This window comes from Mycobacterium angelicum, assembly GCF_002086155.1.
GTDB lineage: Bacteria > Actinomycetota > Actinomycetes > Mycobacteriales > Mycobacteriaceae > Mycobacterium > Mycobacterium angelicum.
Genome location: NZ_MVHE01000009.1, coordinates 1 through 55982 on the forward strand (window position 1 = coordinate 1; position 55982 = coordinate 55982).

Consider the following 55982-nt stretch of genomic DNA (forward strand, 5'->3'; position numbering starts at 1 on the left):
AGCAAGTATCAGAGCAGAGTTGACCTCCGGCGGCAACACTGAAAAGTTCATCGCTACAACCTCTCTCAGGCGGCATCAAGCCAGAATCAGAACTCACGACAACCGGCCACTGGCCCCGACCCGGAATTGGTTGTCTTCTTTGAAGTCGTAGCGGACAAGCTACGTCCAGACCCGAAGCCAATCACGCCAATTATCGCGGAAAGGCCAAACCGTTATCTAACTGTAATAATTTTCAAAGACGATTGCTAATTCTCTTTACACGCGCCAAGTGGAGTCTCCGCTCCGCGCACAATGTCAAGATCAGTCTCACCGTGATCGGATCGAAGTTCGCTCCTGCCAACGGGTTTGGCGGGACTGCCGTACCGGCAGTTACTGTCTCTGCTAAATGAACATTGCGAGTAAATAATGCTTTTCGCACAAGCGTCGGCCGGGTCAAGAAAATTGACATGACACTGAGTAATTGACAAGTAAATCGACAAATGACAGTAAGCCCGGAGCGGCAGAACGGCGGCGGCATCACCGCAACCCCGAAATGAGGTGAGCGAAAACTCGATCTCGGCCCCGGCCGATGTGAACCCGGCCAACCCGTTTTCACATCCGAAAAAGGGGTATGAGAACCGGTACCTGAGACAACAGTGGCTCGAGATAATGATGGAGAGTGGGGACTCGATGAGATCTGAAGCCAGGACAGCGTTCGCGGTTTTCGGCGGCGGCGCCATGCTTGTCATGGCAGTCGCCTGCGGCGGCGGCGGTAACAAGGCGCCCAGCAGCACCACCTCCCCGACAACCACCACGCCGACGACGACAAGTGCGCCGTCCGGGTCACCGGGCCCGTCGGAAACCGCACCTGGAGGTCCCTCCGGTACTGGCGGTCCTGGCGGTGGCGGCGGCACCGTTCCGGGTGGTCCCAGCGGTGGCGGCGGTCCCAACGGCGGGGGCGGCAGCGTGCCGGGTGGTCCCACGGGTGGTGGCGGACCCGGCGGTGGCGGCGGCACGATCCCCGGAGTCGGTGGCGGTGGCGGCGGACCGGGCGGTGGCGGCGGGTGCGTCGGCAACGTCTGCGGCGGCTACCCGTGATCGAGCATCGTTTCTGAGCAATTCAGCCGATGGGGCCACCTGCTGGCCCCATCGGCTTTTGGTCTCCCGCGGGCTAAGGTTCGGTCAAGCCGATCGCAAGGGAGCCCCCAATGGCCAAGCTCAGATTCGGATATTTCATCGCCCCATTCCATCGCGCCGGCACCAATCCCACCCTGGCCCTGCAGCGCGACCTGGAGTTCGTCGAACATCTCGACGCCCTCGGCTTCGATGAGGTGTGGCTAGGCGAACACCACTCAGCGGGCAGCGAGATCATCAGCTCGCCAGAGGTTTTCATCGCAGCAGCCGCCGAGCGGGCCAAGCGGATCCGGTTCGGCACCGGAGTCATCTCACTCTCGTACCACAACCCGCTGTGGGTCGCCGACCGCTTGATGTTGCTCGATCACCTCACCCATGGCCGCATCATCGGGGGAGTGGGGCCGGGATCACTGCCCACCGATTCGGCGATGATCGGGCTCAACCCCACCGACACTCGCGAACTGCTGGAGACCAATCTGGATATTCTCGCGCGCCTGCTGGCCGGCGAGACCGTGACCGCCAAGACCGCCACGCACCAGCTCGTCGACGCCCAGCTGCAGTTGGCACCGTACTCCGACGGCGGAATCCCACTGGCGGTAGCCGCGGTCGCGTCGCCGACCGGGGCGCGGCTGGCCGGCCGGCACGGTATCGGCCTGTTGTCCATCGGGGCGACCCTGACCGTCGAAGGCTTCAACGCGCTTGCCTACCACTGGGGCATCGTCGAAGAGCGCGCAGCGGCCTTCGGCACCCGGGTCGACCGCAAGAACTGGAGCCTGGTGGGGCCGTTCCATATCGCCGAAACCGACGAGCAGGCGCGCGAAGACGTCAAATTCGGCATCGAACCCTGGTTCCGCTACTTCCAGAAGGTGGCAGCTTTTCCCCAGATGACCATGCCCGGAGAGCAGCTCGACGAGATGATCGACATCATCAACGCGAACGGCGCCGGAGTCATCGGGTCCCCGGAGCGGGCGCGAGCCCAGGTGCAGCGGCTCTGGGATCAGTCGGGCGGATTCGGCTGCATGCTGCAGATGGGACACGAGTGGGCCAATCCGGCGGCTACCAGGCGATCGGCCGAGTTGTTCGCCGCGGAGGTGATCCCGCATTTTCAGGGTCAGGCTCAACCGACGCTCGATGCCGCAGCGCGGGCCAGCGCAGCGCGCGACGACCTGGCACAGACTCATCTGCAGGCCATCGAGCACATGACCAAGAAGTATCAGGACGAGGTCGGCTCGAATTAGCTCGAACGGACGCTAGCGCGCGGTACCGGCTTCACGCTCGGCCGCCTTCACCAGGCGCCCGGCGAACAGCTTGACCGCACCGCCCAATGCCGCCCGCATCACCGGGCCGGTGCCGGCAACCCCTTCGATGAACGAGCCGCTCCAGCGGATGTCGGTACCGCCGGAGGCATTTGGCGTCAGGACCACCTCGCCGGTGTAGTCCTTGGCCGGGGTCGACGGCGCGACCAGCTTGTAGACGTGACGGCGATCCTGTTCGTACTCGACGGTCTGTTCCTGAACGAACACCGGCCACATCCCGAGCTTGCGGATGGCCCCGACGCCGCCCGGTGCGGGATCGCCCTGTTGCACCCAACTCGACTGCGCGACAATCGGTTTCGCCCATTCCGACCAGCGTGCACCGTCAGTTGCGAGCCGGAACACCGTCGCGGCCGGCGCGGTGCTGGTCTTGTTGATCTCGAACGTGAACTTCCGACCTGACATGCCTGACTCCCGGTGTGACAGCTGACCTGGCCCGCTGTGATGCCATATTGCGTTGCCGCGTACCCTACCGCGACGCAAAACCATCGCCGATCGGGCATCGTCAAGGGCATACTCACGATGTGCCGAACGCCGAGACCCTCACAGTTCCTCCCGCGCCCACTCAATCCGACGTCGCCGCGGCGCTGCGCCTGATGAAGCCGCTGCGCAGGCTGATCAAGCCCAAGGTCTACGGCATCGACAACGTGCCGACCGAACGTGCGTTGCTAGTGGGCAACCACAACACCCTCGGCCTGGTCGATGCGCCGTTGCTCGCCGCCGAGCTGTGGGAACGGGGGAGAATGGTCCGTTCCCTGGGCGACCACGCGCATTTCAAGGTGCCGGGGTGGCGAGAAGCGCTGACGCAGATGGGCGTCGTCGAGGGCACCAGGGAGATCGCCTCGGAGTTGATGCGGCGTGGCGAACTGGTCATGGTGTTCCCCGGCGGCGGCCGGGAGGTGAACAAGCGCAAAAACGAGCAATACAAGCTGGTGTGGAAGAACCGACTTGGGTTCGCACGCTTGGCAATTCAGCACGGGTACCCGATTGTGCCGTTCGCCTCGGTGGGGGCCGAACACGGCATCGACATTCTGTTCGACAACCAGTCCCTGGTGATGGCGCCCATGCAATTTCTCACCGAGAAGCTGCTGGGCACGCCTGACGGTCCACCGCTCGTGCGCGGCGTCGGGCTGACTCCGCTGCCGCGCCCGGAACGGCAGTACTACTGGTTCGGCGAGCCGATCGACACCAGTGAGTTCCACGGGCAGGAAGCCGACGACAACGCCGCACGCAAGGTGCGCGAGCGTACTGCCGCAGCGATCGAGGAGGGCATCGCCCTGATGCTGGCCGAACGTGAGGCCGATCCGAATCGTTCGGTGGTCGGGCGGCTGCTGCGCAGCGATGCCTGAGGTTCGAACCCAGCGGCGGCGCGTCGGCGGACCCCTTGGGCATTTCGCGGTGGCGCTGCTTGTCGCCGCGTGCGGCGGTAGCCCACACCCGACACCAGCGGCCGGATCCACCACCGCCACCACCACGGAAACCTCTGCCTTCAAGGCCCACAGCAGTCAGGCCGTCTTGGACGATGCGGCGAAAAACGACGAACCGGGTTGCTCGGCGGCGGTGGGAATCGAGGGCAAAATCGCCTGGACCGGGACGCGTGGCATCGCCGACCTGAGAACCGGGGCCAAGATCACCACGGACACCGTGTTCGACATCGCTTCGGTGTCAAAGCAATTCACCGCCACCGCGATCCTGCTGCTGGCCGAAGCGGGAAAGCTGACCCTCGACGATCCGCTCTCCCAATATGTGCCGGACATGCCGGCGTGGGCGACGCAAGTCAGCTTGGCGCAGTTGATGCATCACACCAGCGGCATTCCCGACTACGTCGGGCTGCTCCAGGAGCAGGGGTACAGCTACGGCGATCGCACTACCGAGGCCCAGGCTCTGCAAGCGCTGGCCGGCGCACCGGAGTTGGTGTTCAAGCCGGGCAGCCGGTACGAGTACTCCAACTCCAACTATCTGCTGCTCGGCGAGATCGTCCACCGCGTCGCCGTGCAGCCGCTTCCGGACTACCTCAGCGCAGAGATCTTCAAGCCGCTCGGTCTGGTTATGGTGCTGGACCCGGTGACGCGATTGCCCGGCAAGGCGTTGTCGTACACCAAGACCGACGGCGAGTACCGGTTGGCCGACTCGGCCTGGGAGCAGATCGGCGACGGCGGCATCCAGACCACGCCCAGCCAGCTGGTCCGCTGGGGCGACAACTACCGAACCGGCAAAGTGGGCGGCCCGAAACTGCTCGATGCGCAACTCGCCGGAGCGGTGGAAACCGAACCTGGCGGCGGCGACCGCTACGGCGCAGGGATCTTCGCACTGGCCAACGGCATGCTCGACCATGACGGCGCCTGGGCCGGGTTCGTCACCGCATTCCGCGTCAGCAGCGACCGGCGTACTTCGGTGGCGATCAGCTGCAACGCCGACAAACAGGATCCCGAAGCCATGGCCGAGGCGCTGGGCCGCCTCTGGATGTAACTAGCCGGGTTGGCCGTTCGCGCCCGTGCCGCCCGGGTTGCCAGACGCTCCCGGTGTCCCGTTGGTGGTCGAACCCGTGCCGAGCGCACCGCCGGAACCAAGCGCACCGCCGGTCGCGCCAATCCCTCCTGCGCCGCCGGCGCCCGCGCTGCCGTTGGTGCCGGCCTGACCGAACAGAATTCCTCCCGGACGCCCGAGCCCGCCGGTAGTGCTGCCGCCGCCGTTGCCGCCGCTGCCCCCGGTGCCACCGTCGCCGCCGGCGCCGCCGTTGCCACCAGTGCCGCTACCACCGACCGCGGCGTTACCTTGACCGGCGGCACCACCGTTACCAGCCGCACCGCCAATACCGCCGGCGCCGCCGGCGCCGCCGACACCGGCATTACCGCCGTTGCCTCCATTGCCGGCCAGCAACCCACTGGCGCCGGCGTCGCCGCCGGCACCGCCGTTGCCACCGGTGCCGCCGCTGCCGCCGGTGCCACCGTCGCCGCCGGCACCGCCAAAGCCGCCGGCGGCCTGTTCAGTCGTATCGTTTATGCCCTCACCACCGATGCCGCCACCGCCGCCGGTTCCGCCGACGGCGCCGGTGCCCCCAGCGCCGCCGGTTCCCCCCGCACCGCCGGCGCCACCATCGCCAATCAGCAGCCCGCCATGTCCACCAGTGCCGCCCGCACCCCCGGTGCCGCCATGACCACCAGCAGCGCCGGTGCCACCGCTTCCGCCGGCCCCACCGGGGCCCGCGGAAGCCAGCGACCCCGTATTGGTGGTGGCCCCTCCGCCAGTACCGCCGCCACCACCTGCGCCGCCGGACGCACTGCCGACATTCCCGTTGCCGCCCGCGCCTGCCATAGCGGTGCCGTTGCTGCTGCTGGCCAAACCGCCGTTCCCCCCGGCGCCGCCGTGGCCACCGAAACCGCCGGCGCCGCCATTGCCGCCGAAGGCGTTTACTGGGGTCGGGTCCGGCGTCTGCGCGATCGCGAGTCCGCCGGGCCCGCCCGTTCCGCCGGTGGCACCAAGCCCACCATCGGCGCCATCACCGCCATTAGTGCCGGTGGCATTGGATCCGCTGGTTACATCGAGGACGCCGTTGGAGCCGGTTGCTGCGGTGCCGGTCACTGTCGCGTTCACACCGTCTGCCCCCGCCACGCCGGTACCACCCTGTCCGCCCATTCCGCCGTTGCCGAACCACATGGCGTTGCCGCCGTTGCCGCCACGTCCGGCAATGCCGCCGTTGATGCCGGCCAAACCGGCACCACCCGGCCCCCCGGCGCCACCGTTTCCGCTCAGCCACCCTCCCGAGCCGCCATTGCCGCCGGCCGCACCGGCGCCACCGGCGCCACCCATCCCGCCGCTGCCCAGCAGTCCCGCACTGCCGCCGTTACCACCGACCTGGCCGGGCCCGCCGTTGCCGCCGTTGCCACCGTTGCCGTAGAGCAATCCGCCGGCGCCGCCATCCTGTCCGGGCCCACCGTTGGCGCCGTTTCCGATCAATGGGCGTCCCAACAGCGCCTGAGCGGGTGCGTTGATGAGGGTCAACGCCTCTTGCTGCACACTTTGCGCGATCGCCACGTTGGCCGACTCCGCGACGGCGTACGAGCCCGCTGCGCCGCCCAGTGCCCTGACGAATTGCTCGTGAAACGCAATCACCTGCGCACTCAGCGCCTGATAGCTCAGGGCGTGCCCACCGAACACGGCCGCTATGGCCGCCGACACCTCGTCGGCAGCCGCCGCTGCCAGGTTTGCGGTCGGGGTCGCGGCGGCACTGCTTGCCAAACCGATCGTCGTCCCGACTCCGGCCAAATCCCTTGCGGTAACGACCATTAACTCGGGCACCACATCGACAAACGACATCAGCTGTCCCTTCGCCTGGAGCGGACCGGCTCTCGCGGTGTTCGTCGCTGAGGAATCGTATCGCTGACGCGACGACAGCCGGCCAATTCCCGCCGAACCGTGAATTGGATCGTGGGAAACCGGGATTCCCATGCGCGGGTCGTCGACGGTGCTGCAATCATGCACGGTATGGCTGAACCGTCTCTCCTCACCGCCGACAATGGCCTGCCCTCCGGAGTCCAGGGTGCCTGCGATTCACGCTTCCTCAATGTCATTCGCGCGTTCGCCGGGTTGTACCCGGGCCGCAAGTTCGGCGGCGGCGCGCTCTCGGTCTACTTCGAGGGCCGGCCGGTCGTCGACGTGTGGACCGGCTGGTCGGATCGCAAGGGCGAGGTGGCATGGACCGCCGACACCGGCGCGATGGTGTTCTCGGCGACCAAAGGGCTGGCGGCCACCATCATTCATCTGCTGGTCGACCGGGGATTGCTGGCCTACGACGCGCCCGTCGCCGAATACTGGCCGAAGTTCGCGGCCAACGGCAAGTCCGAGATCACCGTCAGCGATGTGTTGCGGCATCGGGCCGGGCTGTCACACCTCAAGGGCGTCGGCAAGGACGAGGTCATGGACCACCTCCTGATGGAGGAGCGGCTTGCCGCTGCGCCGCTGGACCGCACGCACGGAAAAATGGCCTATCACGCCATTACCTACGGATGGCTGCTCTCAGGTCTGGCCCGTGCGGTGACCGGTAAGGGGATGCGCGAATTGTTCCGCGAAGAGCTGGCCCGCCCGCTCAATACCGACGGTCTGCATCTGGGCCGGCCACCGGCGCACTCACCGACCGTAGCGGCGCAGACGCTGGTTCCCCAAGCCAAGATTCCGACTCCGCTGCTCGATTTCATCGCGCCGAAAGTCGCGGGCCTGTCGTTCTCCGGGCTGCTGGGCTCGATTTACTTCCCGGGCATGATGTCGATGTTGCAGGGCGACATGCCTTTCCTGGACGGTGAGCTGCCGGCGGTCAACGGCGTGGTGACCGCGCGTGCGCTCGCCAAGACGTATGCGGTGCTGGCCAATGACGGCATGATCGACGGAACCCGGCTGCTCTCGTCTGAGGCGGTGGCCGGCATGAAGGGCAAGGCCGAGCTGTGGCCGGATCTAAATCTCGGTCTTCCGTTCACCTACCACCAGGGCTACCAATCATCCCCGGTGCCAGGGTTTTTGGAGGGATACGGCCACATCGGCTTGGGTGGAACGGTCGGATGGGCAGATCCGGAGTCCGGCGCCTCGTTCGGCTACGTGCACAACCGGCTGTTGACGCTGCTGTTGTTCGACGTTGGTTCGTTTGCGGGCTTGGCTCCGTTGCTCAGCGGCGCCGTATCGGCCATACGCGATGACGAGCCGCTAGAAGTTCCGGACTTCGGTGCTCCGTTCTTCGAACCCGACGAACCCGATGAGCAGGAGCCCGCGTCCTAGGCTTCAAAACGTTGCTCGCGCCAGAAACCTTTTGAGCGCAGCCGCATCGCCGTCGACGTTCACTAAATCGATGCTGCGACGGCCCCACAGCAGCAGCAGCAGGTCGGATGCGGTCGCGCTCACGCGGACGTCGGCGCTGGTGCCCGCCGACGCGGACTCGCACGCTCCGCCTCCGGCGCGAACTGTCCAGCCCGCGTCGATGTCGTTGGCGCGCAACGAAATTGTCTGCACGGGGCCGTCCAGATCGTTGGACATACCCGGCAGCACATCGTCGAGGAACTCCGCGACGCCGTCTGCGGCCAAGGTCTTCTCGACGGGCACGTCGGCCCCACCCGCCGTCTCGGCATCCCAACGGTGCACCGCGGTCTCATGGGCAACGCGGCGCAGGATGAAGCCGACGTCCTTGCGGCGTCCCCAGGTCCACGCGGGCGTGCCGGGGTCCATCCGGCCCAGGGTGTCCAGAGTGTCCTGCAAGCCGTCACGAAACCACTGCACAACGTCCTCGTCGGCGGGCCGAGTGGGCTCTTGATACGTATCGGGTCCGGCGACGGCTCCGGCGGCAGCCTGCCTCCAGAAGGTGTGCGCATTGCCCACATGCCACACCAGATCGGCGACATTCCACCCGGGACAGCTGGGAACCGCTCGGGCCAGCCCGGCTAGTTGAGCCACAGCAGCGATCCGATTGCCCTCGCGTTGTAGCGCAGCGATGTAGTCGGCCGATTTCATCGCGAGTGATCGTACTGCTGACGGGATCGCCGATGGCGCCGAGCGTGCACTGGGCGCGAAGAACCGGCGGCGGATTTCGCAGGGAGTGCACATTCGGCGAGCACGAACCCGTTCCCGACGAGAGCGCTTGAATACACTGCGCGTATGAATTCCGGTTCGCGGCAGGACTCCGTGGCGCCAAAAGGCCTGCTAGAGATCGAGGATTGCCTGGGCGTCGACGGCGGCATCGCCTTGCCGGCGGGGACCACACTGATCTCACTCATCGAGCGCAACGTCGCAAACGTCGGCGATCTGGTGGCCTATCGATACCTGGACTACGCGCGCTCTGAGGGGCATGCCCACGAGGTGACCTGGGCGCAACTCGGCGTCCGACTGGAAGCCATCGGCGCGCAGGTGCAGCAGTACGCGGACCCCGGCGACCGCGTCGCAGTCCTGGCGCCCCAGGGCATCGACTATGTAGCCGGCTTCTACGCGGCGATCAAGGCAGGCACCATCGCCGTGCCGCTGTTCGCCCCCGAATTGCCGGGCCACGCCGAGCGTCTCGAGACGGCGCTTCGCGATTCGCAGCCCACGGTCGTGCTGACGACGACGACGGCCAACGCCGCGGTCGAGGGATTTCTGGCCAGCCTCCCGCAGGTGCAGCGGCCCCGCGTCATCCTCATCGATCAGATACCCGATTCAGCTGGGGACCAGTTCACTTACGTGGACCTGGACATGGACGCCGTTTCCCATCTGCAGTACACCTCGGGTGCCACGCGGCCGCCGGCCGGCGTGGAGATCACCCACCGAGCGGTCGGCACCAACCTGGTGCAGATGATCCTGTCGATCGACCTACTGAACCGAAACACCCACGGGGTCAGCTGGCTGCCGCTTTATCACGACATGGGGCTGTCCATGATCGGCTTTCCGGCGGTCTACGGCGGGCACTCCACCCTGATGTCGCCCACCGCGTTTGTGCGCCGGCCGCAACGATGGATCCAGGCGTTGTCAGCCGGGTCACGGACCGGGCGCGTGGTCACCGCCGCACCGAACTTCGCCTACGAGTGGGCCGCGCAGCGCGGACTGCCCACCGACGGCGAAGACATCGACCTGCGCAACGTCGTGCTGATCATCGGTTCCGAACCGGTCAGCATCGACGCGGTGACGACATTCAACAAAGCCTTCGCGCCCTACGGATTACCGCGCACCGCGTTCAAGCCCTCCTACGGCATCGCCGAAGCAACCCTGATGATCGCCACCATCGATCACAACGCCGAGCCGACGGTTGCCTACTTCGACCGCGAGCAACTGGCGGTCAACAAGGCGGTACGAGTCGCGCCTGATGCCCCTAACGCGATGGTGCAAGTGTCGTGCGGTCAGGTCGCGCGCAGCCTGTGGGGAGTGATCGTGAACCCCGATACCGGCACCGAACTGCCCGATGGCGACGTCGGCGAAGTCTGGCTGCAGGGCGACAACGTGGGCCGGGGGTATTGGGCGCGGCCCGAAGAGACCCGCCGGACATTCGGCGCCAAACTGCAATCGCAGCTGAGCGAAGGCAGCCACGCCGACGGTTCGGTGATCGCGGGCAATTGGCTGCGAACCGGCGACCTCGGCGTATACCTCGACGGTGAGCTGTATGTCACCGGCCGCATCGCCGATCTGGTGACCATCGATGGGCGCAACCACTATCCGCAGGACCTCGAGGCCACCGCGACCGAAGCGTCGCCGATGGTGCGCCGTGGATACGTCACGGCATTCACGGTTCCTGCTGATTTACCTGACCCGCAAGATGACCAGCAATTGGTGATCATCGCCGAACGCGCCGCGGGCACCAGCCGCGCAGATCCGCAGCCGGCAATCGAGGCGATCCGAACGGCCGTGTCGCACCGGCACGGATTAACGGTCGCCGACGTCCGCTTTTTGCCCGCCGGCGCAATTCCGCGCACCACCAGCGGCAAGCTGGCGCGCCGGGCCTGCCGCGCGCAATACCTCAGTGGTGTATTGGGCGCGCATTAGTGACGGCTCACGGTCCCCAAATCAGCAGATCTTCCATTCCGTTATTCATTGCCACAATGGTCGGCGACGGGCCGGTGACATCGAAGTAGATTTTGCCGCTGGCTTGCGCACCCCGGGGGATCGTGGCTCCGCTAATGGTGTTGGGACCAGAAGCCATCCAGAGGACGCGGTAGTTGACGCCGTCGGCGGTGCGGGCGTTGAACTGCGAGATAGCCGGGGTGACAGGGCCCGAGATCGCGTTGACGGTGGCGGTCGCTTCCCACAGCTGGCCGGCCACTGGATAACCGGGAATGGTGTCGGTGCTGGATTTGAGGTCACTGACCTTCCAGCCGAGAACGACTTGGCCAACCGAGTCCGTCATTGTCAGCTCACTGCCGAGTTTGCCGGTGATCGGATAGGCGGCCGAACTAATCGGTGCATTGGTGAGCGCAATCGTCGTCATGCCCACGATCGCTACTGCGGTCTTTATCATCGTGGTGATCTTCATTGGTCCTCCACTGCTCGATTTGGGCGACCCCGTCATTCGGAACCACCCGGCGCGATACACACTTTAATCCGCAAATGTCGAGCGATTCCAGAAGTTCAGTGCTAAGCAGCTGTAATTGCGCGAGCAGATCACAATCCAAAGGAGGCACGGTGGTCGACCTACCGGGTGCAGAGAAACCGTTCGGCGGCGTCATCAATCCATCGGCCGCTGATTCCACCCCGGTCACGCCGGCGATCACCTACCCACCCGCCGACGCGCCGAACGTCGTCGTCGTACTGCTCGATGACGTCGGCTTCGGCGCCTCATCGACATTCGGCGGGCCCGTCCCGACACCGGCGCTGGATCGGATCGCAGCTAACGGCCTGCGTTACAACCAGTTTCACACGACCGCCTTGTGCTCGCCGACACGCGCGGCACTGCTGACCGGCCGCAATCATCACAGTGCGCACATGGGCACCATTTGCGAAATCGCCTACGGATTCCCCGGCTACGACAGCGTGATCCCACAAAGCACCGCTACGGTGGCGCAAGTTCTGCGGATGAACGGTTACAACACGGCGCTGTTCGGCAAGGCCCACCTCACCCCGACCTGGGAGATCGGCCCCGCCGGCCCGTTCGACCGCTGGCCGACCGGCCTCGGCTTCGAACGCTTCTACGGCTTCCTGGGCGGTGATACCTCCCAGTACGAACCGGCACTCTACGACCAGACCACACCGGTTGAGCCGTATGTCGGGCGCGACGACTACCACCTCAGCGAGGACCTTGCCGATAAAGCGATCGAATGGATCCGGCTGCAGCAGACGTCGGCGCCGGACAAACCGTTCTTCGTCTACTTCGCTCCCGGCGCGACACATAGTCCGCACCAGGTGTGGCCGGAGTGGTCGGACCGGTTTTCCGGCCACTTCGACGACGGCTGGGATGCCCTGCGGGACAGGATATTTGCCCGTCAGGTCGAGCTGGGCATCGTTCCGCCCGGAACGCGGTTGACGCCGCGGCCCGACCAGATTCCCGGGTGGGCGGACTACGACGATCGGTACAAGCCGGTGGCCCGGCGCCTGATGGAGGTATACGCCGGCTTCCTGGCCCACACCGATGCTCAGATCGACCGGGTCGTCCAGGCCATAGACGAGTTAGGGCAATGGGACAACACGCTATTCATCTACGTGTGCGGCGACAACGGCGCCTCGGCAGAGGGAACGCTACACGGTGCGTGGAGCTGCCCGGCGTTTCAAAACGGGCTGCCTGAAGACCCGGAATGGCTGCTGGCTCATATGGCCGACTTCGGCACTGCGCGATGCGAAAACCACTACAACGTCGGGTGGGCGTGGGCGCTGGATGCACCGTTTCAGTGGATGAAGCAGGTGGCGTCCCATTTCGGGGGAACCCGTAACGGACTGGCGATCTCGTGGCCCCGGGGAATCAGCGCAGCAGGGGAGCAGCGCAGCCAGTTCCATCACGTCATCGACATCGTGCCCACCATCCTCGATGCCGCCGGAATCGAGATGCCGCAGCGGGTCAACGGAATCGAACAAAAACCGATCGAGGGCGTCAGCATGCGGTACTCGTTCGACTCCGCGGCCGCCGATAGCCGCCGGACCACCCAATACTTCGAGATCTTCGGCAATCGCGCTGTGTACCAAGAAGGTTGGATAGCGTCCTGCTTCCATGGCCGACTGCCCTGGGTGCGTACCGGGAGCCACCCGTTCGGCGACACCGAGCGCTGGGAGCTGTATCACATTGGCGACGACTTCAGCCAGGGTGTCGACCTCGCCGAGCAATACCCCGACAAACTCGCCGAACTCAAGGCCGTCTTCGACGCCGAAGCACGCAAGTATGACGTCTACCCGCTCAGCGACGCGACGCTGGCCCGTGCGTTGCCCGCCAATCGCCCGAATCTGCTCGGCGACCGCACCTCGGCGACCTATTACGCCGATCATGTGCGCATCCCGGAGCCCGCGACGCTGGCCTACACCAGCACGTCATTCGACTTGCGGGCACAGCTACAGATACCGCAAGGCGGTGCCCGGGGAGTGGTGATCTGCATCGGCGGGTCGATGGCCGGTTGGACGTTGTACGTGCAAGACGGCATCCCCGCCTTCACCTACAACTATCTCGGACATGAACTCACCACGGTGGCCGCGGCCGATCCGCTGCCGGAAGGCGCAGTCGCCCTTGGCCTTTCGTTTGACTATGACGGTGGCGGCCTCGGCAAGGGCGCATCGGTGACGCTGCGTGTCAACGGGTCCGAGGTGGCGACCGGCCACATCGAGCGCACGGTTCCGTTCCGGTTCTCGATGAGCGGCGAAACCCTGGACGTCGGAGTCGATACCGGATCGCCGGTCGCGCCGTATGGCCAGGGTTTCGCATTCACCGGCCGCATCGACCGCATCGACGCGACCGTCCAGCCGCGCGCCGCCGATCTGGCCGCAGCGATCGCCGAGGCCGAGATGCGCTCGGCCCTCGGCTCGCAATAGGAGATCGCCATGTGGAGCAGTCTTATCCCGCTGATCCTCGGCGGCGCGCTGGAACCGATCGAGATCGCGATCACGATCATGTTGCTGGGCACGCCATCTCGGGTCCGTGCGGCCGGCGCGTGGATCAGCGGACACGTGGGAACCCGGCTGCTGCAGGGCCTCGTTTTCGGCACCATCCTGCACTGGGGAGCCCGCACCGCCGGCAACGATCGCTCCCACCACTGGATCATGTCGACCGTCCTGCTGGTGGTCGCCCTGCTGTTTCTCGTCACGGCGGCGCGCGAGCTGTTGAGCGACGACGATCCCAATTCGCCGCCGCCCAAGTGGATGACGATGCTGATGTCGGCGACACCAACCAAGGCGTTGTTCATCGGCGCCGGCGTGGTCACGGTTTCGGTAAAGTCCTGGGTCTTCACGCTGGCCGCGATCAGCGTGATCGGTAACGCCGGGCTGGATCGAGTCGCCAACATCGCCTCCTACATCGCCTTCGTATTGTTGGCCACGAGCGTGAACCTGCTCATCATCGGCCTGGCGGCCTTCTTCCCCGATCAGTCGCGGTCCCTGCTGGACCGGATCCTGCGCTGGCTGCGGGAAAAGAACCGGCCGATCATGGTCGTCGTGGGGCTGGTATTCGGGATCTGGTTCGGGTTCAAAGCCCTGCACGGCTTCGGGATCATCTAGACCGCGAGCCTGTGCAGGTTGCCGTCAATTCCGGCCGATCGTGGCATTGTCGCCAATTCCCTGGCGAGCCGCCGGCGCTTACTTTCAGAACCTGCGAATTGTTTCGTCTTATCCCGTCTCGCCGGAGGGCGAATTGACAACGATGAGGCGCTTGCTCAGCAACGTCCGCTACCACGTTCCGGAGCACTCATTTCCGCGACGAGGACAAGAAGGCCGGCGGATGGCGGGCCGGTGATGTGTACTGCGTTGTCCGGCGTAATCCGCGTTGGGGATGAAATCGACGCGGGCAATAAGCCGCGTGCCAAGATGTAGCGATGACCGTCCTGCCGGACCCGTCGGATATCGGATCCAGTGCGCGTTCCGCCCTTGCCGGGTATCCGGTCACGCCGCCGCCCCTGCGTGGCCCGGTGACGTTCGACCAGTGTTGGGGTGAGCTGACCTTCGTGCACTGGCCGGTGCGCCCGGAAAGCGTCGAACACCTCTACCCGCCCGGAACCCGCCCCGACGTCTTCGCCGACGGCATGACCTACGTCGCGCTGGTCCCATTCATCATGAGCCGCACCACGATTGGCACCGCGCTGCCGCTGCCGTACTTCGGCAGCTTCCCGGAGACCAACGTCCGGCTCTACTCGATCGATGACGCCGGGCGCCACGGCGTCGTCTTCCGGTCACTGGAAACTGCGCGACTCGCCGTGGTGCCCACTGTCCGGATCAGCCTCGGCGTCCCCTACACCTGGGCGAAGATGCGGATAACGCGATCGAACGACCACATCACCTATCACAGTGTGCGGCGCTGGCCACGTCGTGGGCTGCGCAGCTTGCTGACGGTCACCGTTGGCGACGTGATCGAACCGACGCCCCTGGAGATCTGGCTTACCGCGCGCTGGGGCGCACACACCCGCAGGGCCGGCCGGACCTGGTGGGTACCGAACGAACACGAAACGTGGCCGTTGCAGACAGCCGAGATCGTCGAGTTAGACGACGATCTGGTGGACGCGAGCGGGGTAACGATCGCCGGCGAGCGACTGCGTGCGCTGTATTCGCCCGGCGTGCGTACCCGGTTCGGCCGGCCCTGTCCGATTCAGTAGGCCAGCACGTGGAAGTGCCCTAACGGGCAGTCGCCCTCGACACCGCTGTAGGGATCGTCTTCAAAGGTTCGCCAGCTCCAGTGCTCACCGCAGTACGATGCCGCGCAGTCCGGGCAGTGGAAGGGTGCACAGGAGTACCCGATCTGATACAGGGCGCAGGCATCAACGCCTTCAAGCGCTTTGGCGACCCCGTCGACCCGGTCGGCTGGGACGGGCCGGCTGGTGACGCCGAAGAACGTCTGCACTACCAGCGCGGCCTGCCCGTCCGGGCGGATGGCGCCATCCAACTCGGCCACCGCCGCGAGCCCCGGCGACCAGGAATCAGTCGAATGGGCAAGCACCTCAGTGCTTTTCACCAGCCAGACCTGTCCCGCGCTCGCGGCGCAGAGCGCGCACCCGAAACTCGCCTCAAGGACAGGTGTATCCACCGTCGATCACTATGTCCGAACCGGTCATGTAGCTGGACGCCTCGCTGGCCAGATACAGATACAGGGCGGTCAGCTCTTCGGGTCGCCCGATGCGGCCGAGCGGAATCTTCGGCTCCCACAACGCGTGGTATTCGGCTAACGGCTCGACGAGCTCGGTGAGTATGTAGCCAGGGCTGACGCTGTTCACCCGGATCCGGTGCGGGGCGAACTCCACTGCCATGGCTTTGGTCAGGTGAACGACCGCGGCCTTGGACGCGCAGTAGTGGCCCACCTGCTGAGGGATGTTGACGATGTGGCCCGACATCGAAGCGGTGGTGACGATGGCACCGCCCCGGCCCTGTTGAACCATTGCCCTGGCCGCCGCCTGGGCAGTGAGGAACACGCCGGTCACGTTGGTGCTCTGAATGCGCTGGAACTCTTCAAGTGTCATGTCCAGCATCGGCACGACGCCCACCACTCCGGCGTTGCACACCGCGATGTCGACGCCGCCCAACTCCGCGGTCACCTGGTCCACCATGCTGGTCACTTGCGCTTGTTGGGTCACGTCGCAGCAGATGGGCAGCGCCTTGCCGCCGGCCGCGGCAACCTCCTCGGCGACCGCCGCCACAGCGTCGAAATGCCTTGCGGCTAAGGCCACTTGGGCCCCGGCTTCGACGTAGGCCAACGCCACCTTCTTGCCGATTCCGGTGGACGCCCCGGTTATCAGGGCCGTTTTGCCGTGCAAATCGAACAAGTCCAACACACCCATTCGCCATCCCCCTTTTTTACCGGTGACCGTCAGCGCAACAGGTTCTAGTGTGTCCGGTATGGGCAAGTTCGCCAAAGCCGAGATCGAAGAAGCCGTCCGGCACTACACGGCGGTCGTCGAGGAATGTTCCGCCACGGGGGACTGGCGGCCGTTTGCGGATTTATTCACCGAGGACGTCGTCTACACCGAGCACCACTATGGGGTCTTTCGCGGGCGCGAGGCGGTGCGGGATTGGATCGTCGCCGTGATGGCCCCGTTCCCGCACATGCGCTTCCCGTCCGGCTGGATCGCTTACGACGAAGACAACGACGCCGTTGTCGTCATGATCAAGAACCTGCTCGATCACCCTACTGATCCCGGCGGTGAGCCCTTCTGGTTCCCGAACTGGACCCGGCTCGTCTACGCCGGCAACGGATTGTTCTGCAGCGAGGAAGACATCTACAACCCGAACCGTGATGCGCCGCAGGCGGTCAGCGCCTGGCTGCAGGCCGGCGGCAGGTTCGCATCTGAGGAGTTTCTGCAGCCCAAGGCGTAGCCCTAGGCGGTCGAGGTAGCGGGCTGCCGCCGGCGCCGCCGCGAGCGCGCCGCGCTCAGCGCCTGATCCCACGCGAGCAGCGTCGCGGCCTTGAGGTTGGCCGGTTTGGCGCTGTCCTTGGACAGTAGCGCCGTCGCTGCGGCCTTGGTGGTGGCCGAAGCCTTCGACATGTGGCCAGAGTCGAACGGTGGCTGTGGGTCGTACTCGATCGCCAGCTGGATCGCTTTGGCGCGGGATTCCCCGCCCATCCGCCCGGCCAGCCACAGTGCCAGATCAAGCCCCGCGGAGACGCCCGCACTGGTAATGATGTTGTCCTGATGCACAATTCGCTCGTCGGCGACGGGGATGGCGCCAAAGGCCTTGAGCGCCGGAATGGTCAGCCAGTGCGAGGTGGCGCGCCGGTTCTCGAGCAGGCCGGCGGCGGCCAGAATCACCGAGCCCGAACACACCGACGTCGTCCAGCTGGCCGTCCGGTGGGCCTGACGCAACCACTCCAGCAGTTTCTCGTCGCGCGCGTGTACCGGGGTCGCGGGACCGCCGGGTACGAGAATCACGTCGGGCGAGGGTGTTTCAGCCAGCGAGTGGGTGGCACCCAGTACCAGAACCCCGGAATCGGCGGTGATTGGACCGGCTTCATGCCAGACGAAGCGCACCTCGGTGTGCGGCAGCTGCCGCAGCACCTCGTACGGGCCGATCATGTCCAGCGCGGTGAAACCCGGGTAGGCCACAAATGCGATTTGGGTCATTATCGTCTCCTCACTTAGGCGAACGCCTTGCGGTATTGGTCCGGCGAGATGCCGACGCGGCGAATGAAGTTGCGCCGCATGGTTTCTGCGGTGCCGAAGCCGCAGCGCGCGGCGATTGCCACGACCGTGTCGTTGGTTTCTTCCAGCTGCCTGCGCGCGGCCTCGGTACGGACGCGTTCGACGTATTGACCGGGCGCCTCGCCCACTTCGTCGGTGAATAAGCGGGTGAAGTGCCGGGGACTCATCGCCGCCTGCTGAGCCAGACCGTCGATGCGGTGCGAACCGCCCGGTTGCGCCTCAATGGCTTCCTGCACCGTGCGGATCACATTCCGCTTGGCCCGCGGCATCCACACCGGAGCCGCGAATTGGGTCTGTCCGCCGGGGCGCCGCAGATAGAGCACGAGCCAGCGAGCGACCGTCTGGGCGACCTCGGTGCCGTGGTCGTCCTCGACCAGTGACAGGGCGAGGTCGATTCCCGCGGTAACGCCCGCGGCGGTCCATAGCGTCTCGGAGCTGCGGACGAAGATCGGGTCGGGATCGACGTCGATAGCAGGAAAATCGCGGGCCAACCGCTCGGCGAACGCCCAGTGCGTAGTCGCCCGGCAACCGTCCAGCAGCCCCGCCTCGGCCGCCAGGAACGCACCCGTGCAAACGGTGACCAAGCGGCGGACGCGGCCCGAAACAGATCGGACCCAGTCCATCAGCGCTGCGTCGGATCGCGCGGCGTCCACCCCGCCGCCGCCGGGCACGATGACCGTGTCGATGGGGTCCTCGGGATCGGGCAGCGGCGCCGCCACGAAGGCCAGGCCGGTTGCGGTGCTGATGGGCCGGCCGCCGACCGAGGCCAGGACAACCTCGTATGTGCCGTTGGTCAGCAACGACGCGGAGGTGAATACCTCATGAGGTCCCACCATGTCGAGAGCCTGGACATCCGGGAACCCGACGATCACCACTTTGCGGGGCATGATCCCAGTGTTGAGCAGACCGGGCCATGTCGTCTACGCCATGCACCCCACGAATTAGGACAGCCGGGGAGCGGAGACCTGCCCGAAAGCTGCGTCGGTGGCCTTGGCAGACTGTGCCCATGGCACAGATAACCCTGCGCGGAAACGCGATCAACACTGTCGGCGACCTACCCTCTGTCGGATCACCAGCCCCGGCGTTCAAACTGACCGGTGCCGACCTGGCGGAGGTCAGCAGCGATCAGTTCAGGGGTAAGTCGGTGTTGTTGAACATCTTTCCGTCCATCGACACACCGGTATGCGCGACGAGTGTGCGCACCTTCGACGAGCGCGCCGCGGCGAGCGGCGCGAGCGTGCTGTGCGTATCCAAAGATCTGCCGTTCGCCCAAAAGCGCTTCTGCGGCGCTGAGGGCACCGAAAATGTCAGCACCGCGTCGGCCTTCCGGGACAGCTTCGGCGAGGACTACGGCGTCACGATTTCCGACGGTCCGATGGCCGGGCTGCTTGCCAGGGCCATCGTGGTGATCGGCCCCGACGGCAACGTCGCCTACACCGAGCTGGTGCCCGAGATCGCGCAAGAGCCCGATTACGATGCGGCCCTTGCCGCGTTGGGCGGCTAGCCCGCTGGGGCGACAACTCGACGCGACGATCGAGCGCCGTGAATGGTGCCGCACGAATACGCGGCACCAAATATAAACCAGGACAGCACTTTTCGGCGTGTCGTGTGCCCAGGTTATGTGTCGCGGCGCGGAAATGGGCGCAAAGTCCGCCCTAGTTGGGCCACGATCGGCAGATCGACGTGGGCAGCCACCAGCGGCAGCAGCACCATGGTCGAAGCGCCGAACCGATTCTTGAACCCGCCGCCTTCGACGCCTTCGACCACCAGGCCGTCCACGCCTGCGTCGACGGCCTTCTTGGCCGCCGCCAGCGTTCCCACCACATGAAACACGGTGATGCCGGCATCGTGCAGCCGGGCGGTGAGTAGCGAAGGAGCACCGGCCGAGGTGGTCACGAAGCGAATCCCGTTGGCAGCCAGGAGATCAACGACGGCCGGGTCGCGGTTGACCATGAGCGCGATGTTGGCTCCCACCGAACGGTCGGTGAGATCGCGCACTCGCTGCAAGTCGGCTCGGCCCTGCTCCGAGGTGGTCTCGATGATGCCCAGCCCACCGGCGTTGGACACCGCCGCCGCCAGTTGGGCACCGGCGATGTAGGTCATGGGCGCCTGGACTATCGACACCTCGCTTCGGGCCAGCGCACAGACCCGGTTGCGAGCGGGCATTTCAATCGCCATGGCGTTCTTTGGATTTGGCGCCCCGTGGATCGATAAGGTCGCGAAAGGCCTCCGCCCGGTAGACCGAAGCACCGGCCTCACGTACCCGCTCGGTCAGTGCTTTGTCCGAAGTCACGACCCGAATCTCGCTGGGCTCGGGGTCGGCTTGCACCAGGCGGACGATCTCGTCGTCGGCGGAGTTGGCCGCAGCCCGGGGCGCGTGTGCTACCTGGATGACTGAGGAGTCGATGGGTGTTTTCGGCGGCCGCTCCAGCACGACGGTCACCTGGTCGCCACTGGCGCCGGCCCAGCGCTCCAGCCTGTCCACCAGCACGACCATTGCACCGTGCCGGTCCTTCCACCAGCCGTCCGGGCGGCTACCGATCACGTTCATGGCGTCGACGATCCACCGCATGCCGCTGGCCTACCCGCGGAGCGCGCCTAGATCCATCTGCGCCATAGGGGTTTTCTGTTGAGCTGTTGGCGGAAGTTCTCGATGTGTTGTTCAGCGATACTCGCTTCCACCGCCCCCAGCGCGTTGACCACCTCGAGATGCGAAAGGATGAGCAGCCCGTTGAGTTGCTTGAGCCGTTCCGGACTTGCCAGCGACTCTTCGTCGTCGACGTAGATCAGCAAGAAGTCACGCAGCGCCTGGCTGCCGGTCATCCGCTCGGGAACCTTCATGTTCCGCAAGATGGTGGCCATATCGGGGCTGGTCACTACATGCCTCCTTCACGATGGGTAACACGGCAAGCGTAGGAGACCCGGCCGAGCACACGGATAGGCCCCACGGATAGGCGTGCGGGCAACGCCGCGCTGCGCCGGGTAAGGCCGGGTGCTTTTGCCACCAACTGTGCGGCCGGCCCGGCCGCCGAACACAGCTCGCTACGTCAGGCGTTCGCCCGGTTGCACCTGTTCGTTTGCGTCTCGATCGTCGTCGTCGGCGGGCTCGGTGGCTGAGGCCAAACCCGGCTTGGCAGCACCAGCCGGCGCACCGGCACCCATCCCGCTGCCCACCGGAGCGCCACCGCCCATCGCCGACGAGCCGGCGCTGGCTGCCGTCGAGACCATCGGCGACGAGGATGCCTCCACCGCCTGGGACACCAGCGGGCTGCGCGCCAGCGCCTCGGCCTGCGCCTGCGCCGGCAACCCACCCAACAGACCCGCACCGCCGGTCGAGCCGGTCGCGCTGGCGGGGCGAGACATGGCGGCGGCGCTGAACGTCAACGCGCCCGCGGCGTTGTCGTCGGAGTCGCTGTACATGCGGGCAATGTCGGTCAGCGCGGTGCCGGTGCGCATCAGTTCTTCCTGAGCCGCGGTGTTCGACGCCAGCATCGAGGCCGCTTCCTGAGCAAAGGCCAGCACCGCCTGCGCAGAGACCTCTTCGGCGCCGGCGGGAATCAGCCCGCTCAGCACCGACATCGCCGCCGTGCTTCCGGCGCTCAAACCCTGGCTGCCAATGTCGACCAACTGTGAGCCAATGTCGCCGGCGGCCGGGTCGTGGGACATGGAATCCATCTGCCTGCTGCTCCTGTCGATCGGTGCACGAGCCGTGCCGACGATCGCCGGAAACCGGCGGTCAACAGGCCCGATGCGCAAGAACGATGGCTCGATTCTAGACCTCGCCGAATTGGCCCACCCGAAAAGCGGCCAGCTACCCGGGCCGGCACCAAACCGTGAGCACAATGCGCAAAACCAGGAAATCGCCGCTAACTCCGACTTTCGCTCACAAGCGCGACACCCGTGTCCCGGCGCCGTAAGTTCGGTATCACGTTATTCGCCACATTGCAGTGCGAAATGTATTGGTGCCAGCCGAAAAGCCATTCAGGAATGGACGTTCTGCCACTTTCATGTCGTGCAGAGATTTTCGGCACTACGCCATCGAGGGGTACGAAAATGCAATCTATGACATTTCATCCGGTGGTCGCCGACATTGGCGATCAAATGGTCAATATCGGTCTGGACAGCCTGGCGGCCGGTTCGAAGGCGTCGATGTCGGTGACCAGCCTCATCCCGGCCGGGGCCGATGAGGTCTCGCTGCAGGCCGTTACCGCTTTCCACGCCGATGCCGCCGACCTGCTGGCTCTGCACAAAGCAGCCCAGGAAGAGCTGATGCGGACCGGCCAGGCGCTGGCCCAGATCGCACAGACCTACGCCGAGGTCGACGAGGCCGCCGCGAGCAACCTGGTATTCGGGTTCAAACCGCTGCCGTACAACTGACCACCTTTACTTCCGGCTCGCAGCTGCGCAATGGAATGCGGTCCCGGCGCGACGAATACCATTCGCGCGGTCCTGCTAATCCGTTTGCACCGCACAAACCGTCGCCATCACACAGACGAGGATTGAGAAATTGGTAGCACTGCGCACCATAAACGAATGGCTACCACCGCGGGGCCTGGTCACCACCTGGACGGCGTCGCCGGCGGCACGCGAAGCGGCCCGAATCGCGCAGCGCGGCGATCTGCCGCCGAGCTATCAGCGCAATCAACACCTCCGGACCGCCCGTGACGGCAGCGCAGCGCAGCGCGAGCAGCCCCGACTGATGATCGTGGCCTGGGACATGCCGGGGATTTGCGATATTCCGGCGATGACGGCGGCGATCAATGCACACGTCCGCCGGCACGACACCTACCACGATTGGTTCGAGTGCCAGGACGACGGTTTCGTCCGCCGCACGATCGACCCGGCCGACATCGACTTGGTTCCTGCGGCGTTCGGGCTCATGGACGCCGAACAAATCCGCACCCACGCCCTGGCAACCACGCCGGCGACACTGGAGTGGGACTGCTTCACGTTCGGCATCGTCCAGCACCGCAACCACTTCACCTTCTACGCCAGCGTCGATCATCTGCACGTCGACGGCATCTCGGCCGGCCTGATCTTCCTGGACATTTGCGTGATGTACCAGGGTCTGCCCCAGGCGGCCACGCTCACCCGAGTCGCCAGCTATCGGCACTACGCCGCGCGGCAACTCGCGAGGGTGCAGAGTTTGACCCTGTCGTCGCCGGAGATCAAAGACTGGATCGAGTTCGCGCGCGACGTGGACGGCAACTGGCCCGGCTTCCCGCTGCCGCTCGGTGACACGTCGCGCGACAGCAAGGGTGACTTCCTGACCGTCGAGTTGCTGGACGCAGCCCAGACCAAAGCCTTCGACACCGTTTGCCGGCGGGCCAGTGCCCGATTCAGCGGCGGGGTCATGGCGTGTGCGGCGCTGGCCGAACACGCACTGACCGGTACCCGCACCTATCACGGGTTCACCCCGTTCGACACCAGGACCCCGGGGACCGACACGATGACCGTAGGTCGGTTCGCCAGCCTGGTTCCGGTCACGGTGCCGATCGGCACCGGGTCGTTTTCCGGGTCGGCCCGGGCCGCGCAGCGTTCCTTCGACGCCGCCAAGCGGCTGGCCGGTGTCCCATTCGAGCGCGTCCTCGAGTTGGCGACGCCGGAGGAACTGGGCATCAAGCCGAACACCGGCCCGGCGATGATGGTGTCGTATCTGGACGTCCGCAAGATACCGGTCGCGGCGTTATGGGAAACGACGAACTTCGGTGCCTACGGCGACAATTTGTCGCACGGCGGTGTCAACGCATGGATCACCCGGCACGCCGCTAAGACCACGGTGACGATGTCCTTTCCGGACAACCCGATCGCCCGCGAATCGGCGTACCGCTATCTCGCGACGCTGGCTTGCGTCTTCGCAAGAGCGGCCACCGCACGCCGCGAGGATCGAATTCCGTTGCAGATCATGCGCATTCGCACCGGCTGCACGCTGCGCACCGTCGGCTGACACCGAAGATGAGGTTCAGCGGGTCGCGCGAGTCGCCCGGCCGTCACCGGCCGCGAATTCCTGTTCAGGTCGTCCCGTCGTGCCGTAGCGCAGTCCGACGGTGACGTCCCCGGTGGTCGCCAGCGCCGCCAGATACCGTTGAGCCGTCGCCCGCGAGATCCCGATCGCCGTGGAAACCTCCGCGGCGGACATCGGCAGCTCTGATGTTTGCAAAGCCTGCAGGACAAGCTGTTTGGTGGGGGAGGCCGCCGTTGTCGACGCCGGGGCCGGGGCGACTTTGGGACGCAGCGCATCCAGTGCCGCATCCACGTCCCCCGCGCGCAGGTTGGAGCCGGCCAGGATTTTTCGGTAGCGGGCGTAGCCGGCCAGCCGGGCGGCGAGTTCGGTGGTCGCGAACGGCTTGACGAGATAGCTGACGGCGCCTGCGGCCAGGGCGGCACGGATCGTTTCGGATTCGGTGGCCGCGGTCAAGACCATTGCATCACAGTGCAATTCGCGCACGAAGTCGATTCCGGATCCGTCCGGCAGGTAGACGTCGACCAGGGCGAGGTCGACCGGCTCGGCCTGTCGCGCGGCGGCGAGGGTGTTGGCGGTGCCGGCCACCGTGAAGCCCGGCATGGCGTTGACGATTCCGGCGTGCATGTTGGCGACGCGGAAGTCGTCGTCGACCACCAGCACCGTCAGTTCTGCGCCGCCCATTGCTCCTCCTCTGCCATCACACCCGGCAGCCGGGCGATGAACTCCGCACCTGGCAGGCCGGGCTCCGATTCGGCTGTGCCGGGACTCGACAGCCAGAGATCGCCGCCAAGGGAACGGCTGATCTGGCGGGACAATGCCAGCCCGATACCCCGCCCGCCGGGTATGCCGGAGTCCGGCTTTGTCGTCCGGCCCTCGGTGAACAGCTGCTCGACGAAATCGGATGCGACGCCGTCACCGCTGTCGGCGACCGTGACGTGCAGCGTCGAACCCTCTTGCAGCAGTTCGACTTCCAGCTCTTTGGCGGGGCTGGCGCCGGTTCGGGCCGCGTCGATCGCATTGTCGATCAGGTTGCCCACCACGGTGGTGACATCGACGGGAAGCTCCAATCGACCTGAGACCCAAGTGTTTTCGCCGATCCTTAGCGTCACACCGGCTTCCCGGGCCGCTGCGGCCTTGGCCGCCAGAAACGCCTGCAGGTGGGCATCGCGGATGGAGTCGATACCCGGAACCGCCGAGCCCAACGGGCCCGAGCCCAACAGCTCCTCCAGATACTGCAATCCCTCTTCGACGTGGCCGGTGTGCAACAGCCCGTTCAACAGGTGCAGCCGGTTGGCGAACTCATGGCGCTGTGCGCGCAGCGTCGTACTCATCACCTGTACCGCGTCGAGTTGCCGGGTCAGTGACTCGACGTCGGTTCGGTCACGCACCACCAACACGGTTCCCAGGGCGCGCCCGTCGCGGGTTACCGGCCGCGCCGAGACCACCACAATTCGTTCCCCGACGGTGGCCAACGTGGGTGCGGTCTTGTCCGAGGCGGCCTTGAACACGTCGAGGACCCGTGGCGTCAGCCCAACCTCGTCGATCGAGCGGCCCAGCTCGTCGCCGATCTTGAGCAGCCGGCATGCCTCGTCGTTGACGAAGGTGATGCAGCCGGTGTTGTCAGCGGCCACCACGCCCTCGTCGATGCCGTGCAGCACCGCCGCCTGAGTGCGCACCAACTCGGCCATCTCGGCCGGTCGCAAACCCAGTGTCAGGCCGCGCCATCGACGGGCCAGCGCAACCGAACCCACCACACCGATCAGCAGTGCCGCGCCTCCCAACGGGGCCAGCACCCGAAGATTGTGCGAGAACTGTTCGTCGAACGCCTTCGTGGAGATGCCGACGCTGACCATGCCCAGCACCCGGTCCGAACCAGGCGCCAGCACTGGGACTTTGGCGACGATCGAGCGCCCCAGCGTACCGGCCTGATGCAGCACCTGCTCGTGTCCGGCCAGCGCCCCGGCGGGATCGGTGCTCACCTTGCGGCCCAGTTGGTCACGATGGGGATGGGCGAGCCGGACGCCCTGTGTGTTGGCGATGACCACGAACTGCACGTGCGTGCGCTGCTCGACGCGTGAGGCGACGCTCTGCAGCGGACCGGTTGCCAGTTCGTCCACCAAAGCGGGGGTGGGGGTCGGCCCGGTGTCCTCGTAGTGCGAGATGTTGCTGACGACCGTTGGCGACGAGGCCACCACGCGCGCGATATCCAGCGCGTGCTCGCGGTACTGCAGGTCCAGGCGGTGACGGTTGAACTGGGCGAAAAGCCCGAACGCGACCACCAGCGTCAGCGTCACGAGGACGAGTTGCAGCAGCAGTACCCGGCTGGCGAGCCGCAAGTCGATGCGACCCTTGGAGGCCATGGGGGGACCCTACCACGCAGTTTGAGCAAAATGCGCAAAAGCCATCGGCTCCCCCAATGGGAGGAGAGAATTTCATCCGGCAAATCGCTCATTCGTCCGATACGCATGCCGTCGCCGCGGGTCAAAAGTGATCGGTAATGGGCCTGAATGCCGGCTCGGAAAGCCACTCGAACAATGGCCGCTCGAACAAAGGGGATCGAGAAGCGATGTCGTACACATTTGTTACCACAGACGCATTGGCAACGGCAGCGTCGGACATGGCGGGCATCGGCTCGGCATTGCACTCGGCAAATGCTGCGGCCGCGGCCTCGACCACCGCGGTGCTGGCCGCGGGTGCCGACGAGGTATCGCTGGCCGTGGCATCGCTGTTTTCCGGCCACGGGCAGGCCTACCAACAGTTGAGCGCTCAGATGAGAGCGTTTCACGACACGTTTGTGCAGAACCTCACTTCGACTTCGGCCAGCTATGCCGCGGCCGAGGCGACCAACACGACACCATTGCAGACCCTGGGCCACGAGCTACTGCACGTCATCAATGCGCCGACCGAGGCGCTGGTGGGCCGCCCGCTGATCGGCAATGGAGCCGACGGCGCGCCGGGCTCGGGGGCATCCGGGGAAGCCGGCGGCATCTTGTTGGGCAACGGCGGCAACGGCGGATCCGGCGCTGCCGGCCAGGCCGGCGGCGCGGGCGGTGCGTCCGGGCTGATCGGCAACGGCGGCGCGGGTGGGGCAGGTGGCGCCGGCGCGAACGGCGGCAGCGGCGGGCGCGGCGGCTGGTTGTACGGCCATGGCGGCAACGGCGGCAACGGCGGCAGCGCAACGTCGATCACCATGGCCGGCGGCAGCGGGGGCGCCGGCGGCAATGCCGGGCTATGGGGCGCGGGCGGTCATGGCGGCAACGGCGGTGCGGGCATGGCTGGGGCCGATGCGGCCAATCCGGCAGCGGTTAGCGACCCCGGCCTCAACGGCACCGCAGGCACTAGTAATCAGGTCAACAAGGCCGGCGCTGTCACCGGCGGCAACGGCACTGGCGGGCAGGCCGGCGACGCCGGCGTCAACGGCGGTAGCGGAGGCAACGGCGGCAACGCCGACACCACCCAGGCCAAAGGAGCAACCGCCGGGTCCAGCGCCCAGGCCGGTAACGGGGGCACCGGCGGCGACGGCGGCGCGGGCGGTGCCAGCGGCGGTGACGGGGGCGCGGCCGGTTATGGCCGCACCGACAACAACGTCGCCGCCGGGGGCTGGGGTGGCAACGCCGGTAACGGCGGCGCCGGCCTGGCCGGTCAGGGCGGCAGCGCCGGTGGCGCCGGCGGCAGCGGCGGACGCGGCGGGTTGTTGGTGGGCAACGGCGGCGACGGCGGCTACGGCGGCAACGGCGGCTACGGCGGCAGCGGTTCGGATGGCGGCGGCGGCGGTGCCGGCGGTGGCCACAACTCCATGGATTCGTCCTCCACGCTCGCGGCGTACAGCTCAAATAACAACGCCTTCGGCGGCAACGGCGGATCCGGCGGCGATGGCGGGGCCGGCGGCCAAGGCGGTCTTGGGGCCGCCGGCGGTGCGGGCGGCGCCGGAGGTGCGGGCGGACTACTGGCCGGCAACGGCGGCGCCGGCGGGCACGGCGGCGCCGGCGGTGCCGGCGGCACCGGCGGGCTGGGCGGTGACGGCGGAAACGGCGCCGCGGGCGGCGACGCCGGTGCCCCTAACGGGACGGCCACCGGCGGTAATGGCGGCGATGGCGGCGACGCCGGTCACGGCGGCGACGGCGGCGGCGGCGGTGCCGGTGCCCACGGCGGCGAAGGCGGACGCGGCGGCCTGCTCGGCAGACACGGCGCGACAGGCCTCGGCGGCGCCGGTGGCGCCGGCGGGGCCGGCGGGGCACACGGCAGCGCGGGTAGCGGGGGCGACAAGGGCGTCGGCCTCGGCGCGGTTTCGCACAACGGCTCTGCCGGCCCCAACGGAAACATCGGCGCCGACGGAACCGATGGCGACGCCGGCCTTCCCGGTTGACGGCCGGCCCGCCCAACGGGCGGCATAACATCGGCGCATGCGCGCCGCGAAGATTCTGATCTCCGGGGTGACCGGCCAGGTCGCCGCTCCTATAGCCATGGCCCTGGCGGCCGACAACGAAGTCTGGGGCATAGCCCGATTCACCGACGCCGCCGCCCGCGCGGAGCTCGAACGGGCGGGGGTTCGCTGTCAACCGGTGAACCTGGCCGCCGGCGATTTCAGCGAGATCCCGTCGGACTTCGACTATGTGCTGAACCTGGCGGTCGCCAAGAGCGGCAAGTGGGACAAAGACCTGGCGGCCAATGCGGATTCGGTCGGCCTGCTGATGGCCTACTGCCGCGGCATAAAGGCATTCCTGCACTGCTCATCCGCGGCTGTCTACGACCCACCCGATGACGAGCTGCGCACCGAGCGCGCCGCCCTGGGCGACAACCACAAATTCCTGTTTCCCACCTACTCGATTTCCAAGATCGCGGGGGAGGCGGTGGCGCGCTCGATGGCGCGCGCTTTGGGCATACCCACCACCATCGCGCGCCTCAACGTCCCGTACGGCGACAACGGCGGCTGGCCGTACTTTCATATGGAGATGATGCTGGCCGGGATCCCTATCCCGATCCCACCCGGTAACCCGGCTCGCTACAACCCGATTCACCAGAACGACATCATCGCGACGATCCCCAAACTCCTTGCGGCGGCATCGGTTCCGGCCACCACCGTCAACTGGGCCGGTGACCAGATCGTCAGCATCCAGGAGTGGTGTGCCTACCTCGGCACGCTGATCGGCCGCGAACCGGTCTTCGAGGAAAGCGAACAGGCGCTGCGCGGGAATCCGGTCGATGTGACCCGCATGCACGAAATCGTCGGCGGCGGAACCGAAGTCGACTGGCGTGACGGCATCCGCCGAATGGTCGCGAAGTTCCACCCAGAGTTGGTCCAAGCGTGAAGCCATTCCAGACCCGTCCCTTGCCCCAGTGGTTCGCGGACGCGAAGTTCGGCATTTTCATCCACTGGGGCCTGTACTCGGTGCCCGGCTGGGCGCCGCTGGAAGCCGACATCCAGCAACTGATGCTGACCAAGGGGCCGGTGTACTGGCTCAAACACAATCCGTATGCCGAGTGGTATCTGAACACCATCCAGATTCCCGGCAGCCCGGCGCAGCGACACCATATGCAGACCTATGGTCCGGGCTTCTCCTACGACGACTTCAAGCCGATGTTCAACGACGCGGTACGCCAATTCGATCCGGCATCCTGGGCCGACCTGTTCACCCGGGCGCACGCCCGCTACGTCGTTCTCACCACCAAGCACCACGACGGGTTCACGTTATGGCCGACCCGACACCCCAACCCGCACAAGAACTCCTGGCATGCCGAGCGTGACCTGGTCGGCGAACTGACCAGCGCGGTGCGCGCCCGCAACATCAAGATGGGCCTGTACTACTCGGGCGGTTACGACTGGACGTTCAACCCGCAACCCATCACCGACCTGGCCACCATGGCGAGCTCCCTCGTGCAGACCCCCGAGTACACCGGCTATGCGACCGACCACATTCGCGAGATCGTCGAGCGCTATGCGCCGTCGGTGTTGTGGAACGACATCGGGTACCCACCGCAGGCCGACCTCGCCGAACTGTTCGCCTACTACTACGACACCGTTCCGGACGGCGTCATCAACGACCGCTGGGCTCAGCTGCGGTTACCGAAAGGCCGTGTGACGCAACCCTTGACGGTGCGCGGCCTCAGCCTGGTGAGTAGTTTGTGGAAATATCTGCCGGACCGGGTCAAGGGGCTCGAGTTTCCCGCCGGCTTCCACTACGACTTCCGCACGCCCGAATACGCCCAGTACGACGAGATCAAGCCGGGCAAATGGGAGTCGACCCGCGGCGTAGGCCACTCGTTCGGGAACAACCGCCAGGAAGGTCCCGACGAGACGCTGTCCCTCACCGAGCTGGCCCGCTCCTTCGCCGACCTGGTGAGCAAGAACGGCAATCTGCTGCTGGGCATCGGCCCCTACCCCGACGGCACCATCCCGGAGCTGCAGGCAAAACTGCTCACCGACTTCGGCAGCTGGCTCGACGTGACCGGTGCGGCGTACTTCGGTACCCGGCCCTGGGTGACGGCGGAAGCCACCGCGACCGATGGCACCCAGGTGCGCTTCACCCAGAACGACGACGCGCTGTACGCGACTTTCCTGCAGGCGCCCGGGCAGCGCCGCGTCGGGTTGCGCGGGCTTGCCGGCTCACCGGATACCACCGTCGAGCTGCTCGGTGGCGGCCTCTTGGAGCACGAATGCGCAGCCGATCGCCTCGTGGTCACCTTTCCCGAGGCTCTGGACGTGTGGCCGGCCTACGCCCTCAAGATCACCCCTGCGCCGCGCCTGACTCAAAGATGAGACAACAGCCGCTCGGCGAACTCGTCCGGGTGCTCCCGGTGCATGAAGTGCCCGCCCGGCACTTCCTCGACGATGTACTCGCCGTCGAACATCCGGGCCGCACCCCGGTAGTCGGCGGGCGACACGATCGGATCGTCAAGGCCCGCAAAGACAACCGTGGGCACCGTGATCCGGTTCTTCAATGACGGTGAGGGCACCGCAGAGAGCTTGCGGTAGTAGCCGAATGCCGCGTTCAGACTCGCCGGGTGAGCGAAGCTCGCGCGCACGGCGTCGAACTCACCGGGGTCGGGGCGCCACGTCGGCGACCAGCGGCGGTAGATCGCCGGTAGCGCGGCGAAGCCGTTGCGCGCGAAGCGGTTCGGCGCTCCGGGCAGTTTGTAGGTGGCGAAGTGGCGCACGCCCCAAAGTTTCTTCAGTGATGGCTTGACCGCCGCCGGGTGCGGGATGCCGACGATGAACAGCTTGGTCACCCGATCGGGGGCGAGCGCCGCGGCGCCGTAGGCGGCCGAGGCGCCCCAGTCGTGTCCGATCACGACGGCGTCCCTGGCCCCCAGCGCCTCGATCAGCGCGAGCGGATCACGCGCCAAGGTCTCCTGATCGGGATCGCGGTCCGGCACCGCGCTGGGATGGTATCCGCGCATGAAGGGGCTGACCGCGCGGTAGCCCTTGGCGGCGATGCGCGGACGCAGGTCATCCCAGCTGTGCGCGGTGTCCGGAAAGCCGTGCAGCATAAGCACCAGCGGCCCGGAGCCCTCCTCCAGATAGGCGAATCTCAGCCCGTTCGCGTCGACGAAGCGCATCGCATCGGTCATGGCTTGGGGACACTACACCCGTTGCCGAGATGTGCACGACCGACCGCGTGGCCGTGTGTCTATGGCCGGTATTGCGGCTTTATCACGCTAGGGTGTACCGATGCTGTCCGCGACGGCCGGCCAACCGTGGCCCCGCGTGGTGGCCGCTATTGCCCTGGCTGTGCTCGGAGCTTGCGGTGCGACCGTGCTTGCGGAGCCGCATTCAAAAGCCGCCCCGGCCACCACCCTCGCCGCGCAAACCGACTGGGTCCTGGCCACCGCATTGCCCGCCAGTGCCGACGTCCCGGCCGATTGGGGCTATTCGCTGTCCGGACGGTTGCAGCGGGCGGTGCCGTCGGCCACCGACGCGTTGACCCCGCCGCCCAATCCGAGCCCGACGGCGGTCTACGCGCCGGACACCTGCGGGAGCGTGCCGAAAGTTCTCGACCACTCCGGCGCCGCCCTGGCCGCCTTCGTCCAGGTCGACCGGTACGCCCAGCTGTTCGTGCAGGATGCGCCACCCCCGGACGCCGCCGCCACCGGGGAGGGCCGCGAGCACGGACCCAACACCCGCTTTGCGATCTGGGCGGTTCCCGACGGCCCGGCGCGGATCGCGAATTACCTTGACTGGCTTGGCCGTTGCGGCTCCTACCACGTCACCAACTACTTTCTCGACGGCCGCGCCAAGAACCAGCGCAACGTCACCACGAAAGTGGAAACACGCTCGGCCAGCGGCGCCGACGCGGCCGTCACCGTGACGAGAACGTTCACCACGATCGGCAGCCGCGACCCGGCATCGACCTACCACGTCGCCTACTATGCGGTGCGCGGTGTCTTGCTGGAATGCACGATGTACATGGAGGGCGCCGACCTCGAAGTGGTGCAGCGGCTGGCCACCCAAACAGTGACCAAGTTGCGCGCGTTATGACCAGCCCGTCTCGACCGCGAAAGCCGCGCGGGCCGTGGCTGATTGCCGCTGCGCTGTGGGTGCTGGCGATTGCCGCGGTCGTCATCACGGTGCCCGCGGTTCTCAGCGGCGCTACCCACCGCAGCACGTCCGGTCCAGAGCCGCTGGCCCCGAAACTGGCCGCCCGCAACGATCAACAATTAGCCGAGCTGTTGCCCAAGGCTGGTGACTTCCCGCCGTCGTGGACCGTGAGCGACATCAAGGAGCTGTCCGACACGTTCGGCTACTTCCGGTACCACGTGTCCGACGAGGGCCTGGGCTTCACTCCCGCCGAATGCTTCTCGGTGGTGGGTGTGGCCTCGACCGGTGCCTTCGACGCGGCCGAGGTATTCGGGCACGACCCGGCCGATTCGCCGGACGTCGCCGACCGCAGGGATATCCGGCTGATGGTCGGCCGCGAATTCGATCCGGCCGGATTCGACGCCTTCACCGGCCTGGTGAAGCGGTGCTTGCACTTCAACAGTGCCGCCGTCGGCTCCTATGCCGTGAACATTCTGGAGGACTCGCACCCCTCGAGCGGGCCGCAGCGCTTCCGATACTCGATCACCGCAACCATCGGCGGCGACCCCGCCGACGCGACGCGCGTTGACTACTACTCCTATGCGCGCGCGTCGGGGCTGGTTTTGACGGGCACGGCCAGCAACGGCCACCAACAGTCCTTCGACAAGCTGTTCGACGTCACGCTGCGCAGGATCACCGCCGACTGACACCAAGGCAATCGGTCCGGACCCAGTTCTGGTCCGGACCGATTCCGCCCGCCGTCACTCAAACACGTTCCGAGCCAGGGCCTTTGAGGTAGCGGTTCAGTAACCCGATGGCCGCGACCGCGGCGACCGTACCGATCACGCCCCACAGCACCAATTGGATCGCCAGGGAACCCAGGAACCAGCCAAACGTCATCGAGATGTAGAGCAACCAGATCACCCGGAAGAAGGACCAGGCCGCAACCATGCCACTGCCGATCCCGATCGCCAGGCTGTATTGGCGGTCGACGCGATTGATCTGTTCCTCGATGCTGGAGGGCACGAGCTTCATGTGCGGGCTTCCTTTCCTGTGGCGTCGCCTCGTTGGCGTCGTCGTTGGGTCAAGTACAGAGCCGCCGGCCCGCTACCGATCCCAACAACCACGGCCCGCACGCGAATGGCCGCTCAAAACTATCGCAACACGTTTCGGGAGAAATCCCGCTCAGCTGGGTGAATCGGCAGGGCGGCTCATCTCGGCCTGAAACAGTCGATACTGCTCGGCGCGGCCGGGCCGGCGCCGAACGATCAGCCAACCGGCCGCCAGCACCACGAACCACACCGGGAACCAGGTCAACGCGATCGCGGTCTCGGCTGCCGACAGCAGCGTCCAGAGCACGAACGTGAAGAAAGCCAGCACGGCCCAGCACATCGTGATGCCGCCGGGCATCTTGTACGTCGAGGCGGCGTGGCGCTGCGGATGTCGGCGCCGGTAGGCGAGATAGCTGACGATGATCATGGTCCACACGAACATGAACAGCAGCGCCGAGATGGTCGTCACCAGGGTGAATGCCCCGATGACCGAGCCGCCGGCATAAAGCAGCGGGATCGACATCAGCAGGAGGGGAGCCGTGACGAGCAGGCCGGCCGCCGGCACTCCGCCGCTATTGAGCCGGCGAAAGACCCCGGGTGCGTTGCCCTCGTCGGCCAGGCCGAAAAGCATTCGCCCAGTAGAGAAAATCCCCGAGTTCGCCGAGGATGCCGCCGCTGTCATCACGACGAAGTTGACGATCGACGCGGCGGCGGCAAGCCCGGCCAACGAGAACATCGTCACGAACGGGGACTCACCGCTGGCGAAATGCCGCCACGGCACAACGGCCAGAATGGCCACCAGCGCACCGATATAGAAGATCGCCACCCGCAGCGGGACGGCGTTGATGGCACGGGGGAGGGTTTGTCGCGGATCCAGCGTCTCGGCCGCGGCGGTGCCGACGAGTTCCACGCCGATATAGGCGAAGAAGGCGATCTGGAATCCACTGACCACGCCCATGAATCCAGTCGCGAAGAACCCGCCGTCGTTCCACAGGTTGCCGATCGCCGCGTGGGTGCCCTGCGGCGAAACGAAATTCGTCGAAACCAGGATGGCACCGATGACGATCAAGCCGAGGATCGCGGCGATCTTGATCAGGGCGAACCAGAACTCGATCTCCCCGAAGTAGCGCACGCTGATCAGGTTGACCGCGAGAATCACCCCGACCGTCACCAGCGCGGGCAGCCATTGGGGCAAATCGGGCCACCAGAACCTGGTGTATCCGGTGATCGCGACAAGGTCGGCGATTCCGGTGACGACCCAGGCGAACCAGTACGACCAGCCCATGAAGAAGCCGGCCGCCGGGCCCAATAGGTCGGACACGAAATCGACGAACGACTTGTAGTTCAGGTTCGACAGCAGCAGTTCGCCCATGGCGCGCAGCACGAAGAACACGAAGAACCCGATGACGGCGTACACCACCAGCACCGCTGGGCCGGCCAGCGAGATTGTGCGGCCCGACCCCATGAACAGACCGGTGCCGATGGCACCGCCGATCGCGATCAGTTGGATATGCCGGTTGGCGAGGCCACGATGCAGGTGCGGCCCCGCGGGGGCCTTGGTGTACATGGTTTCGGTCGCCTAGGCCAGAAAGGCGCCCGCGCCGGAAATCACGTCCCCGGCAGCGATATCGCTGCGGCCGAGTTTCTTGAAGAGCAGGCCGACGTTGTCGCCGACGGTCGCGGTGTCCAGTTTCTTGCGGAAAGCCTCGATGGCGTCCACCCGGACGTTCGGCCCGTCGTTGATTCGAACCTCGTCACCGACGTGCAGGTCGCCGTACTCCACCCGGCCGGTGGCCACCGCTCCGCGGTTGCGGATGACGAACACATCTTGGACCGTCATGCGAAACATGCAGCAACGCTACTGGTCCTGCGACAACTGCGAAACTCCAAACTACGCTGACGCACGTGGGCTGGTTCGAGCGAGCGAGGAAAGCCAGTGCGGGCCAGCGGGTCACCCGGTCCGACAAGCGGCAGGCGATGGAAAGCTTCGCCGAACTCACCGCGCTCAACGCCGAGCGGGAACGGCTGATGCGCGAGGGTGTGGTCGCTACCGCAACGATCGTGGGCATCCGCGAGAACGTCGCGACCACCACATTGGGCTGCTGGCACGAGCTGCAGCTGGAGGTGCGGTTGCCCGAACACGAGCCGTATCGGGCCACGCGGCGGGTAGCACTAGAGCTTTCGACGGCGCCCCACATCAGGGTTGGCGCCGAGGTGCCGGTGCGCGTCGATCCGCGCGATCAGTCCAAAGTACTGGTAGTCGCGACGTTGTAATGGCTTGGTATTTCTAGGGTTAACGCGAACTCTTAGACACAACCGCTCACGTCGATGTGCCGACCGACGCTGGCGCATGCGTAGGCGTTGCCGGCCGGAGCCGGCGGGTAGCCGGCCGGCGGGTTTGTGTACTGCTCGACGGTGCCGGCGACATCCGAGCAACCACCGACCGAAACATGGCGGCCGCCCACATTGGCGCAGGCGTCGGCCCGGGCTTGGGCGGGGGCGGCAAGGGCGAGCGCTCCACCAACGACCATCAGCGCCACCACGAACAGTGCAGCGGTGAACCAGGACCGTGGGCGCAGGTCCAACTTGTGCGTCTTGTTCGGGTAGCTGCTCATCGCTGCGCCGTTGTTCTTCATGTCGATTCCCCTATCGCCGTCGATTTAGGTTGCCGCCATTGTTTGACTTACTAACGATTCTCGGGCAGCGCCGACAACTAGTCCCTCGGACCGATGCCCGATTCGGGGGATGAAATTTCCTCCCCCGATTGGGGGAGGAGGCCCGGCCGCCGGTCCGTCGCGGATCCGCAAAGCCTCGGTGACCTTACAATGAGGGCCACCCGCCCGCCCGTCGGCCGGGTCCAGAGCTTTGCTGAGAGCGCTTGGAGCTGACCATGGCCGACCCTGCTGAGCGAGTGACGGTAGTCGTCGCCGACGACCACCCGGTGACACGTCAAGGGGTGGTGCGCGCCCTGAAGTCCAGCGGGCGGGTGGACGTCGTCGCCGAGGTGGCGGACGGCCGCGCGGCGCTGGCCGCCGTCCGGCAATTCCGGCCTGCGGTAGCCCTTCTCGACTACAAGATGCCCGAGTTGGACGGCCTGGCCGTCACGCACGCGATAACCCGCGACGGGTTGCCCACGTACGTGGTGCTGCTGAGCGCCTTCGACGACAGCTCGATCGTGTACAAGGCGCTCGCCGAGGGTGCCTCGGGTTATCTGACCAAGGAATCCGACAGCGACGAGATCGTCAATGCGGTGGTCATCTGCGCCAAGGGCAACACGTATCTGCCCAGTGGCGTTGCCGGCGGGTTGGCCGGTGAGGTCAAGCGGCGGGCCGGGGGAGAGAGGACGCTGTTGACCGAGCGGGAGGCACAGGTGGTGGCGATGATGGCCGACGGGCTGTCGGTCCCGCAGATCGCGTCGCGACTTCACCTGGCTCCCAGCACCGTGAAGACGCATGTGCAGAGCCTGTATGAAAAGCTCGGTGTCTCCGACCGCGGCGCCGCGGTAGCCGAGGCGATGCGCCGCCGCTTGGTGGAATGACCGGTCCGGCAACGATTTTGGCTGCCTCGGCCCCGCGTCAGCCAGCGGCAAACGGCCGCGACATCACGGTGAAACGCAGCCCGTAACGCGGCGCGGTGCTGCCACCGGTCCGCGCCCAGGTCGCCGGCATCGGCACCCCGGGGACTCCCGGCTGCCCTGCCATCACCGCCGGCCCGGCACCCGCCTGGGCAGCGGTCAAGGCCGTGGCGGGCACCGTCGGCGCGACGGCCGCGGCCCAGCCCGGCGGGACGGACATCGCGCCCACCGTGACGGCATGACCCACGCCCGCCGACACCGCCGCGGGCGCACTCAGGCCGGCCAAACCGATCGCGCCGAGCCCGGCGCCGGCCACCGATTCCGCCGCCTCCGCCCCGGCGGCAGCGGCGCCGCCGGCAAGCGAAACCAGCGAATTGATGGTTCCCACACAGGCACTGGTGATCGAGGTGGGCAAGGCCATGATGGTGGCGAAGTCGGAGACGAAATTCATCAGGTCATACACCGGATGTTCAGGCAGCGACGACGCCAGCCCCCGCAGCGTATGCGGTAGCGCGGCGATCCCGCGCTGGCCGGCTGCCACGGCCGCGGCGCTGTGGGCAACCGGCCCGGTGCCGCGAATGATGGGCGGGGGCGCGGTGAACGGTGTCAGTGTCGTCGCGGCCGCCGATGCGCTGGCATAGCCGCACATGGCGGCGGCATCCTGGGCCCACATCTCGGCGTACAGGGCATCCGTGGCCGCAATCGCCGGGCTGTTTTGACCGATGAAATTGGTTGCGATCAGCGTCATCAACTGGGCGCGGTTGGCCGCGATCGCCGCCGGGGGCACCATCGCTGCGAATGCCGTCTCATACGCGGCGGCGGCGGCGCCGGCCTGGGCGTGTGCCTGCGCCGCCTGGCTTGCGGTGGCGCTGATCCACTCCGCATGGGCGCCGGCCGCGGCCGCCATCGATATCGACGCGGCGCCCAACCACGGTCCTGCGGTCAGGCCGGAGATCACCGAGGTATATGAGGCGGCCACCGAACGCAATCCGGCGGACAGGTCCTCCCATGCCGCGGCAGCCGCCCGCAGGGACGCCGACCCCGGGCCGAAATACATTCGGCCCGAGTTGACTTCCGGTGGTAGTGCTGCGAAATTCAGGGACACCGCATACTCCCCTCGGAACGGGCCGACGCTGTGGGTACGGATTCACCGCGCTGTGATGGAGCCCACGCATCTACGGTGACGCGCTGCTGCAGCGGTTCCTATCGGTCGACCGGCCAGACAGCGGATGACCGCGGGCCCCCCGATCGATGGAGGCCGGCTCCCCAATTCGGACGGACCGGTTGCGCTCAGTAGCGCAGCGGCAACGAGATGCGGACGTGTGTCCCGACCGGTTCATCGACGAGGGTTAGCGTGCCGTCGGCGGCTTCCACCCGCGCCCGGTGCGACGCAAGGCCGATGTGTCCCTGTGCCAGACGGCGTGTCGCAACGTCGCCCAATATCCCGATCCCGTCGTCTGCCACGTCGATATGAGCCACGCCGTCAATGACTTTCAGTGTTACCGACGCGCTGCTGGCCCGCGAATGACGGGTTACGTTCGACAACAATTCGCGAATCACGCCGAACACGATGGGGTCGATGGCGTTGGTGGCGGGGTAGTCGACGTCAGCGGTGATGGATATGCCGGAGCGGGCGGCGGTCACCGAAACCAGCTTTTCCACCCCGGCGGCCAAGCCGACCTGGTCGAGTACGGCCGGATGTAGTTCAAAGGTCGCCTCACGCAGTAGCCGCGACGCGTCATGCAGGCTGGCCAAGGCATCCTGTAACGGCGCATCCGGGGACACCTTCATGAAGTCGGCGATGTCGCGACGGGCGGCCAGTACGTCCTGCAGCGGTCCGTCATGGATGGCTTCGGAGATCTGCCGGCGCTCCAGCTCCGAGGCGGTCATCGTCTCGGCGAGCAACGCTTCGCGGGAGGTCGTCAGCTGCGCCATCTCGTCGACATGCCGCCGCCGGAAGAACACCACCAATAACGCTGTGCTGCAAACGAATCCGTACATCAACACGATCAGCGCAATGGCCGCCGGGCCCAGGCGCGGCGCGATCACCGGGTCTTGAATCACCGACGCCGCGAACACGGCGATGCTGCACGCCAGCACGATAGCCACCAGTCGCAATGACAACTCGACCGCCACCATCCGCGGCAGCAGCGCCATCACCAGCAGCGGGATGTATCCACCCGGCGACAGCAGCTTGAAGCCGAACACCGCACCCACGTCGACCAACGCGAAAAGCAATATCAACTTCTCGCTGGCGATCGGCGGACGTTTCGCGGTGAACGCGAGGATCAGCGCGCAAACCGTCACCGCCGCATAGGCGCCGAGCAAAGTGAGCTGCCCGGGCCATCGGGTCGAGTTGGTGTCGAGCAGCATCGCCAGCAGCATGATGCAGAAGACGCCGACCCGCATCAAAGCGCCGGCCTGCAACGACCGCAACCGCTGTTTACGCAAGACCTGCTCGACATCTGTGCTTCTCATCGTTCACCTAACCTGCGGCGGCGTCGGCTGCGTCGTTCAGAGCACACTATCGACTGCCCGCCAGGGGTTTACCGGCGACGGCCCGTGCTCCATGCGCGAATGTAGATCGTTTACGCCTGAATAGGATCCGGCGATTGGCAGGCCAAAGGGTGGAACCACCCTCCTCCGAACGGAGGATCGGGGGGAAGTGCCGATCAGATTACGCTGACGCGCGCGAGGTTGGACAGCGTCGGGTAGTACACATCGCGACCCCAGCCCACCGCGGGGAAGACCACTCCCTGGAAGAGGCTCGGAACCTGGGCGCGGGCGCGTTCCCGCCCGGTTTCGATATCGAGCACCACGACATGATCCGCGCTGCGCCGGGCACCCGCCGCACGCACGCGCCGGCTGCTCAGCAGTGGCCCGGCGTGCATGGCCAGGCGGCGCAGGCGAGCGTCGCGCAGCCTGGGCAGCGTTGTGTGGAAGTCGTTGATCACGACCTCGCCGGTGTCGGGGAAGCGCACCATGTGGCTGGCCGTGGCAAGGCGGTGCTGCCACAGGGGTTGCAAACCCTCGTCGTCGAGGCGCCAGGCGGATAGGACGCCGTTGGCCGAGTCGTATCCCAGCGCGATGCGGCGCTGCGGGTCGTACAGCGGCGGATTGGTCACCGCGCCGCGCGCCGCACCGCACACCTCGGTGAGCTGGTAATCGGTTGCTTCCGTGAGTGATACGCGTACCAGCTGGTTGGCACCGGGCGCGACGCCGGCGTCGAGCATCGAGTGGGTGTAGGTGTGTTCGCCATTGGTGAGGAACCACAGCTGGCCGCCGTCGACGACCGGATCCCAACCGTAGCTCTGATCGGCCCTGCCGCCGTAGCGCAGCATCCAGCCGTCGTCGCGCTCGAGTCGCTGCGCCGCGGGATCCCAGACGTAGCGGTACACCGCGGTTACACCGACGACGTAGATCGCCTGGCCGTCGCTGGACAGCCGTGCGATCGTGCGCTCGGGCAGCTCGATCTCGGCGCAATGTGGTTGCAGCCGTTCAGGTTCCAGCAGCGTCAGTCGCGCCCGGCGGGTATCGCCATGACGGTCGAAATCCTTTGTGGCGATGGTCCCGTCGGCGAGGATGACGAAAGAATTGTAGGGCCGCGGCTGGGGCAGCTCGCGGCGGGCGATCACCGAGCAGTCCGGCGCCAAGCGATGGCACCAGCGGCCGAAAACCGTATACAGCGATCCGTTGGCGTGCGCCGCGAGCCCGCCCGGCCAGAACGGCCCGGCGGCCAGGTCGGGTGAACGCTGCAGTGGCCGCAGCGTCTCGGGGTCAATGCGCTCAACCCATCCGGTCGACGGGCTGCCCAGCCGCGGGCCCAGGGTGTGCCGCAGCACGTATACCTCGCCGGGATCGCGCAGCACCACCATCGTGACTGCAAAGGCGTCGCGACTTACCACCTCGAGACGCTCGCCTTCGGCGATGCCGAGCCCGGGTTTACCGCAGGGCGCCTGGGCGCGGCGTGGGCCGCCGTCCTCACCCGGCCACGGACTCGCCCAGTACCCCGCCAGGGCACCGTCGCGGCTCATCGGCCCGGGCTAGACCTTCGCCAGTAGCGAAAGCAGTTCTGCGGCAAGTTGTTCGCCGCGGTCCTCCTGCACGAAGTGCGCGGCGCCCTCAATCCTTACCTGCTCGCCCGCGGACGGAATCAAATCGCAGAAGTTTTGTCCCGACTTAGGGTAGGGAAAGACAGGGTCGGTGTCGGAGAACGCAATCAGGGCCGGCTTGTTCCACCGCGACAGTGCATCCGAGACGGCCAGCATTTCGGTGACGCCGGGGGAGTCCTCACTGATCGGTACCAGCAATGGAAATTGCGCGGCACCCGCCTTTGACTCAGCGGTGGGAAATGGTGCTTCGTAGGCGGCTATGACTTCGGCGGAAAGCTGGGTTGTCGTGGCGCTCTGGATAACCATGCCGACGGGTAGATCGGGGTTCTTTTCGGCGAAGTCGCGCCAAGCCATAAACCCCTTCGACACTCGCCCGGTGAAGATGCCGGTATTCAAAATCATCAGCGCCTCAACACGATCGGCGTTTTCCATCGCCCAGCGCAACCCGATCGGGCCGCCCCAGTCCTGCACGACAACGGCCGCGTCATGCAATTCGAGCGACCCCAGCACCTTGGCGACGATTTCGCTGTGCCGGTCGTAGGTGTACCAGCGGCGGTCAGTGGGCTTGTCGGAGCGGCCGAACCCGGCGTAGTCGGGAACGATGACGCGGTGCCCGGCCTCCACCAGCTGCGGCAGCATCTTGCGGTAGAGGTAAGCCCACGTCGGCTCGCCGTGGAAACACACCACCGGCGACCCGTCGCGTGGGCCTTCGTCCAGATAGTGCAGCCGCAACCCGTCCACCTCGACGTAGTGCGGCGCGAAGTCGTATCCCGGAAGCTGCTCGAAACGCGAATCGGGTGTGCGGAAGACCTCCGGGGCGGTGGAACTCATTGCTGCCATCTCCAATTCACTCGGCGCCGACGATGCTGCACAACGTAACGGATTTTTGACCGACCAGTCAACTATCGGATAGGCTGCGCCAGTGCCTCGGACCTCCACCGCTCGGGATCGCATCGTGTCGACCGCGGCACGGCTGTTCCTCGAGCGCAGTTACCACGATGTGGGCGTGGAGGAACTGTGTGCGGCGGCCGACGTCCGCAAGGGCAGCTTCTATCACTACTTCGCCTCTAAGGCCGAACTCGCAAAAGCGGTCATCGACCTGCACTTAGAGGTGTTTCAAACAGAGCTGGCCGGCCAAGCGGGAGTCACCCCCGCCACCCCTGCGGACCGGCTCGCGGCCGTCCCGGACGCGATCGCGGCGATTCAGACCGCGTTGCACGCGCAGTTCGGACGCTTTGTGGGCTGCCCATTCGGCAACCTGGCCGCTGAGCTGTCGACCACCGACGAGGCGGTGCGCGTCCACCTCGCGGCGCGGCTGGCCACGCTGGAAGGGCAGCTGGCCAAGGTTTGCCGGCAAGCTGCCGAACAACACATGCTGCGCGAGGGGGTCGACCCCGACCAGCTGGCCCACGCCCTGTTCGCGCATTACCAGGGCTTGATCCTGCTCGCCAAGCTGCACGGATCGACCGTGTCGACCCTGGGACCCGCGCTGCACGACTTCGTCGACGGCTACCTGGCCGAGGAGTTCAAGGCTAGAGCTTGACCATGAGCTTGCCGACGTTCTTGCCGTCGAACAGCATGTTGATCGCCGTCGGCAGCTGCTCGAAGCCCTCCACCACGGTTTCCAGCGGCCTCAGTTCGCCCTTGCTGATCAAACCGGCGATTTCGCCGATCGCCTCCGGCGCGCGGTCGAAGTGGTCCAGGACAATGAAGCCCTGCACCCGCGCCCGCTGAATCAGCAGATTGCCGAATGCGCGTGGTCCCGGCGGCGGGTCTGCGTCGTTGTAGCCGGAGATCATGCCGCACAGCGCCACCCGTGCCCGGATGTTGAGCCGGGCGAAGATCGCATCCATGATGTCGCCACCGACATTCTCGAAATCGACGTCGATGCCGTTGGGTGTCGCCGCGGCCAGCTGGGCGGCCCAGTCGTCGGCACGGTGGTCGACGGCGGCGTCGAACCCCAGTTGGTCGGTGAGCAGCGCGCACTTCTCCGGGCCTCCGGCAATCCCGACCACCCGGGCGCCGTCGGCCTTGGCGAGCTGTCCGGCCACCGAGCCGACGGCGCCGGCGGCCGCCGAGACGACGACCGTCTCGCCCGGTTGCGGCTTGCCGATGTCGCGGATGCCGATCCATGCCGTCAACCCGGTCATCCCGAGCGCACCCATGTAGGCGCTGGGTGAGACACCCTCGGCGACATCGACCGGGAATAGCGGCATTGCATCCGAGGCGACCGCGTACTCCCGCCAGCCGACCAGGCCCTGCACCGTTTGCCCGACAACGTAGTTGGGGTTCTTGGAGGCAATCACCTCGCCGAGCCCCCCTGCGCGCATCACCTCGCCGATGCCCACCGGCGGCAGATACGTCGGCGTGTCATTGATCCATGCGCGGTTGGTCGGGTCGAGCGAGATCCAGTCGATGCGTACCAACGCCTCCCCGTCGCCGATGTCCGGGATCGCGGCCTCGCTGAGTTCGAAGGTTTCCGGACCGATGCGTCCGGTGGGCCGTTCGCGAAGCAGGAAGCGGCGGTTTTTCTCAGGCATGACCGCACCGTACCGAACCCTGAGTTACCTGCACAGTGGTGCTATAACGCAGGTATGTCAGACCCTGGGCACGTCATCAGCCATGTTTCGGATACGGCTCGATGGACAGCACTGCATCGCGCCACCGAATCGGCCCGCCGCGATGCGTTGTTCAGCGATCCACTCGCCGGGCGTCTCGCGGGTGAGCACGGCCACGCCATCGTCGCCCAGGTTCCGCGCACCACCCGTAACGGTTGGTGGCTCGTCGCGCGCACCAAGATCATCGATGACACCATCGCCGAAGCGATCGCCGGCGGCTGTGACCGCGTACTGAATCTGGCCGCCGGCCTGGACACCCGGCCGTATCGCCTGAATCTTCCCGCTGACCTGCGGTGGGTGGAGGCCGATCTGCCGGCGCTGCTCGCCGAAAAAGAACAGGCACTTGCCGACCAGACACCGCGCTGCCAATTGACCCGTACCGCAGTCGATCTGGCCGATTCAAACGCCCGCGCGGCGTTCTTCGACCAAGCCCTCGCCGGCGCGACCAAAGCGCTGGTACTGACCGAAGGTCTGCTGATGTACCTCGACGACAGTGACGTCGTCGCACTCTCAACGGCGATCAAACAACCCACCGTCGCCTGGTGGATGCTTGATCTCGCCGGGCCGGGCCTTAAGAAGATGATGAACAAAAAGATGGCCGGCATGCTGCAGAATGCGCCGTTCAAGTTCGCCCCTGAGAGCGGGCTGGCATTCTTCGAAGAACTCGGCTGGCAAATCGCCGAGGCCGAATCGTTGCTGGCGGCCGCACGCCGGTTTCGGCGCCTTCCGTTATCAATGCGCGCCGTTGCGTGGCTGCCTGACGCCGATCCGCGCGACCCCGGCCGCCGGCCGTGGAGTGCCGTCGCGCTACTCACTCAGTAAGAGCCGAAATACGGTCGCCGCCAAGGCGAAAAGATCGGAAATAAGCCGCAAAGCTCGCTACGGCGGCGTCAATATAAGCCACTAGAGCTCTCGCACCCGCGGCTTTTACCGCATACGCGATGCGGATAAGGGCCAGATTTCAAATTCACGGCTAATTCTCATCTTTAGACACGGTTTGGTCACAGGTTTGCTGGGCATCCTACGTTTACAAAGCCGAGAACATCTGGTCGTGTGGCCTTGCGCAGCAGTGCGGCTGAGTTGGGTAGTGCGAGAGGAGATGAGAGTCGTGGCAAATGCATCAGGGGCGACGGTAATTGTCCTCCAATCCCACCCGCTCTGGATCGCCGCACAAAAACGTGAAGAACAGCTACGCGACGAGATGAGTCGCCATCCGGCCTTTCTCGGCCGGCAACGCGCTTTGGCCATGGGCGCCGACCTCGCTGCTGGTCACCGCAGCTTGAGGGCGTGCCCGGGCGACACTCCCGCCTGACTTTCCTTAACGAGCGACACCGCCGCGTCCCAGCGACGCGGCGGTGTGGCTATTTCTCAGACTCCACCGCCCACTATTGCGCTCAGCGCCTTAAAAGTACTACAGTCGTTGTAGTAACAATTCATCAATTGCCGAATTTCTTCTGAAGGGGCTGGTCGGCGATGGACGAGGGATTGACTGCAGCACTTATCGTCGGAGCGGGGCCGACGGGGCTGACGCTGGCAAACGAGCTGACGCGCCACGGCGTCGCGGTGCGGATCATCGATCGCGAACTCGCGCCGCTGACGACGTCGCGGGCGCTCGTGGTGCAGCCGCGGACCCTGGAGATCTTCGACGACATCGGGGTAGTCGACGAGGCACTTGCAGCGGGCAATCCCGCCACGTCGCTGACGATCGCATTCCGCAACAAGAAGGTGGAACTCGACCTGGCCGGGATGTTAACCGGGCCGCAGAACTACACGTCATATCCAGCGTTGCGCACCCTCTCACAGCACGACACCGAGCGGATCCTCACCGAGTCGCTGTCCAAGCGGGGCGTCGCGATCGAGCGGGGCCTGGCACTGATCGATTTGACGCAGAACGGCGACACCGTGGCGGCGTCGCTGCGCGCAGCGGACGGGTCGATCGAAACGCTGCGCTGCCGGTGGGTCATCGGCTGCGACGGCGCCCACAGCGCCGTGCGCAAAGCGGCCGGTATCGCGTTCACCGGTTCGACATATCGTGACGAGTTCATCATGGCCGACGCCGAAGTCGAATGGCGGCTACCGCACGGCGGCCTGTACGGATTCCCCAGCGCGGCAGGCATTTTCGCCGCGTTCTCGATGGCGGGGGAGAACCGTTACCGCATCTTCGGCAACGTCCCGTTGGGACCGCAGGGACCGGGCGCCGAGTACAGCGAACCCACTCACGAAGAATTCCAGGCAATGCTCGACGAGCGCGTGCCCTTCCCCGCCAAGATCATCAAGGCCAACTGGGTCTCGCGCTACCGGGTGCACAGCCGTGTCGTTCCCGTCTACCGCAAGGGCGGCGTCTTCCTGGTCGGCGACGCCGCCCATGTGCACAGCCCCGCCGGGGCCCAAGGAATGAACACCGGCATCCAGGATGCGTACAACTTGGCCTGGAAGCTGGCTCTGGTGCAGCGCGGGATCAGCGACGACTCGCTGCTCGACAGCTACGCGGCCGAGCGTCATCCGGTGGGCATTCAATTACTCAGGACCACCGACCGGCTTTTCTCAGCTTTCGTCGGCCACAACCCGCTGTCCAAGATCGCCCGCGGCTGGCTGGGCCCGCTGGTGGCCAGCCAGCTGCTGGCTCGGCCGTGGTTCCGCCGGTGGTTCGTTGGTCTGCTGGCGCAGTTGCGGCTGCGCTATCCGAACAGTCCGCTCAACGCCCAGGAGGGCGGCAGCTGGTCGGATGCCCCGGCACCGGGCGACCGGGCCCGCGAAGCCGACGTGCTGGTCGGTCGTCAGCCGCAACGGCTTTACCGGACGTTGCGCGGCACGCACCACACGGTCTTGCTCTTCACCAGGCTCGACGAGCAGGCGCGCCCGGCCGTGGAACTCTGCCGGATCGCCGAACAGATCGAGCAGGCCTACCCGGGACTGGTAAGGGCTCGCGTGATCACCGCGGAACGTTTCGCCGACCACCCCATGGCGCTCGGCGATCCGATGCGCTCGGCGCACCGCCAATACGGCGTCGAGTCGGCATGCGCGTTCGTCATCCGGCCCGACGCACACATCGGCTATCGCGGCAAGACGGTCCGCGGCAAGACGGTCCCCGGCGTCGACGTCGATCGGCTGCTGGCCGACCTGGCTGCCCGGCTGCCTGGCGCGGGCGCCCTGTCGCCCGTCGGCTCCCCCGGTCGCTAAGGCCAAGGGTTCGCCCGCGCTCGTATCCTCGAGGTCAGCGACACCGAGGGGAGAGCGCGCCATGTCTGAGGCACCCGCCACCACGCGCACGAGGTTTCCGGGGATCAGTTCCCGCGCGTGGGAACACCCCGCCGATCGGACCGCCCTTTCCGCGCTGCGCCGGCTGCGGGGTTTCGACCAAGTCCTCAAGCTCATGTCGGGAATGCTGCGGGAACGTCAGCACCGGCTGCTGTATCTGGCCAGTGCGGCGCGCGTGGGTCCGCGCCAGTTCGCCGACCTCGACGCCTTACTCGACGAGTGCGTCCACATATTGGACGCGCCGGAAAAGCCCGAGCTCTTCGTTACCCAGTCGTCGGAAGCCAACGCCTACACCCTTGGGATGGAGCAGCCGTTCATCGTCGTCACCTCCGGGCTGTATGAACTGATGAGCCACGACGAGATGCGCTTTGTGGTGGGCCATGAGCTCGGTCACGCGCTGTCTGGTCACGCGGTCTATCGCACGATGATGATGCATCTGATGCGGCTGGCGCGGTCATTCGGCTTCTTGCCGGTGGGCGGCTGGGCGCTGCGGGCAATAGTCGCGGCGCTGCTGGAATGGCAGCGCAAATCGGAGTTGTCCGGGGACCGCGCCGGACTGCTGTGCGGCCAGGATGTGGACGCCGCGATCCGGGTGGAGATGAAGCTTGCCGGTGGCAACCGGCTGGACAAGCTGGACTCGGAAGCCTTCCTGGCCCAGGCCCGCGAATACGAGAAATCCGGCGACATGCGCGACGGCGTGCTCAAGCTGCTCAACCTGGAGCTGCAAACGCACCCGTTTTCAGTGCTGCGCGCCGCCGCGCTGACCCAGTGGGTGGACGACGGCGGCGGCTACGGCAAGGTGATGTCCGGCGACTACCCACGCCGGGCTGACGACGACAAAACGTCATTTTCCGACGACCTCGGCGATGCCGCCAGGCATTACCGAGACGGCTTCGACCAATCCGATGACCCGTTGATCAGAGGGATTCGCGACGGTCTGGGCGGCATCGTCGACGGCGTGGGACGGGCGGCTACCAGCGCGGCAGATTCGTTGGGCCGCAAGCTCAATGAGTGGCGCAACCCGCGGCATGACTAGCCGCCGGGCCGGAACCGTGTGGCTACCAGACGCGCACCCAGTCGACCAGCATCTGCGCGGGATAGGTTCCCGGGCCGGGGTCCCCGCCGCCGGAACCGGCAACCGCCAAGTTCAGGATCGGAAACAGCTGGTAGCCAGGGTTGTTGAAGGGCCAATCGGCCAGTGAGTTCGCCGCGACAGTGAAGTACGGCTGCGCGCCGTCGCTGTAGTCCTGCCAGAAGCGCATCCCGGCCTCATCCCACTGAACTCGCCAGGTATGCCAGGCACTGTCCAGCGCGAGATTGTGCGTCTTCCATTCCGAGCCGTTGGATTTCGCGTGCACGGTGGTCGCCGCGGGCCACTTGCCGTTGCCGTACCACTCGAGTATGTCGATTTCACCCTGGGCATCACTGGACAGCCACCAGGCGGGCCAGCATCCGGCCGTCAGACAGTCGAGCTTGATCCGGGCTTCCCAGGTGTGGCCGATGCCGCCTTGCCAGGGGCTGAAAATCTTGCCGCCGTAGTAGGTGTTTCCGTCCTTGGCGGCCCGAATTACCAGGTTGGAGTTGCCGTCGAGGAACACGTTCTGCCGATCGTCCCGATACTGGCCGACGTGCTCGGGCAACTCCCAATACGTCGGGTCCTTGATCGTTTCGCGGGCCTTGGACACCGTCCACTTCGACGGATCGGGGGCCGAACCAGCCGGCCCGTCGAACTCGTCATGAAAGAGGTAGTTTCCGGGCTGGCCATTGGGCACAGCACGGGCTTCCGGGATCGGAGCCGCGGCTGCCACCAGGCCGATACCCGCCATCAACAACATGCTGCGACGATCCATCTGGGGCATAAGCACCGCACCCTAGCAGCCAGGGCGGCTGTGCTGAAACCGCGAACTGCGTCACAGGCCGGCGGCCGTTTCCCAGAGCCGTTACCGGGGTACCAGCCCAGCCGTGACCTCTTTATGGCTTGCCAATCGCGCCGAACCGTCCTGGACCGCAAGCACCCTCGATGACGGTCCGCGCTCCGCCGACGTCATCGTGGTGGGCGCGGGCATCACCGGCCTGATGACCGCGGTCCTATTGGCCCGCACCGGCAAGGACGTCCTGGTGCTCGAAGCGCGCACGGTCGGCGCCTGCGCAACCGGCAACACCACAGCGAAGATCAGCCTGTTGCAGGGCACCCACCTCTCCAAGATCGTGGCCAAGCACGGCAAAGATGCGGCACGGCATTACGTAGCCGGAAACCGGGAGGGCATGGAGTGGGTGCTTAAGCACTGCGACACCCACGGAATAGCGGTGCAACGCGAAGATGCCTACACCTACGCACAGTCGGCCAAGGGAGTTCCCTCCGCGCGTGCCGAACTGGCTGCGGGCAAGGTGGCAGGGCTGCCCGTCGAATGGGATGACGACGCCGGTGTGCCGTTTCCGTATCACGGCGGCGTGCGCCTGGCCGACCAGGCGCAGTTCGACCCGATGCCATTTTTGGACTCGCTTGCCGTCGAACTGCTCGGGCGCGGGGGACGGCTGGTCGAACACGCGAGGGTACGAAGTGTGTCCAGCCGCGGCGGCGGGGTACGCGCGCGCGTCAACGACGAAGCGCAGCGCGACGTCGAAGTCGAGGCCCGGCAGTTGGTTCTCGCTACGGGCGTCCCGATTCTGGACCGCGGCGGATACTTCGCCCGAGTGAAGCCCAGCCGGTCGTATTGCTTCGCTTTCAAGGTGCCCGGCAACATCACCCGGCCGATGATGATCTCCAGCGATTCGCCGACGCGCTCGGTGCGTTACGCACCGGCCGCCGACGGTGAGCGGCTGCTGGTCGGCGGCGCCGGCCACACCGTAGGTCGTAACAAGAGCCCGTCCAAGGACCTCGAGGAACTGTCCGCGTGGGCGCGAAAGCATTACCCCGGCGCGGTTCAAACCCATTTCTGGTCGGCACAGGACTACACCCCGATCGACGACCTACCCTACGTTGGCCCCATTCTGCCCCGCACCGAAAGCATCTATGTGGCAACAGGTTTCAACAAGTGGGGGATGACGAACGGCCCGGCGGCGGCGTTGGCGCTGTCGAGTCGCATCCTCGGCGGCCGAATGGACTGGGCCCACGCATTCGCCAGCTGGAGCCCACACGAGCTCTCCGGGCTGCCGACGGCCTTGCAGGCCAATCTGGAAGTCGGCTTCGACCTGGCCAAGGGCTGGATCACTCCGGTGACGCGCACGATGAGTCGCAGTCCCGGCGAGGACGAGGGCGGTGTTGTCAGCGGACCGCCATGGCATCTAGAAGCCAGGAGCCGGGTCAACGGCACCGAGCACCGGGTGTCGCCGGTATGCCCACACCTGGGCGGCATCGTGAACTGGAATGACGCCGACCAGGCATGGGAGTGCCCGCTGCACGGATCGCGGTTCGCGCCGGACGGCACGCTGTTAGAAGGGCCCGCCACCCGCGATTTGACCGCGTCCTGACGCTTACTTAGCCCGCTGCCGGCGGCCTCGTCATGAACGTCAGCCGGAAACCGTATGACGGGAGCTTGCGGCCCCGTCCAGCATTGACGAACTGCCCGAACGGCGGGGCCGCCGGCACCCCGTTGGTGGCGCCTTCCGCCGCGGCCGGAATCGCGGTGGTGTTGGCGAGAGCAGTCACTCCCGGGTTGGTGGTGGCGCTCACCGTCCAGCTTGCGGGCACCGACAACCCACCGAGCGGAACCGCCCTGCCGACTCCCGCCGCCACGCCGCCGACGCTGCCGGAGAGCTTGGCCGACCCTGCGGCCTGCGCCGCGCCTTCGACCGCCTTGGCCGCCGGAGCAAGGTCGCCCATGAACTTGGAGATGGCGGTGCTACCGCTGCCGACCTGACCGAAGGCCTGCCCGGACTGAAACACCGCCTGAATCGGCGCGACGTAGGGCGAAATGTACTTGCTGTACAGCGGGACCAGGTCGTCCAACGGCGTGTTGGCCACCAACCACTGGTCGATCGCCTTGCCGTTGATGGGCGCCGACAGTGTCTTGAGCACATCGGCGACCCGGGAGTTGATCGGGTTGGCCATATTCATGATGTTCGTGTAGCCGTTGTTGTACTGGGACTTCAACACCGCGATGGTCTGGTCGACCAGGCCATATTGGTTCACTACTTCGGCCGGCTCGGGCAGCTCCGCCAACTGGCTCGCCGCCGCCGAGCTGCCGGCATAGTTGTACATCGCCCCGGCATCCTGAGCCCAGAATTCGAAGTACTGGGCCTCGGCTGCCGCGATCGCCGGGGTGTTCTGCCCGAAGAGGTTGGTCGCAACCAACGCCGCCAGCAGCGCGCGGTTGGCCGCGATCACCGGCGGCGGGACGGTGGCCGCGAACGCCGCCTCGTAGGCAGTCGCAGCCGCGCTCGCCTGGTCGGCGGCCTCCGCGGCCTCCACGGCGCTGCTGTCCAGCCAGGCGATGAATGGACTCACGGCCGCAACCAGTGCGGCCGACGCCGGCCCCAGCCAGGGACCGCTGGTCAGTCCTTCGATGACCGACCGATGACCCGCCGCGGCAGCTTGAAAGTCATCCGCCAGTCCACTCCATGCGGCGGCGGCGGCCAGCAACGGACCCGCGCCCGGACCGGTGTATATGCGCCCAGAGTTGATCTCGGGCGGCAACAAGCCGTAGTCAACCATCGCTGCTAATCCGGCGGCTAACCGGCAGCTGGCGGCTTCGCCATGACGGACGGCTTGAAGCCATAGGTCGGCTGATTACGCCCGTAGCCGCCGTTGACGAACTGCCCGAACGGCGGGGCCATCGGAAAGCTGTTGCCCTCGGCGGCGGCCGGAATCGCGCTGGCCAGTCCAGGATTGGTGGTCGCGTGCCACGGCACCCAGTTTGCCGGCACCGACAGGCCCCCGATCGGGAGCGCCTTGCCCAGACCCGCTGCCACACCCCCGACGCTGCCGCCCAGGTTGGCCCCGGCGTTGGCCGCGGCGGCCCCGGCCGCCGACGCCGCGCCTTCGACCGCCTTGGCCGCCGAAGCCGCGGGCTTCGCGAAGTTGGCGATGGCGACAAGGCCGTTGCTGACCTGTCCGAAGGACTGCGTCGACTGGATCATCGCCGCGCAGGAACTGATGTAGGGGGAGAGGTATTTGCTGTAGAGCGAAACGATGTCGTCCAGCGGTGTATTGGCCACCAGCCATTGGTCGATCGCCTGGCCGTTGATGGGCGCCGACAGCGTCTTGAGCACGTCGGACACCCTGGCGTTGATCGGGTTCGCCACATTCATGATGTTCGTGTAGCCGGTGTTGTACCCCGCCTTGAAGACCGCGACGGCCTGGTCGGCCACTCCAGACGGATTCGCCACTTCGGCGGGCGCCGGCTGCTCCGCCAACTGCGTCGCCGTCGCCGAGCGGCTCGCGTAGTTGTACATCGCACCCGAGTCCTGAGCCCAGAATTCGGCGTATTGCGCCTCCAGTTGCCCGATCGCCTGACTGTTCTGGCCAAGGATGTTGGTCGCTGTCAACTCCGCCAGCAGTGCGCGGTTGGCGGCGATCACCGGCGGCGGAACCGAAGCCGCGAACGCCGCCTCGTAGGCGGTGGCAGCGTTGCCCGCCTGGCTCGCCACCTCAGCGGCCTGTTCGGCGCTGGTGCTCAGCCAGGTAATGAATGGCGACACCGCCGAAACCAGCTGTGCTGATGCCGGCCCCAACCACGGCCCGCTGGTCAGCGCCTCGATAACCGAGCGATGCCCCGCTGCGGCCTCCTGCAGATCGGCGGCCAGATTGCTCCACGCCACCGCTGCGGCTACCAGCGAGCCCGGCCCCGGTCCGCTGTATATGCGCGCGGAGTTGATCTCTGGGGGCAATAACCCGTAGTCGACCACGTTGCCTACTCCTCTTTCGGGTTTCCTGGATTCCTTGGTTTCCGGGTCCGCTCAACCCGCCGATGCGGCGTTGGCCGCTTCGGTCTCGGCATAGGAGTTCGCACTGGTGGCCAACGTCGCCGCCAGCGTCGCCTGAATCCTCGACGCCTGCGCGCTCAATTCCTGGAAGCGCTGACCGTGAGTAGCGAAGCGTGCTGCGGTCAGTACCGACACCTCATCGATGGCCGCGGGAACGACGCCGGTTATGGGTCCGGCAGCGGCCGCATTGCCGACGTTCAAGGCCGCGCCAAGGGACTGCAGGTTGCTGGCAGCCGCCGCCAGGTGCTCTGGATACGTGCGTACGAAAGACATAGGATTCCCCTCCAAGGAAGCGCCACCGGCTCGAACACCGCGATGTGTTCTCTTGCCCGGAACGCTATAAAGGGGGTTACCCGGGTTCAATGGACCTGACCGAGCGGAATGGATGCTGATCTTGACATTTCCTCAACATTCAGGCTGATTTTAATCACAGGACCTTCACAGGAATTCTCCAAGATCTATTCATCTAACATATGCACACCGCGAATGTGGAATTGCACAGCGGTGGTCTGCCGCCAGCCCGGCCGGCGCGGTTGGCGGCTACCACCCGGCCGGAGCCGGACACCCGGCAATGGCCACATCTAGGGCAATTCACCTGCAGTTATCGGCGTTGTCCACACTCCGGGTGGTGATCACCAGCGCGATCGCGCGGCCGGTCTGGTGAGATTGTCGCCGCTGGTACGACAACACATCGCAGCAGGCCCGAAAAGACGTCAGGAAAACGCGGGCTTTTACCACTATTATCGTTATTTCAAAAGATTATTGTTCACCCAGAGTTAATCTCTGAACTTGCCCCATGAATTCAATGTGAAGCGGTGCGCGGGGCGCGCGAAAGCTGAATAAATTTCAGCTTGAACATATGGCTTGCGTGTGGGCCGACAAGTGTTTCTCGCGCTGCCAGAATAACCTGCACGGTGAGTTTATGAGCATCGCGTGAGTCGTTGCCAGTCGGCTGGACGCGGGCCGGGCCCGGGTGGTCGGGTCTCCTTTATTGGCCCAGGTGTGGCGGCACCGTGATCCGTACGCGACCACGACCGGGGACGCTCATCTGCATGACAGCGCTTGCGGTGATCGCCGCGATGGCAACGGCACTGTGCGTCGGCTACTACGCAGGTCGGCGGACCGGCTCGCCGGCTTCGGCCCGCAAGAGGCGCTCGCGTCGGATTGCGCTGGGCAGATTCGCCGTCAGCGTGATCGTGGTGATGGTCAGCCGCCGTATCCGACGGCAACTGAAAACCGTTGAGCCACTTCTATTTTCGCGGGTTCGCCGGCGGTCGCGCAGACCGATGACCCGGTGGGCGCAGCTCACCCGCGCGTGAACGATTACAGCTTGCCGGCGACGAAGTCGGCAGCCTGATTCGCCATACCCGCGTCCACGTACGCGTTCGCGAGATGTTGCGGCCAGTTCTCTTTCCAGGTGTTCGGATCGGCCGGGTTACAGACGGGATCGGCGCCGTGGCACAACTCGATGGTCCGGTCGTTATAAATCGGATTGAAGTTGGTGATCGGACCCACCCACTGACTTCCGTTACCGAACAGCGCGACCGCCGCGACGTGCTGATCGATGCCTCCAGGCAGGGGGCTGTCAAATCCGAAGGCGGACATGGGGACTGCGAGCACGACGTCGGTGACCGCCGCGCCGAGCGAGTAACCACCCAACACCAGCCGGGTGTCCGGACAGTTGTTGACCATGTTCTGAACGTGTCGGCTCATGTCATTGGCACCGACGTCGACCTCGGTGTCTGCGGGGTATTTCACCGCGTACGTACCCATGCTCCGGCCCCCGATCTTGGAGCTGAGCGAGTTGATGAAGGCGTTGCCGAGCACGCCCGTCCCCGGCGACTCGTAACGGCCGCGAGCGAAGACGACCTCCACCTGCGGACAGTTCGCTGCGGTGGCCGACGGAGGGCCGGCGGGGACGCCGGGCGGCAGCACCGCCGCAGCCACCGTCAGAGCGGCCGCTATTGGGGCCGCGACCAGGCAAGTATTGAGCGATTTACCGATAAGCGAAGCGCGCACACGAAGATGTTAGCCATTTGCGCGGCAGCCGTTGAGTGGGTTGGAAAATCAAGTGCAGCCGTTAACCAGATGGCAACGACACATCTAAGGCCGAGCGGCGGGTCTGATGACCCGGGCGGGCGCTTCGACCGCGGCAGTGCGGCGAGCGGCGACAACTTCGGCCCCGGTGGTCGCCGCCTCCGGACCGGGCCAGTGCACTCTGGTTGCGGTAAAGCGCATGGAAAGGTAGAGCCGATGGATGCGGTAGAGACGATTGCGGCCATGCCGCGGGGCGGGCCCGGCGCATCATGGCTGGATCGTCGCTTTCAAACCGATGTGCTCGAGTATCTCGACCGCGACGATGTCCCCGACGAGACCAAGCAGAAGGTCATAGGGATGCTCGACCGTATCGGTACCCGGACCAAACAGCACGAGAGCTACGCTCGCCTGGCGCGTGCGGCGGTATCCGACGTCCCCAGTCCGCGGATCCTGGAAATAGGCGCTGGCCACGGAAAGCTTTCGACGAAGATCCTTGAACTGATCCCGACGGCGACGGTCACGGTAAGCGATGTGGATCCGACGTCTGTTGCCAATATCGCTGCGGGCGAGCTTGGCTCCGATCCACGAGTGCGCACCCAGGTGATCGACGCGACCTCGATTGACGCCGACGACTACAGCTATGACCTGGTCGTGTTCGCGCTGGCGTTTCATCATCTGCCGCCTGCGGTCGCCTACCGGGCCATCGCCGAGGCCACCAGGGTCGCGAAGCGCTTTCTGGTCATCGACC

At 66.1% G+C, this 55982-nt stretch carries 54 protein-coding genes and 2 pseudogenes (1 of these 56 running past the window's edge); 27 read left to right on the plus strand and 29 right to left on the minus strand.

Translation table 11 applies throughout. The features are described 5' to 3' along the window. Positions 1-669: 669 nt before the first annotated feature. The gene (locus BST12_RS31925; RefSeq protein WP_170062085.1) at positions 670-1077 is read left to right on the plus strand and encodes a hypothetical protein; all 408 of its coding nucleotides are present in this window, start codon (positions 670-672) and stop codon (positions 1075-1077) included. A 110-nt stretch (positions 1078-1187) separates the two neighbouring features. Beyond that, positions 1188-2351, plus strand: a complete 1164-nt coding sequence (locus BST12_RS08515; RefSeq protein WP_083112679.1) for an LLM class flavin-dependent oxidoreductase — start codon at positions 1188-1190, stop codon at positions 2349-2351. Between the two features lie 12 nt (positions 2352-2363). On the opposite strand, the gene BST12_RS08520 is transcribed toward BST12_RS08515, so the two are convergent. Next, positions 2364-2831, minus strand: coding sequence for an SRPBCC family protein (locus tag BST12_RS08520; protein ID WP_083112680.1), 468 nt, complete (start codon positions 2829-2831; stop codon positions 2364-2366). A gap of 191 nt (positions 2832-3022) precedes the next feature. On the opposite strand from BST12_RS08520, the gene BST12_RS08525 reads away from it, so the two are divergent. Beyond that, positions 3023-3775 (plus strand): lysophospholipid acyltransferase family protein, encoded by a 753-nt coding sequence (locus BST12_RS08525; protein ID WP_083112798.1) that lies wholly within the window; start codon positions 3023-3025, stop codon positions 3773-3775. Further along, the gene (locus BST12_RS08530; protein WP_083112681.1) at positions 3768-4895 is read left to right on the plus strand and encodes a serine hydrolase domain-containing protein; all 1128 of its coding nucleotides are present in this window, start codon (positions 3768-3770) and stop codon (positions 4893-4895) included. The genes BST12_RS08525 and BST12_RS08530 overlap by 8 nt, the downstream gene beginning before the upstream one ends. Here BST12_RS08530 and BST12_RS08535 read toward each other — a convergent pair whose 3' ends face one another. Continuing rightward, positions 4896-6743 (minus strand): PE family protein, encoded by a 1848-nt coding sequence (locus BST12_RS08535; protein WP_083112799.1) that lies wholly within the window; start codon positions 6741-6743, stop codon positions 4896-4898. It lies immediately after the preceding gene. A 168-nt stretch (positions 6744-6911) separates the two neighbouring features. Here BST12_RS08535 and lipD point away from each other — a divergent pair, with 168 nt between their 5' ends. Then, positions 6912-8192 carry a lipase LipD gene (lipD, locus tag BST12_RS08540; RefSeq protein WP_083112800.1) on the plus strand — a complete coding sequence of 427 codons (1281 nt, stop codon included), beginning with the start codon at positions 6912-6914 and terminating at the stop codon, positions 8190-8192. Between the two features lie 3 nt (positions 8193-8195). On the opposite strand, the gene BST12_RS08545 is transcribed toward lipD, so the two are convergent. Next, positions 8196-8918: a maleylpyruvate isomerase family mycothiol-dependent enzyme gene (locus tag BST12_RS08545; RefSeq protein ID WP_245850150.1), complete on the minus strand. Its 723-nt coding sequence runs from the start codon at positions 8916-8918 to the stop codon at positions 8196-8198. A 144-nt stretch (positions 8919-9062) separates the two neighbouring features. Here BST12_RS08545 and BST12_RS08550 point away from each other — a divergent pair, with 144 nt between their 5' ends. After that, entirely contained in the window at positions 9063-10913 is a 1851-nt protein-coding gene (locus tag BST12_RS08550; protein WP_083112683.1) for a fatty acyl-AMP ligase, read from the plus strand. A 7-nt stretch (positions 10914-10920) separates the two neighbouring features. On the opposite strand, the gene BST12_RS08555 is transcribed toward BST12_RS08550, so the two are convergent. Next, positions 10921-11400, minus strand: a complete 480-nt coding sequence (locus tag BST12_RS08555; protein WP_083112684.1) for an MPT63 family protein — start codon at positions 11398-11400, stop codon at positions 10921-10923. Between the two features lie 149 nt (positions 11401-11549). Here BST12_RS08555 and BST12_RS08560 point away from each other — a divergent pair, with 149 nt between their 5' ends. From BST12_RS08560 to BST12_RS08570, 3 genes are all read left to right on the plus strand, one after another. Then, the gene (locus tag BST12_RS08560; protein WP_083112685.1) at positions 11550-13874 is read left to right on the plus strand and encodes an arylsulfatase; all 2325 of its coding nucleotides are present in this window, start codon (positions 11550-11552) and stop codon (positions 13872-13874) included. 9 nt (positions 13875-13883) lie between these two features. Further along, entirely contained in the window at positions 13884-14555 is a 672-nt protein-coding gene (locus BST12_RS08565) for a GAP family protein (protein ID WP_083112686.1), read from the plus strand. Positions 14556-14869: 314 nt separating this feature from the next. Beyond that, positions 14870-15643 carry a YqjF family protein gene (locus BST12_RS08570; protein WP_083112687.1) on the plus strand — a complete coding sequence of 258 codons (774 nt, stop codon included), beginning with the start codon at positions 14870-14872 and terminating at the stop codon, positions 15641-15643. Here the strand turns inward: BST12_RS08570 and BST12_RS08575 are convergent. Beyond that, positions 15637-15999, minus strand: a complete 363-nt coding sequence (locus BST12_RS08575; RefSeq protein WP_139801556.1) for a hypothetical protein — start codon at positions 15997-15999, stop codon at positions 15637-15639. The two genes, BST12_RS08570 and BST12_RS08575, sit on opposite strands and share 7 nt — an antisense overlap. Before the next feature lie 52 nt (positions 16000-16051). Continuing rightward, positions 16052-16819, minus strand: a complete 768-nt coding sequence (locus tag BST12_RS08580; protein ID WP_083112689.1) for an SDR family oxidoreductase — start codon at positions 16817-16819, stop codon at positions 16052-16054. Positions 16820-16877: 58 nt separating this feature from the next. Between BST12_RS08580 and BST12_RS08585 the strand changes: the two genes are divergently transcribed. After that, positions 16878-17354 carry a nuclear transport factor 2 family protein gene (locus BST12_RS08585; protein ID WP_083112690.1) on the plus strand — a complete coding sequence of 159 codons (477 nt, stop codon included), beginning with the start codon at positions 16878-16880 and terminating at the stop codon, positions 17352-17354. Between the two features lie 2 nt (positions 17355-17356). Here BST12_RS08585 and BST12_RS08590 read toward each other — a convergent pair whose 3' ends face one another. Both BST12_RS08590 and BST12_RS08595 read right to left on the minus strand, forming a co-directional pair. Next, entirely contained in the window at positions 17357-18100 is a 744-nt protein-coding gene (locus tag BST12_RS08590) for a DJ-1/PfpI family protein (RefSeq protein WP_083112691.1), read from the minus strand. A 14-nt stretch (positions 18101-18114) separates the two neighbouring features. Next, the gene (locus tag BST12_RS08595; protein ID WP_083112692.1) at positions 18115-19065 is read right to left on the minus strand and encodes a GlxA family transcriptional regulator; all 951 of its coding nucleotides are present in this window, start codon (positions 19063-19065) and stop codon (positions 18115-18117) included. Positions 19066-19184: 119 nt separating this feature from the next. Between BST12_RS08595 and tpx the strand changes: the two genes are divergently transcribed. Continuing rightward, positions 19185-19682 carry a thiol peroxidase gene (gene tpx / locus BST12_RS08600; RefSeq protein ID WP_083112693.1) on the plus strand — a complete coding sequence of 166 codons (498 nt, stop codon included), beginning with the start codon at positions 19185-19187 and terminating at the stop codon, positions 19680-19682. 149 nt (positions 19683-19831) lie between these two features. On the opposite strand, the pseudogene BST12_RS08605 reads toward tpx, so the two are convergent. The 4 genes and pseudogenes from BST12_RS08605 to BST12_RS34595 form a co-directional block, all read right to left on the minus strand. Next, positions 19832-20356 (minus strand): annotated as a pseudogene (locus BST12_RS08605) (NAD(P)H-dependent flavin oxidoreductase); the annotation flags it as partial. Further along, positions 20346-20750 carry an NYN domain-containing protein gene (locus BST12_RS08610; RefSeq protein ID WP_083112694.1) on the minus strand — a complete coding sequence of 135 codons (405 nt, stop codon included), beginning with the start codon at positions 20748-20750 and terminating at the stop codon, positions 20346-20348. The gene BST12_RS08610 and the pseudogene BST12_RS08605, both read right to left, overlap by 11 nt. Before the next feature lie 26 nt (positions 20751-20776). Next, complete coding sequence (locus tag BST12_RS08615; protein ID WP_083112695.1) at positions 20777-21055, minus strand: hypothetical protein; 279 nt, start codon at positions 21053-21055, stop codon at positions 20777-20779. A 504-nt stretch (positions 21056-21559) separates the two neighbouring features. Then, a pseudogene (locus tag BST12_RS34595) lies at positions 21560-21853 on the minus strand (PE family protein); the annotation flags it as partial. A 387-nt stretch (positions 21854-22240) separates the two neighbouring features. Here BST12_RS34595 and BST12_RS08625 point away from each other — a divergent pair. Next, the gene (locus BST12_RS08625) at positions 22241-22555 is read left to right on the plus strand and encodes a PE family protein (RefSeq protein WP_245850152.1); all 315 of its coding nucleotides are present in this window, start codon (positions 22241-22243) and stop codon (positions 22553-22555) included. Between the two features lie 130 nt (positions 22556-22685). Next, positions 22686-24125: a condensation domain-containing protein gene (locus tag BST12_RS08630; RefSeq protein ID WP_139801557.1), complete on the plus strand. Its 1440-nt coding sequence runs from the start codon at positions 22686-22688 to the stop codon at positions 24123-24125. A 15-nt stretch (positions 24126-24140) separates the two neighbouring features. Here the strand turns inward: BST12_RS08630 and BST12_RS08635 are convergent, their stop codons facing one another. Next, a complete protein-coding gene (locus BST12_RS08635) occupies positions 24141-24824 on the minus strand; it encodes a response regulator (protein ID WP_083112698.1) in 684 nt (227 codons plus the stop codon). Further along, positions 24806-26503 carry a sensor histidine kinase gene (locus BST12_RS08640; protein ID WP_211281237.1) on the minus strand — a complete coding sequence of 566 codons (1698 nt, stop codon included), beginning with the start codon at positions 26501-26503 and terminating at the stop codon, positions 24806-24808. The genes BST12_RS08635 and BST12_RS08640 overlap by 19 nt, the downstream gene beginning before the upstream one ends. Positions 26504-26709: 206 nt before the next feature. Here BST12_RS08640 and BST12_RS08645 point away from each other — a divergent pair, with 206 nt between their 5' ends. The 3 genes from BST12_RS08645 to BST12_RS08655 are packed head-to-tail and all read left to right on the plus strand — an operon-like array spanning position 26710 to position 30900. After that, the gene (locus BST12_RS08645) at positions 26710-28509 is read left to right on the plus strand and encodes a PE family protein (protein ID WP_083112802.1); all 1800 of its coding nucleotides are present in this window, start codon (positions 26710-26712) and stop codon (positions 28507-28509) included. Between the two features lie 37 nt (positions 28510-28546). Beyond that, positions 28547-29452 carry an NAD-dependent epimerase/dehydratase family protein gene (locus BST12_RS08650; protein ID WP_083112699.1) on the plus strand — a complete coding sequence of 302 codons (906 nt, stop codon included), beginning with the start codon at positions 28547-28549 and terminating at the stop codon, positions 29450-29452. Beyond that, positions 29449-30900, plus strand: coding sequence for an alpha-L-fucosidase (locus BST12_RS08655; RefSeq protein WP_083112700.1), 1452 nt, complete (start codon positions 29449-29451; stop codon positions 30898-30900). Before BST12_RS08650 ends, BST12_RS08655 begins: the two co-directional genes overlap by 4 nt. Here the strand turns inward: BST12_RS08655 and BST12_RS08660 are convergent. After that, the gene (locus tag BST12_RS08660) at positions 30891-31712 is read right to left on the minus strand and encodes an alpha/beta fold hydrolase (RefSeq protein WP_083112701.1); all 822 of its coding nucleotides are present in this window, start codon (positions 31710-31712) and stop codon (positions 30891-30893) included. The two genes, BST12_RS08655 and BST12_RS08660, sit on opposite strands and share 10 nt — an antisense overlap. A gap of 100 nt (positions 31713-31812) precedes the next feature. On the opposite strand from BST12_RS08660, the gene BST12_RS08665 reads away from it, so the two are divergent. Both BST12_RS08665 and BST12_RS08670 read left to right on the plus strand, forming a co-directional pair. After that, positions 31813-32619 carry a hypothetical protein gene (locus BST12_RS08665; protein ID WP_083112702.1) on the plus strand — a complete coding sequence of 269 codons (807 nt, stop codon included), beginning with the start codon at positions 31813-31815 and terminating at the stop codon, positions 32617-32619. After that, positions 32616-33365, plus strand: coding sequence for a hypothetical protein (locus BST12_RS08670; protein WP_083112703.1), 750 nt, complete (start codon positions 32616-32618; stop codon positions 33363-33365). Before BST12_RS08665 ends, BST12_RS08670 begins: the two co-directional genes overlap by 4 nt. 58 nt (positions 33366-33423) lie before the next feature. Here BST12_RS08670 and BST12_RS08675 read toward each other — a convergent pair whose 3' ends face one another. The 3 genes from BST12_RS08675 to BST12_RS08685 all read right to left on the minus strand — a co-directional run bounded on the left by BST12_RS08675 (position 33424) and on the right by BST12_RS08685 (position 35559). Beyond that, the gene (locus BST12_RS08675) at positions 33424-33693 is read right to left on the minus strand and encodes a hypothetical protein (protein WP_083112704.1); all 270 of its coding nucleotides are present in this window, start codon (positions 33691-33693) and stop codon (positions 33424-33426) included. Positions 33694-33843: 150 nt separating this feature from the next. Beyond that, positions 33844-35277, minus strand: a complete 1434-nt coding sequence (locus BST12_RS08680; RefSeq protein ID WP_083112705.1) for an amino acid permease — start codon at positions 35275-35277, stop codon at positions 33844-33846. A gap of 12 nt (positions 35278-35289) precedes the next feature. Beyond that, on the minus strand, positions 35290-35559 hold the full coding sequence (locus tag BST12_RS08685) for an EF-Tu/IF-2/RF-3 family GTPase (RefSeq protein ID WP_083112706.1): 270 nt from the start codon (positions 35557-35559) through the stop codon (positions 35290-35292). Between the two features lie 56 nt (positions 35560-35615). Here BST12_RS08685 and BST12_RS08690 point away from each other — a divergent pair, with 56 nt between their 5' ends. Next, positions 35616-35984 (plus strand): hypothetical protein, encoded by a 369-nt coding sequence (locus BST12_RS08690; protein ID WP_083112707.1) that lies wholly within the window; start codon positions 35616-35618, stop codon positions 35982-35984. A 32-nt stretch (positions 35985-36016) separates the two neighbouring features. Here the strand turns inward: BST12_RS08690 and BST12_RS08695 are convergent, their stop codons facing one another. After that, the gene (locus BST12_RS08695) at positions 36017-36346 is read right to left on the minus strand and encodes a hypothetical protein (protein WP_245850154.1); all 330 of its coding nucleotides are present in this window, start codon (positions 36344-36346) and stop codon (positions 36017-36019) included. Positions 36347-36600: 254 nt separating this feature from the next. On the opposite strand from BST12_RS08695, the gene BST12_RS08700 reads away from it, so the two are divergent. Continuing rightward, a complete protein-coding gene (locus BST12_RS08700) occupies positions 36601-37248 on the plus strand; it encodes a response regulator transcription factor (protein WP_083112804.1) in 648 nt (215 codons plus the stop codon). Positions 37249-37285: 37 nt separating this feature from the next. Here BST12_RS08700 and BST12_RS08705 read toward each other — a convergent pair whose 3' ends face one another. The 4 genes from BST12_RS08705 to BST12_RS08720 form a co-directional block, all read right to left on the minus strand. Continuing rightward, entirely contained in the window at positions 37286-38341 is a 1056-nt protein-coding gene (locus tag BST12_RS08705; protein ID WP_276028777.1) for a PPE family protein, read from the minus strand. A gap of 233 nt (positions 38342-38574) precedes the next feature. Continuing rightward, positions 38575-39762, minus strand: a complete 1188-nt coding sequence (locus tag BST12_RS08710; protein ID WP_083112708.1) for a sensor histidine kinase — start codon at positions 39760-39762, stop codon at positions 38575-38577. Between the two features lie 194 nt (positions 39763-39956). After that, on the minus strand, positions 39957-41318 hold the full coding sequence (locus BST12_RS08715; RefSeq protein WP_083112709.1) for a hypothetical protein: 1362 nt from the start codon (positions 41316-41318) through the stop codon (positions 39957-39959). Positions 41319-41327: 9 nt separating this feature from the next. Continuing rightward, entirely contained in the window at positions 41328-42227 is a 900-nt protein-coding gene (locus BST12_RS08720) for a haloalkane dehalogenase (protein WP_139801558.1), read from the minus strand. Positions 42228-42318: 91 nt separating this feature from the next. Between BST12_RS08720 and BST12_RS08725 the strand changes: the two genes are divergently transcribed. Further along, entirely contained in the window at positions 42319-42939 is a 621-nt protein-coding gene (locus BST12_RS08725; protein WP_083112711.1) for a TetR/AcrR family transcriptional regulator, read from the plus strand. On the opposite strand, the gene BST12_RS08730 is transcribed toward BST12_RS08725, so the two are convergent. After that, on the minus strand, positions 42929-43936 hold the full coding sequence (locus BST12_RS08730; RefSeq protein WP_083112712.1) for an NADP-dependent oxidoreductase: 1008 nt from the start codon (positions 43934-43936) through the stop codon (positions 42929-42931). The two genes, BST12_RS08725 and BST12_RS08730, sit on opposite strands and share 11 nt — an antisense overlap. A 54-nt stretch (positions 43937-43990) precedes the next feature. Between BST12_RS08730 and BST12_RS08735 the strand changes: the two genes are divergently transcribed. The 3 genes from BST12_RS08735 to BST12_RS08750 all read left to right on the plus strand — a co-directional run bounded on the left by BST12_RS08735 (position 43991) and on the right by BST12_RS08750 (position 48308). Then, a complete protein-coding gene (locus BST12_RS08735; protein WP_083112713.1) occupies positions 43991-44836 on the plus strand; it encodes a class I SAM-dependent methyltransferase in 846 nt (281 codons plus the stop codon). A gap of 663 nt (positions 44837-45499) precedes the next feature. Beyond that, positions 45500-47194 carry an FAD-dependent monooxygenase gene (locus tag BST12_RS08745; RefSeq protein WP_245850158.1) on the plus strand — a complete coding sequence of 565 codons (1695 nt, stop codon included), beginning with the start codon at positions 45500-45502 and terminating at the stop codon, positions 47192-47194. A 61-nt stretch (positions 47195-47255) separates the two neighbouring features. Next, positions 47256-48308, plus strand: coding sequence for a M48 family metallopeptidase (locus tag BST12_RS08750; RefSeq protein WP_083112715.1), 1053 nt, complete (start codon positions 47256-47258; stop codon positions 48306-48308). 22 nt (positions 48309-48330) lie between these two features. On the opposite strand, the gene BST12_RS08755 is transcribed toward BST12_RS08750, so the two are convergent. Then, on the minus strand, positions 48331-49131 hold the full coding sequence (locus tag BST12_RS08755) for a glycoside hydrolase family 16 protein (RefSeq protein WP_083112716.1): 801 nt from the start codon (positions 49129-49131) through the stop codon (positions 48331-48333). A gap of 103 nt (positions 49132-49234) precedes the next feature. Between BST12_RS08755 and BST12_RS08760 the strand changes: the two genes are divergently transcribed. Next, positions 49235-50743 (plus strand): FAD-dependent oxidoreductase, encoded by a 1509-nt coding sequence (locus BST12_RS08760; protein WP_083112717.1) that lies wholly within the window; start codon positions 49235-49237, stop codon positions 50741-50743. Between the two features lie 7 nt (positions 50744-50750). Here the strand turns inward: BST12_RS08760 and BST12_RS34195 are convergent, their stop codons facing one another. From BST12_RS34195 to BST12_RS08775, 3 genes are read right to left on the minus strand one after another with little or no spacing between them, the layout of a single operon-like run. Further along, complete coding sequence (locus tag BST12_RS34195; protein ID WP_083112718.1) at positions 50751-51926, minus strand: PPE family protein; 1176 nt, start codon at positions 51924-51926, stop codon at positions 50751-50753. A gap of 17 nt (positions 51927-51943) precedes the next feature. After that, positions 51944-53119, minus strand: a complete 1176-nt coding sequence (locus BST12_RS08770; protein WP_083112719.1) for a PPE family protein — start codon at positions 53117-53119, stop codon at positions 51944-51946. A 51-nt stretch (positions 53120-53170) separates the two neighbouring features. Then, a complete protein-coding gene (locus BST12_RS08775) occupies positions 53171-53470 on the minus strand; it encodes a PE family protein (protein ID WP_083112720.1) in 300 nt (99 codons plus the stop codon). A gap of 779 nt (positions 53471-54249) precedes the next feature. Here BST12_RS08775 and BST12_RS08780 point away from each other — a divergent pair. Next, entirely contained in the window at positions 54250-54516 is a 267-nt protein-coding gene (locus tag BST12_RS08780) for a hypothetical protein (protein WP_083112721.1), read from the plus strand. Between the two features lie 4 nt (positions 54517-54520). Here BST12_RS08780 and BST12_RS08785 read toward each other — a convergent pair whose 3' ends face one another. Further along, positions 54521-55216, minus strand: coding sequence for a cutinase family protein (locus tag BST12_RS08785; RefSeq protein ID WP_083112722.1), 696 nt, complete (start codon positions 55214-55216; stop codon positions 54521-54523). 234 nt (positions 55217-55450) lie between these two features. Here BST12_RS08785 and BST12_RS08790 point away from each other — a divergent pair, with 234 nt between their 5' ends. Beyond that, positions 55451-55982: the 5' portion of a class I SAM-dependent methyltransferase gene (locus tag BST12_RS08790; protein ID WP_083112723.1), read on the plus strand. The gene runs 260 nt beyond the window's last position; 532 of the gene's 792 nt are visible here — the first part of the coding sequence; its start codon is at positions 55451-55453; the stop codon falls past the right edge of the window.

What these genes read in the sequence shown, in the direction of transcription:
- BST12_RS31925 (WP_170062085.1), top strand. Translation starts at nt 670, where the DNA reads ATGAGATCTGAAGCCAGGACAGCGTTCGCGGTTTTCGGCGGCGGCGCC.
- BST12_RS08515 (WP_083112679.1), top strand. Translation starts at nt 1,188, where the DNA reads ATGGCCAAGCTCAGATTCGGATATTTCATCGCCCCATTCCATCGCGCC.
- BST12_RS08520 (WP_083112680.1), bottom strand. Translation starts at nt 2,831, where the DNA reads ATGTCAGGTCGGAAGTTCACGTTCGAGATCAACAAGACCAGCACCGCG.
- BST12_RS08525 (WP_083112798.1), top strand. Translation starts at nt 3,023, where the DNA reads ATGAAGCCGCTGCGCAGGCTGATCAAGCCCAAGGTCTACGGCATCGAC.
- BST12_RS08530 (WP_083112681.1), top strand. Translation starts at nt 3,768, where the DNA reads ATGCCTGAGGTTCGAACCCAGCGGCGGCGCGTCGGCGGACCCCTTGGG.
- BST12_RS08535 (WP_083112799.1), bottom strand. Translation starts at nt 6,743, where the DNA reads ATGTCGTTTGTCGATGTGGTGCCCGAGTTAATGGTCGTTACCGCAAGG.
- lipD (WP_083112800.1), top strand. Translation starts at nt 6,912, where the DNA reads ATGGCTGAACCGTCTCTCCTCACCGCCGACAATGGCCTGCCCTCCGGA.
- BST12_RS08545 (WP_245850150.1), bottom strand. Translation starts at nt 8,918, where the DNA reads ATGAAATCGGCCGACTACATCGCTGCGCTACAACGCGAGGGCAATCGG.
- BST12_RS08550 (WP_083112683.1), top strand. Translation starts at nt 9,063, where the DNA reads ATGAATTCCGGTTCGCGGCAGGACTCCGTGGCGCCAAAAGGCCTGCTA.
- BST12_RS08555 (WP_083112684.1), bottom strand. Translation starts at nt 11,400, where the DNA reads ATGAAGATCACCACGATGATAAAGACCGCAGTAGCGATCGTGGGCATG.
- BST12_RS08565 (WP_083112686.1), top strand. Translation starts at nt 13,884, where the DNA reads ATGTGGAGCAGTCTTATCCCGCTGATCCTCGGCGGCGCGCTGGAACCG.
- BST12_RS08570 (WP_083112687.1), top strand. Translation starts at nt 14,870, where the DNA reads ATGACCGTCCTGCCGGACCCGTCGGATATCGGATCCAGTGCGCGTTCC.
- BST12_RS08580 (WP_083112689.1), bottom strand. Translation starts at nt 16,819, where the DNA reads ATGGGTGTGTTGGACTTGTTCGATTTGCACGGCAAAACGGCCCTGATA.
- BST12_RS08585 (WP_083112690.1), top strand. Translation starts at nt 16,878, where the DNA reads ATGGGCAAGTTCGCCAAAGCCGAGATCGAAGAAGCCGTCCGGCACTAC.
- BST12_RS08590 (WP_083112691.1), bottom strand. Translation starts at nt 18,100, where the DNA reads ATGACCCAAATCGCATTTGTGGCCTACCCGGGTTTCACCGCGCTGGAC.
- BST12_RS08595 (WP_083112692.1), bottom strand. Translation starts at nt 19,065, where the DNA reads ATGCCCCGCAAAGTGGTGATCGTCGGGTTCCCGGATGTCCAGGCTCTC.
- tpx (WP_083112693.1), top strand. Translation starts at nt 19,185, where the DNA reads ATGGCACAGATAACCCTGCGCGGAAACGCGATCAACACTGTCGGCGAC.
- BST12_RS08610 (WP_083112694.1), bottom strand. Translation starts at nt 20,750, where the DNA reads ATGCGGTGGATCGTCGACGCCATGAACGTGATCGGTAGCCGCCCGGAC.
- BST12_RS08625 (WP_245850152.1), top strand. Translation starts at nt 22,241, where the DNA reads ATGACATTTCATCCGGTGGTCGCCGACATTGGCGATCAAATGGTCAAT.
- BST12_RS08635 (WP_083112698.1), bottom strand. Translation starts at nt 24,824, where the DNA reads ATGGGCGGCGCAGAACTGACGGTGCTGGTGGTCGACGACGACTTCCGC.
- BST12_RS08640 (WP_211281237.1), bottom strand. Translation starts at nt 26,503, where the DNA reads ATGGCCTCCAAGGGTCGCATCGACTTGCGGCTCGCCAGCCGGGTACTG.
- BST12_RS08645 (WP_083112802.1), top strand. Translation starts at nt 26,710, where the DNA reads ATGTCGTACACATTTGTTACCACAGACGCATTGGCAACGGCAGCGTCG.
- BST12_RS08650 (WP_083112699.1), top strand. Translation starts at nt 28,547, where the DNA reads ATGCGCGCCGCGAAGATTCTGATCTCCGGGGTGACCGGCCAGGTCGCC.
- BST12_RS08660 (WP_083112701.1), bottom strand. Translation starts at nt 31,712, where the DNA reads ATGACCGATGCGATGCGCTTCGTCGACGCGAACGGGCTGAGATTCGCC.
- BST12_RS08665 (WP_083112702.1), top strand. Translation starts at nt 31,813, where the DNA reads ATGCTGTCCGCGACGGCCGGCCAACCGTGGCCCCGCGTGGTGGCCGCT.
- BST12_RS08670 (WP_083112703.1), top strand. Translation starts at nt 32,616, where the DNA reads ATGACCAGCCCGTCTCGACCGCGAAAGCCGCGCGGGCCGTGGCTGATT.
- BST12_RS08675 (WP_083112704.1), bottom strand. Translation starts at nt 33,693, where the DNA reads ATGAAGCTCGTGCCCTCCAGCATCGAGGAACAGATCAATCGCGTCGAC.
- BST12_RS08680 (WP_083112705.1), bottom strand. Translation starts at nt 35,277, where the DNA reads ATGTACACCAAGGCCCCCGCGGGGCCGCACCTGCATCGTGGCCTCGCC.
- BST12_RS08685 (WP_083112706.1), bottom strand. Translation starts at nt 35,559, where the DNA reads ATGTTTCGCATGACGGTCCAAGATGTGTTCGTCATCCGCAACCGCGGA.
- BST12_RS08695 (WP_245850154.1), bottom strand. Translation starts at nt 36,346, where the DNA reads ATGAAGAACAACGGCGCAGCGATGAGCAGCTACCCGAACAAGACGCAC.
- BST12_RS08700 (WP_083112804.1), top strand. Translation starts at nt 36,601, where the DNA reads ATGGCCGACCCTGCTGAGCGAGTGACGGTAGTCGTCGCCGACGACCAC.
- BST12_RS08705 (WP_276028777.1), bottom strand. Translation starts at nt 38,341, where the DNA reads ATGTATTTCGGCCCGGGGTCGGCGTCCCTGCGGGCGGCTGCCGCGGCA.
- BST12_RS08710 (WP_083112708.1), bottom strand. Translation starts at nt 39,762, where the DNA reads ATGAGAAGCACAGATGTCGAGCAGGTCTTGCGTAAACAGCGGTTGCGG.
- BST12_RS08715 (WP_083112709.1), bottom strand. Translation starts at nt 41,318, where the DNA reads ATGAGCCGCGACGGTGCCCTGGCGGGGTACTGGGCGAGTCCGTGGCCG.
- BST12_RS08720 (WP_139801558.1), bottom strand. Translation starts at nt 42,227, where the DNA reads ATGAGTTCCACCGCCCCGGAGGTCTTCCGCACACCCGATTCGCGTTTC.
- BST12_RS08730 (WP_083112712.1), bottom strand. Translation starts at nt 43,936, where the DNA reads ATGCCTGAGAAAAACCGCCGCTTCCTGCTTCGCGAACGGCCCACCGGA.
- BST12_RS08735 (WP_083112713.1), top strand. Translation starts at nt 43,991, where the DNA reads ATGTCAGACCCTGGGCACGTCATCAGCCATGTTTCGGATACGGCTCGA.
- BST12_RS08750 (WP_083112715.1), top strand. Translation starts at nt 47,256, where the DNA reads ATGTCTGAGGCACCCGCCACCACGCGCACGAGGTTTCCGGGGATCAGT.
- BST12_RS08755 (WP_083112716.1), bottom strand. Translation starts at nt 49,131, where the DNA reads ATGCCCCAGATGGATCGTCGCAGCATGTTGTTGATGGCGGGTATCGGC.
- BST12_RS34195 (WP_083112718.1), bottom strand. Translation starts at nt 51,926, where the DNA reads ATGGTTGACTACGGCTTGTTGCCGCCCGAGATCAACTCTGGGCGCATA.
- BST12_RS08775 (WP_083112720.1), bottom strand. Translation starts at nt 53,470, where the DNA reads ATGTCTTTCGTACGCACGTATCCAGAGCACCTGGCGGCGGCTGCCAGC.
- BST12_RS08780 (WP_083112721.1), top strand. Translation starts at nt 54,250, where the DNA reads ATGACAGCGCTTGCGGTGATCGCCGCGATGGCAACGGCACTGTGCGTC.